52 protein-coding genes and 1 other annotated feature (2 of these 53 only partly in view) are annotated in these 57,671 nt (G+C 41.7%); of the genes, 44 read left to right on the plus strand and 8 right to left on the minus strand.

The features are described 5' to 3' along the window. From ACZ43M_RS05840 to ACZ43M_RS05850, 3 genes are all read left to right on the plus strand, one after another. Nucleotides 1-724, plus strand: the 3' portion of a protein-coding gene (locus tag ACZ43M_RS05840) for a sensor histidine kinase (RefSeq protein WP_464506477.1). It extends 212 nt beyond the left edge of the window; only the last 724 of its 936 coding nucleotides appear in the window; its start codon lies beyond the left edge, outside the window; it ends in the stop codon at nucleotides 722-724. Between the two features lie 187 nt (nucleotides 725-911). Then, nucleotides 912-1,835, plus strand: coding sequence for an ABC transporter ATP-binding protein (locus ACZ43M_RS05845; RefSeq protein WP_464506478.1), 924 nt, complete (start codon nucleotides 912-914; stop codon nucleotides 1,833-1,835). Next, nucleotides 1,828-2,523 (plus strand): ABC transporter permease, encoded by a 696-nt coding sequence (locus ACZ43M_RS05850; RefSeq protein ID WP_464506479.1) that lies wholly within the window; start codon nucleotides 1,828-1,830, stop codon nucleotides 2,521-2,523. Before ACZ43M_RS05845 ends, ACZ43M_RS05850 begins: the two co-directional genes overlap by 8 nt. Before the next feature lie 44 nt (nucleotides 2,524-2,567). Here ACZ43M_RS05850 and ACZ43M_RS05855 read toward each other — a convergent pair whose 3' ends face one another. After that, nucleotides 2,568-3,530: a D-2-hydroxyacid dehydrogenase gene (locus tag ACZ43M_RS05855; protein ID WP_464506480.1), complete on the minus strand. Its 963-nt coding sequence runs from the start codon at nucleotides 3,528-3,530 to the stop codon at nucleotides 2,568-2,570. A 326-nt stretch (nucleotides 3,531-3,856) separates the two neighbouring features. On the opposite strand from ACZ43M_RS05855, the gene ACZ43M_RS05860 reads away from it, so the two are divergent. From ACZ43M_RS05860 to ACZ43M_RS05870, 3 genes are all read left to right on the plus strand, one after another. Further along, a complete protein-coding gene (locus ACZ43M_RS05860; RefSeq protein WP_464506481.1) occupies nucleotides 3,857-5,002 on the plus strand; it encodes an acyl-CoA dehydrogenase family protein in 1,146 nt (381 codons plus the stop codon). A gap of 88 nt (nucleotides 5,003-5,090) precedes the next feature. Continuing rightward, nucleotides 5,091-6,662: a fatty acid--CoA ligase gene (locus ACZ43M_RS05865; RefSeq protein ID WP_464506482.1), complete on the plus strand. Its 1,572-nt coding sequence runs from the start codon at nucleotides 5,091-5,093 to the stop codon at nucleotides 6,660-6,662. Nucleotides 6,663-7,243: 581 nt separating this feature from the next. Next, a complete protein-coding gene (locus ACZ43M_RS05870) occupies nucleotides 7,244-7,798 on the plus strand; it encodes a histidine phosphatase family protein (RefSeq protein ID WP_464506483.1) in 555 nt (184 codons plus the stop codon). A 33-nt stretch (nucleotides 7,799-7,831) separates the two neighbouring features. Here ACZ43M_RS05870 and ACZ43M_RS05875 read toward each other — a convergent pair whose 3' ends face one another. Then, nucleotides 7,832-8,038 (minus strand): zinc ribbon domain-containing protein, encoded by a 207-nt coding sequence (locus ACZ43M_RS05875; protein WP_464506484.1) that lies wholly within the window; start codon nucleotides 8,036-8,038, stop codon nucleotides 7,832-7,834. Nucleotides 8,039-8,176: 138 nt separating this feature from the next. Beyond that, nucleotides 8,177-9,313: a M20 peptidase aminoacylase family protein gene (locus tag ACZ43M_RS05880; RefSeq protein WP_464506485.1), complete on the minus strand. Its 1,137-nt coding sequence runs from the start codon at nucleotides 9,311-9,313 to the stop codon at nucleotides 8,177-8,179. A 210-nt stretch (nucleotides 9,314-9,523) separates the two neighbouring features. On the opposite strand from ACZ43M_RS05880, the gene ACZ43M_RS05885 reads away from it, so the two are divergent. The 10 genes from ACZ43M_RS05885 (at nucleotide 9,524) to ACZ43M_RS05930 (ending at nucleotide 22,705) form a co-directional block, all read left to right on the plus strand. Then, entirely contained in the window at nucleotides 9,524-10,549 is a 1,026-nt protein-coding gene (locus tag ACZ43M_RS05885; protein WP_464506486.1) for an asparaginase, read from the plus strand. Between the two features lie 117 nt (nucleotides 10,550-10,666). Beyond that, nucleotides 10,667-12,289, plus strand: a complete 1,623-nt coding sequence (locus ACZ43M_RS05890) for a glutathione ABC transporter substrate-binding protein (protein WP_464506487.1) — start codon at nucleotides 10,667-10,669, stop codon at nucleotides 12,287-12,289. 60 nt (nucleotides 12,290-12,349) lie between these two features. Beyond that, nucleotides 12,350-13,270, plus strand: coding sequence for a glutathione ABC transporter permease GsiC (gsiC, locus tag ACZ43M_RS05895; RefSeq protein ID WP_464506488.1), 921 nt, complete (start codon nucleotides 12,350-12,352; stop codon nucleotides 13,268-13,270). A 25-nt stretch (nucleotides 13,271-13,295) separates the two neighbouring features. Next, nucleotides 13,296-14,201 (plus strand): ABC transporter permease subunit, encoded by a 906-nt coding sequence (locus ACZ43M_RS05900; RefSeq protein WP_464506489.1) that lies wholly within the window; start codon nucleotides 13,296-13,298, stop codon nucleotides 14,199-14,201. A gap of 21 nt (nucleotides 14,202-14,222) precedes the next feature. Continuing rightward, complete coding sequence (locus ACZ43M_RS05905) at nucleotides 14,223-15,212, plus strand: ABC transporter ATP-binding protein (RefSeq protein WP_464506490.1); 990 nt, start codon at nucleotides 14,223-14,225, stop codon at nucleotides 15,210-15,212. Nucleotides 15,213-15,215: 3 nt separating this feature from the next. Further along, nucleotides 15,216-16,178 (plus strand): ABC transporter ATP-binding protein, encoded by a 963-nt coding sequence (locus tag ACZ43M_RS05910; protein ID WP_464506491.1) that lies wholly within the window; start codon nucleotides 15,216-15,218, stop codon nucleotides 16,176-16,178. A 48-nt stretch (nucleotides 16,179-16,226) separates the two neighbouring features. Continuing rightward, nucleotides 16,227-17,951: a sigma 54-interacting transcriptional regulator gene (locus ACZ43M_RS05915; protein ID WP_464506492.1), complete on the plus strand. Its 1,725-nt coding sequence runs from the start codon at nucleotides 16,227-16,229 to the stop codon at nucleotides 17,949-17,951. Between the two features lie 120 nt (nucleotides 17,952-18,071). Further along, entirely contained in the window at nucleotides 18,072-20,198 is a 2,127-nt protein-coding gene (recQ, locus tag ACZ43M_RS05920; RefSeq protein WP_464506493.1) for a DNA helicase RecQ, read from the plus strand. A gap of 84 nt (nucleotides 20,199-20,282) precedes the next feature. Then, nucleotides 20,283-21,068: an ABC transporter ATP-binding protein gene (locus tag ACZ43M_RS05925; protein ID WP_464506494.1), complete on the plus strand. Its 786-nt coding sequence runs from the start codon at nucleotides 20,283-20,285 to the stop codon at nucleotides 21,066-21,068. A 2-nt stretch (nucleotides 21,069-21,070) separates the two neighbouring features. After that, nucleotides 21,071-22,705, plus strand: coding sequence for a hypothetical protein (locus ACZ43M_RS05930; RefSeq protein ID WP_464506495.1), 1,635 nt, complete (start codon nucleotides 21,071-21,073; stop codon nucleotides 22,703-22,705). A 129-nt stretch (nucleotides 22,706-22,834) separates the two neighbouring features. Here ACZ43M_RS05930 and ACZ43M_RS05935 read toward each other — a convergent pair whose 3' ends face one another. Further along, entirely contained in the window at nucleotides 22,835-23,620 is a 786-nt protein-coding gene (locus ACZ43M_RS05935) for a formate/nitrite transporter family protein (RefSeq protein ID WP_464506496.1), read from the minus strand. A gap of 137 nt (nucleotides 23,621-23,757) precedes the next feature. Between ACZ43M_RS05935 and yfkAB the strand changes: the two genes are divergently transcribed. Beyond that, entirely contained in the window at nucleotides 23,758-24,876 is a 1,119-nt protein-coding gene (gene yfkAB / locus ACZ43M_RS05940) for a radical SAM/CxCxxxxC motif protein YfkAB (RefSeq protein WP_464506497.1), read from the plus strand. Nucleotides 24,877-24,978: 102 nt separating this feature from the next. After that, a complete protein-coding gene (locus ACZ43M_RS05945; protein ID WP_464506498.1) occupies nucleotides 24,979-25,899 on the plus strand; it encodes a ketopantoate reductase family protein in 921 nt (306 codons plus the stop codon). A 171-nt stretch (nucleotides 25,900-26,070) separates the two neighbouring features. Here ACZ43M_RS05945 and ACZ43M_RS05950 read toward each other — a convergent pair whose 3' ends face one another. Continuing rightward, entirely contained in the window at nucleotides 26,071-27,246 is a 1,176-nt protein-coding gene (locus tag ACZ43M_RS05950; RefSeq protein WP_464507971.1) for an MFS transporter, read from the minus strand. Between the two features lie 363 nt (nucleotides 27,247-27,609). Here ACZ43M_RS05950 and ACZ43M_RS05955 point away from each other — a divergent pair, with 363 nt between their 5' ends. The 23 genes from ACZ43M_RS05955 (at nucleotide 27,610) to ACZ43M_RS06065 (ending at nucleotide 50,380) form a co-directional block, all read left to right on the plus strand. Then, a complete protein-coding gene (locus ACZ43M_RS05955) occupies nucleotides 27,610-28,353 on the plus strand; it encodes an alpha/beta hydrolase (protein WP_464506499.1) in 744 nt (247 codons plus the stop codon). 116 nt (nucleotides 28,354-28,469) lie between these two features. Further along, entirely contained in the window at nucleotides 28,470-28,967 is a 498-nt protein-coding gene (locus tag ACZ43M_RS05960; RefSeq protein WP_464506500.1) for a PadR family transcriptional regulator, read from the plus strand. 29 nt (nucleotides 28,968-28,996) lie between these two features. Then, nucleotides 28,997-30,730 (plus strand): MFS transporter, encoded by a 1,734-nt coding sequence (locus ACZ43M_RS05965; RefSeq protein ID WP_464506501.1) that lies wholly within the window; start codon nucleotides 28,997-28,999, stop codon nucleotides 30,728-30,730. 24 nt (nucleotides 30,731-30,754) lie between these two features. Further along, nucleotides 30,755-31,093 (plus strand): YrdB family protein, encoded by a 339-nt coding sequence (locus ACZ43M_RS05970; protein WP_464506502.1) that lies wholly within the window; start codon nucleotides 30,755-30,757, stop codon nucleotides 31,091-31,093. A 121-nt stretch (nucleotides 31,094-31,214) separates the two neighbouring features. Further along, nucleotides 31,215-31,976 (plus strand): threonine/serine exporter family protein, encoded by a 762-nt coding sequence (locus tag ACZ43M_RS05975; protein WP_464506503.1) that lies wholly within the window; start codon nucleotides 31,215-31,217, stop codon nucleotides 31,974-31,976. Nucleotides 31,977-31,991: 15 nt separating this feature from the next. Then, the gene (locus ACZ43M_RS05980) at nucleotides 31,992-32,435 is read left to right on the plus strand and encodes a threonine/serine exporter family protein (RefSeq protein WP_464506504.1); all 444 of its coding nucleotides are present in this window, start codon (nucleotides 31,992-31,994) and stop codon (nucleotides 32,433-32,435) included. A 490-nt stretch (nucleotides 32,436-32,925) separates the two neighbouring features. Next, complete coding sequence (locus ACZ43M_RS05985; protein WP_464506505.1) at nucleotides 32,926-33,738, plus strand: DODA-type extradiol aromatic ring-opening family dioxygenase; 813 nt, start codon at nucleotides 32,926-32,928, stop codon at nucleotides 33,736-33,738. A gap of 24 nt (nucleotides 33,739-33,762) precedes the next feature. Then, on the plus strand, nucleotides 33,763-35,259 hold the full coding sequence (locus ACZ43M_RS05990; protein ID WP_464506506.1) for an amidase family protein: 1,497 nt from the start codon (nucleotides 33,763-33,765) through the stop codon (nucleotides 35,257-35,259). A gap of 1,492 nt (nucleotides 35,260-36,751) precedes the next feature. Continuing rightward, complete coding sequence (locus tag ACZ43M_RS05995) at nucleotides 36,752-38,164, plus strand: amino acid permease (protein WP_464506507.1); 1,413 nt, start codon at nucleotides 36,752-36,754, stop codon at nucleotides 38,162-38,164. A 181-nt stretch (nucleotides 38,165-38,345) separates the two neighbouring features. After that, nucleotides 38,346-39,581 (plus strand): ATP-binding protein, encoded by a 1,236-nt coding sequence (locus ACZ43M_RS06000; RefSeq protein ID WP_464506508.1) that lies wholly within the window; start codon nucleotides 38,346-38,348, stop codon nucleotides 39,579-39,581. Between the two features lie 180 nt (nucleotides 39,582-39,761). Beyond that, the gene (locus ACZ43M_RS06005) at nucleotides 39,762-40,934 is read left to right on the plus strand and encodes an HD-GYP domain-containing protein (protein ID WP_464506509.1); all 1,173 of its coding nucleotides are present in this window, start codon (nucleotides 39,762-39,764) and stop codon (nucleotides 40,932-40,934) included. Between the two features lie 124 nt (nucleotides 40,935-41,058). After that, a complete protein-coding gene (locus tag ACZ43M_RS06010) occupies nucleotides 41,059-42,246 on the plus strand; it encodes a hypothetical protein (protein WP_464506510.1) in 1,188 nt (395 codons plus the stop codon). A gap of 193 nt (nucleotides 42,247-42,439) precedes the next feature. Then, nucleotides 42,440-43,480 carry a hypothetical protein gene (locus ACZ43M_RS06015; RefSeq protein WP_464507972.1) on the plus strand — a complete coding sequence of 347 codons (1,041 nt, stop codon included), beginning with the start codon at nucleotides 42,440-42,442 and terminating at the stop codon, nucleotides 43,478-43,480. Then, nucleotides 43,467-45,656, plus strand: coding sequence for a molybdopterin oxidoreductase family protein (locus ACZ43M_RS06020; RefSeq protein ID WP_464506511.1), 2,190 nt, complete (start codon nucleotides 43,467-43,469; stop codon nucleotides 45,654-45,656). The genes ACZ43M_RS06015 and ACZ43M_RS06020 overlap by 14 nt, the downstream gene beginning before the upstream one ends. Before the next feature lies 1 nt (nucleotide 45,657). Then, the gene (locus tag ACZ43M_RS06025; RefSeq protein WP_464506512.1) at nucleotides 45,658-46,221 is read left to right on the plus strand and encodes a 4Fe-4S dicluster domain-containing protein; all 564 of its coding nucleotides are present in this window, start codon (nucleotides 45,658-45,660) and stop codon (nucleotides 46,219-46,221) included. An 11-nt stretch (nucleotides 46,222-46,232) separates the two neighbouring features. Then, the gene (locus ACZ43M_RS06030; RefSeq protein ID WP_464506513.1) at nucleotides 46,233-46,757 is read left to right on the plus strand and encodes a QcrA and Rieske domain-containing protein; all 525 of its coding nucleotides are present in this window, start codon (nucleotides 46,233-46,235) and stop codon (nucleotides 46,755-46,757) included. Continuing rightward, entirely contained in the window at nucleotides 46,747-46,938 is a 192-nt protein-coding gene (locus ACZ43M_RS06035) for a hypothetical protein (RefSeq protein WP_464506514.1), read from the plus strand. Before ACZ43M_RS06030 ends, ACZ43M_RS06035 begins: the two co-directional genes overlap by 11 nt. Next, nucleotides 46,931-47,242, plus strand: coding sequence for a hypothetical protein (locus ACZ43M_RS06040; RefSeq protein WP_464506515.1), 312 nt, complete (start codon nucleotides 46,931-46,933; stop codon nucleotides 47,240-47,242). The genes ACZ43M_RS06035 and ACZ43M_RS06040 overlap by 8 nt, the downstream gene beginning before the upstream one ends. After that, nucleotides 47,229-47,513, plus strand: a complete 285-nt coding sequence (locus tag ACZ43M_RS06045) for a hypothetical protein (protein WP_464506516.1) — start codon at nucleotides 47,229-47,231, stop codon at nucleotides 47,511-47,513. The genes ACZ43M_RS06040 and ACZ43M_RS06045 overlap by 14 nt, the downstream gene beginning before the upstream one ends. 45 nt (nucleotides 47,514-47,558) lie before the next feature. After that, nucleotides 47,559-48,206, plus strand: coding sequence for a sensor histidine kinase (locus ACZ43M_RS06050; protein ID WP_464506517.1), 648 nt, complete (start codon nucleotides 47,559-47,561; stop codon nucleotides 48,204-48,206). Between the two features lie 18 nt (nucleotides 48,207-48,224). Next, entirely contained in the window at nucleotides 48,225-48,878 is a 654-nt protein-coding gene (locus tag ACZ43M_RS06055; protein ID WP_464506518.1) for a response regulator, read from the plus strand. Nucleotides 48,879-48,890: 12 nt separating this feature from the next. After that, nucleotides 48,891-49,340 (plus strand): GAF domain-containing protein, encoded by a 450-nt coding sequence (locus ACZ43M_RS06060; protein ID WP_464506519.1) that lies wholly within the window; start codon nucleotides 48,891-48,893, stop codon nucleotides 49,338-49,340. Between the two features lie 14 nt (nucleotides 49,341-49,354). Beyond that, nucleotides 49,355-50,380 (plus strand): sensor histidine kinase, encoded by a 1,026-nt coding sequence (locus ACZ43M_RS06065; RefSeq protein WP_464506520.1) that lies wholly within the window; start codon nucleotides 49,355-49,357, stop codon nucleotides 50,378-50,380. A gap of 36 nt (nucleotides 50,381-50,416) precedes the next feature. Here ACZ43M_RS06065 and ACZ43M_RS06070 read toward each other — a convergent pair whose 3' ends face one another. Both ACZ43M_RS06070 and brnQ read right to left on the minus strand, forming a co-directional pair. After that, nucleotides 50,417-52,072: a glutamine--tRNA ligase/YqeY domain fusion protein gene (locus ACZ43M_RS06070; protein ID WP_464506521.1), complete on the minus strand. Its 1,656-nt coding sequence runs from the start codon at nucleotides 52,070-52,072 to the stop codon at nucleotides 50,417-50,419. A gap of 259 nt (nucleotides 52,073-52,331) precedes the next feature. After that, a complete protein-coding gene (brnQ, locus tag ACZ43M_RS06075) occupies nucleotides 52,332-53,666 on the minus strand; it encodes a branched-chain amino acid transport system II carrier protein (protein ID WP_464506522.1) in 1,335 nt (444 codons plus the stop codon). Between the two features lie 52 nt (nucleotides 53,667-53,718). Continuing rightward, nucleotides 53,719-53,960: a binding site (T-box leader), on the minus strand. Nucleotides 53,961-54,214: 254 nt separating this feature from the next. Here brnQ and ACZ43M_RS06080 point away from each other — a divergent pair. After that, nucleotides 54,215-55,231, plus strand: coding sequence for a 4Fe-4S binding protein (locus ACZ43M_RS06080; RefSeq protein WP_464506523.1), 1,017 nt, complete (start codon nucleotides 54,215-54,217; stop codon nucleotides 55,229-55,231). Nucleotides 55,232-56,192: 961 nt separating this feature from the next. Here ACZ43M_RS06080 and ACZ43M_RS06085 read toward each other — a convergent pair. After that, a complete protein-coding gene (locus tag ACZ43M_RS06085; protein WP_464506524.1) occupies nucleotides 56,193-56,795 on the minus strand; it encodes a TetR/AcrR family transcriptional regulator in 603 nt (200 codons plus the stop codon). Nucleotides 56,796-57,059: 264 nt separating this feature from the next. On the opposite strand from ACZ43M_RS06085, the gene ACZ43M_RS06090 reads away from it, so the two are divergent. Next, complete coding sequence (locus ACZ43M_RS06090; RefSeq protein ID WP_464506525.1) at nucleotides 57,060-57,425, plus strand: SCP2 sterol-binding domain-containing protein; 366 nt, start codon at nucleotides 57,060-57,062, stop codon at nucleotides 57,423-57,425. A 60-nt stretch (nucleotides 57,426-57,485) separates the two neighbouring features. Next, nucleotides 57,486-57,671, plus strand: the start of a protein-coding gene (locus ACZ43M_RS06095) for an AMP-dependent synthetase/ligase (RefSeq protein ID WP_464506526.1). It continues 1,689 nt past the right edge of the window; the window shows 186 of its 1,875 coding nt (coding positions 1-186); it begins with the start codon at nucleotides 57,486-57,488; its stop codon lies beyond the right edge, outside the window.

Below are 57,671 nucleotides of genomic sequence, written 5' to 3' on the forward strand. Positions count from 1 at the left end.
AAATCAAAAAATCATGGCTACCTACAATAAAACAGAGATGTCAATGCGCAAAATGCTCTCCAATATCTCGCATGATTTAAAAACACCGCTGACTGTGGTTTTGGGTTACGTGGAAATTTTGCTTAATACTCCCAATAGCCAACCTCAAGAGACTCAGGAGTTACTGACTAAAGTTCATGGAAAATCACTAGAAGTTCTGGAGTTAATTAACAAGTTCTTTGATTTGGCCAAACTGGAGTCCGGCGATAAGGATATTCCTTTAAAAAGAGTAAACATGAACGAAGTGTGCCGCAAGAATATTTTAGGATTTTACGAAGTTCTGTCAGCAAAAGGATTTGACGTGGAGATTGGAATTCCAGAAGATAACTTGTACGCGCTAGGGAACGAGGAAGAGCTTGACCGGGTGCTGAATAATTTATTTTCCAATGCTATTCAATATGGCGGAGGCGGCAAGTTCCTTGGTCTCACCCTAAGAGGCGATGATCAGTCCATTTACGTAGATGTTATCGATAAGGGTAAAGGCATAAGCGCCCTCCACAAAGACTTAGTGTTTGAACGGATGTACACGCTTGAAGACTCACGGAACAAGCAATACCAGGGAAGCGGCCTCGGACTGACCATAACCAAACGGCTGGTTGAAAAAATGGACGGGGAAATTCTGCTCACCAGTAAGCCTTATGAAAAAACGACATTTACAGTAAAGCTGAATCGAATTACATACTAACAACAAGGGGTGGCTCAACGACAAAAAGGGCACCCCTTTTTCACTGTCCTGCTGGACAAAGAAAGCTTCGGCCGCATTTGCATACCTTCCGCTTTTCTTCTTAAGAATTTTGTAAGATTTGATTAATAAAAAAGATAATTTTGCTGTTTACAATAAGAATCAGTTAAGACAAAGGGAGCTGGAAAAAATGAGTTATATCATCCAAACAAATCAACTGACGAAGGCCTATAAAGGCAAAGAAGTTGTTTCGAACGTCAATATGAAAATTAAGAAAGGTGAAATCTACGGATTCCTCGGACCAAATGGAGCGGGGAAGACAACAGTGATGCGCATGCTTACCAATTTAGTGAAGCCGACAAACGGTGAAATTGAAGTCTTCGGCGAAAAACTGACAGACACTTCTTACGAAATCCTGAAAAGAATGGGCAGCATCATTGAATACCCTGTTTTTTACGACAAGCTAACAGCCCGTGAAAATCTTGAGCTTCACTGCGAGTATATGGGCTATTACGATAAAAAAGCAATTGATCGGGCACTGGATTTAGTTAAGTTAAAAGACATTGAAAATAAATCAGTAAAAGAGTTTTCTCTCGGGATGAAGCAGCGCCTTGGAATTGCCCGTGCGATTATTACCAAGCCAGAGTTGTTAATTCTAGATGAACCAATTAATGGTCTGGATCCTGTCGGAATTAAGGAACTTCGTGACCTGTTCCATATGTTATGCCGGGAATATGGAATTACCATGCTCATCTCCTCGCATATCCTTGGGGAAATTGAGCAAATTGCTGATACAATCGGTGTCATTAACGAAGGAAAATTAATTAAAGAAGTTTCGATGAGCGAAATCCGCGAGCAAAATACCGAGTATATTGAACTGGCAGTTAATGATATTAATAGAGCTGTGTATGTACTAGAAGATATACTGAAGATTACCAATTTCAAAGTAATCGATGACTCGCGTTTGAGAATTTATGACTCACGCTTATCACAAAGTGAAATTTCCAAAGCATTTATTATGAATGACGTGATGATTGAGGAAATCAATAAGAAGAACCATTCACTGGAGGATTATTTCTTAACTTTAATTAATGGGGGCGGAATCAGTGCGTAAATTAATCAGTCTTGAAATAAAAAAGTATAAATTATTTTCTTATCTTAAAGGTGTGGCTATCGCCAATATTGCGATTATGGGAATGCTTGTGTTGGTTTATTTTGGCGAAAAAAGTGAAGGAATTACAGCCTATGAAAACTATGAAATGGCATTTGCGGTGATAAGCAGCATCATCAGACCTGTGTTTATTATCTTTGCTGCCGTGCTCATCTCCAGGATAATCATTGATGAATACAGAAGCAATTCGATTTCGCTGATGTTCACCTACCCAATTAATCGGAAGAAAATTATCATTGCCAAGTTAGCGATTGTTGCCAGCTTTACATTTTTAACTATTGTGTTATCGAATTTGTTGATTGGCAGTGTCTTTTATCTGGTCGATTCCTATTTTCACTTTGTGCCTGAGTCTTTAACAGCAAAGGTAGTAACCAATAGCTTGGTTACTTTGGTTTTAGAAGCGGTTGCTGCGGCAGGAATGGCGTTAATTCCACTGTATTTCGGAATGAGAAGGAAATCAACAGTAGCTCCGATTGTGTCAGCAATTGTAATGGTATCATTAATTAATTCAACCGTTAATGGGGGGGCAAGTTTGGTCTCCTTCATCGCTATACCGATAGGGCTTGGTATAATCGGTTGTGGTATTGCGTACTTTTCCTTTAGAAATATTGAAAAAGTGGATGTTAATTAATGTGTTTATGGGCTGCTCATGGATGGGCAGCCCTAATGTTTGTTTTAATATCCTTTTTTATAATCCACCAGATTGACAGACGGGATTGTATCAGAGAGGTAGGTTTTTAGATTGGGAATCAGGATATCTTCGACTACCCGCTGATTATAATGTTCGGTAGAACCGGATGTATGCGGGGTAATAATGACATTTTCCATTTCCCATAACGGGCTATCACTATTTAATGGTTCTGTTTCAAACACATCAAGGCCGGCCCCGGCAATACTTCCATTCTTCAAGGCGTCGACGAGTTCCTTTTCCACGACAATCTCCCCGCGGCCGATATTAATAAAAAAGGCAGTTGATTTCATTAATTGGAACTGCTTAGCACCAAACAGATGGTGGGTTTCCTTTGTGAGCGGCAGTGTGACCACCACATAGTCGCATTGAGGCAGAAGTTCATCCAATTGCTCTGTTGTGTACATTTCATCGACATTATCGGCAGGTTTACCCGAATGCCTGACACCTAGCACTTTCATCCCGAATGCTTTGGCAATTTTGGCGGTTTCCTTTCCAATGGCTCCAACGCCGATAATTCCGATTGTTTTTTCATGAATCTCAAGATTCATATTGGCATGGTGCCAGGTTTTAGACTGCTGGTTTCTTACGTATGTATGAATTTTCCTAGTCAACCCGAGCATTAAGGCGAAAATACTTTCAGATATCGGATAGGCATGCACCCCGTTGGCGCTAGTTAAAAAAATGCCCCTTGCTTCTAGGCTATCTAACGGCATGGTGTTTACACCGGCGCTCCAGCTTTGCAGCCACTTCAGTTTGGAATCAGGAGCCAGGCAATATTCCTCAAGACCTTTTTTCCACCCCGCGATCACTTCAGCATCCTTCACATGCTCCTGCCATACTTCCTTGTCTTTGTCTGCAATTACCTCCCAATCGGAAATAACTTCATTTATTTGCTGGAGCAGTTCCTGTTCGAGATTGTGAGTAATAACCAATTTTCGTTTTTGCACTTTCAATTCCCCCGTTTCAATGTTGTCTATTTTAATGATAACGAATTTTCTTGAAAATGGTAACCTGCTAAAAGTCGTTCGCGGATATATTTTTATTTTCGCGGATATTTTCATTTTTTCGCGGATATCCCGTCCATGAACGCGGATATATCTGATTTTTCGCGGATATCTTCTCGAGAACCGCGGATATGGAGGATGGGTATTCTATTTTTGGGAAAATAAATGGTTTAAAAATTCAAAAAAATCACTTTATTTGTTAAAATAGACCTATGATATAAAAACAGCAAAATGGTAAGCGTTTTCAATCGGAAAGTGAGGTTTAGGAAATGAAACATCCTTATTTGAACGAGGACCATGAAATTTTTCGTCAGTCTTTAAGAAAGTTTTTGGAAAAAGAAGCATATCCCTACTATGAGCAATGGGAAGAGGAACGAATGATTCCTCGCTCCTTTTGGAGGAAGATGGGTGAGCAGGGCTTCCTTTGTCCTGACATCGACGAGAAATACGGCGGCAGCGGTGTTGATTGGGGCTTTTCCGTTGTCATCAATGAAGAGCTTGAGCGGGTCGGCACTGGCCTAATCGGGATTGGGCTACATAACGATATTGTTGTCCCATATATTACCGCTTATGGAACACAGGCGCAGAAAGAGCGCTGGCTGCCCAAGTGCGTAACCGGTGAAACCATTTCTGCCATTGCGATGACGGAACCGGGTACAGGCTCCGACCTGGCCAATATCAAAACGACGGCTCGGCTTGAAGGCGACCATTATATTGTTAACGGTCAAAAAACGTTTATCACTAACGGCATTCAAGCCGACCTGATTGTTGTGGCGGTAAAAACGGATACACAGGCAGTTCCGAAACATAAGGGGGTCAGCCTGTTGGTCATCGAGCGGGATGCTCCCGGTTTTTCAAGAGGCCGCAAGCTGAACAAAGTCGGGCTCCATTCCCAGGACACGGCAGAATTAATCTTTGAGGACTGCCGTGTACCAAAGGAAAATCTTATAGGTGAAGAAGGCAAAGGCTTCCTGTATTTGATGGAAAAACTGCAGCAGGAACGCTTGCTAGTTGCCATTGGGGCGCAAACAGCCTCAGAAGTGATGCTGCAAAAAACAATAGATTATGTAAAAAGTCGTGAAGCATTCGGCAAACCAGTAAGCCAGTTCCAAAACACGCAGTTCAAAATTGTCGAGATGGCGACTGACATTCAGATGACCCGTGCCTTCCTCGATCAGTTGATTGCCGAGCATATTGAAGGAAAAAACGTGGTGACCAAGGTATCGATGGCAAAGTGGAAATTAACGGACAATGCCAAAAAAATTGCTTCCGAATGCATGCAGCTTCACGGCGGCTATGGCTATATGGAAGAATACGAGATTGCCAGACGCTTCCGTGATATTCAAGTTGGCGCCATTTATGCAGGAACAAACGAAATTATGAAAACCATCATCGCCAAAAATCTAGGATTATAGTGTTTTTTAAGAGTAATTTTTTTAAGGAAGTTAAGGCAGTCGGTGATTATGCCGATTGCCTCCCCAAATAATATACGGAGGCGATTTAATGACTACAACTATCGGTAAAATATTTGATTTAACAGTGGAAAAGTACCCCAACAAAGAAGCCCTCTACGATGTCCGTAAAAATGTGCGCTATACCTATAAAGAGTGGAGTGATCAAGTAAACCTTCTTGCGAATGCCCTCATAACTGAAGGCGTTAAAAAAGGCGACCGCGTCTCTACGTTTATGTTCAACACTGAAGAACTGGGAACTACGTTTTTTGCCTGTGCCAAAATCGGTGCCATCTTCAACCCGATTAATTTCCGCCTGATGTCCGAAGAAGTAGCTTTTATTTTATCCGATGCCGCTCCGAAGGTGGTTATTTTTGAAAAAGCACTGGAGCAAGTCATAGCGCCTATTGCCAACCGGTATGACAAGACTTCATTCTGGTACATTGATGAAGAAACTCCCGCCTACGCTGCTAGCTATAAAGAGAAACTTGCCGGCGCCACGTCAGAAAATGTGAAAGTCGACGTGAACGAAACAGATATTTACGCGTTTATTTATACAAGTGGAACAACAGGCAGACCCAAGGGCGTCATGCACACCCATCGCAATATGGTCGAGCAAAGCATGCTCTGTATTGCTGCCCAAAAACTTGAAAAAGAGGACGTTGGCTTAGTTACGGCACCGATGTTCCACTGTGCCGAGCTGCATTGCGCCTTCCTGCCGCGGGTTAATATTGGCGCAAAAAATGTCATTTTGCATCAGTTTAATCCAAAGGTAATCCTATCGTTAATTGGACAGGAAAAAGTTACGAAATTCTTTGCTGCTCCCACAATGTGGAACATGCTGCTGCAGGAAGATTTAACGCAATATGATACATCAAGCATGAAACTTGGCTTGTATGGTGCGGCCCCAATGGCACCGTCGCTCGTTCGTGCCCTCCATGCCCGCTTCGGAATTGGCCTGATTCAAGCCTATGGAATGACGGAAATGGGACCGGCTATTACCTTCTTATCGGAACAAGACCAGCTTCGAAAAGTAGGTTCTGCAGGGCAGGCTGGTCTAAATCATGAAATTCGCGTGGTTCGCACAAGAGAAGATGGGCCATCAGATCCGGATGACATTATGCCAGTCGGTGAGCCTGGAGAAATAATCGTGAGGGGTCCATCGATGTTAGTCGGTTATTACAACCGTGAAGAAGCAACCGAGAAGGCATTGTATAAAGGCTGGTATCATTCTGGTGACATCGGTTACATGGATGACGAGGGCTATTTGTTTGTCAATGACCGTGTCGATGACATGATCATCAGCGGCGGGGAAAATATTTACCCGCGTGAGGTTGAGGATGTTCTGCATGCTCATGAGGGTGTCCTGGATGTCGCTGTTATCGGCCAGCCGGATGACCGCTGGGGCGAAACGGTTACGGCATTTATCGTGAAGAAAGATCCGAACATAACCGAGCAGGACCTTGACGAGTATTGCAAAAACAGCGACAGCCTAGCGAACTATAAACGACCTCGGAAATATGTGTTCTGTGAAGTCTTGCCGCGAAATGCGAGCGGAAAAATTCAGAAGTTTATTCTGCGCAAGCAGCTGGAAGAGTTGTTCAGTCCGGAGTCAACGAATTAAATTGATACCCTGTCTAAATAGACCATCACAAACATGAAGCGATAAAGCATATGGACTGTCGATACTCATTCGGCAGTCTGTTTTTATGGCGAATAATAGAGTAGTTCTACGGCAAATAGCTATTGGCTACCGAAGCGCTGAGAAATTGAAGAAATGGGTAGCCAATGAAGGCCATTGGCTACCGAGGCGTTGGGAAATTGAAGAAATGGGTAGCCAATGAAGGCTATTGGCTACCGGGGTGATGGGAAATTGAAGAAATGGGGTGCCAATAAAGGTTATTGGCTACCGAGTGGGTGGGAGGATGAAGAAATGGGGTGCCAATAAAGGTTATTGGCTACCGAGTGGGTGGGAGGATGAAGAAATGGGTAGCCAATAAAGGTTATTGGCTACCGAGTGGGTGGGAAGTTGAAGAAATGGGGTGCCAATAAAGGTTATTGGCTACCGAGTGGGAAGGAGAATGAAGAAATGGGTAGCCAATAAAGCCTATTGGCTACCGAGTCGATGAGAAATTGAGAAGTAGGGGAGCCAATAAGTAGAAATCTTTATATATCAGATTGATAAATAGATAGTAGGTGGAGTAAATGCATACAACCGTATACTTTATCCGTCATGCCCACTCCAAATATACTCCGGATGAAATCGGAAGACCTTTATCTGAAAAAGGACTAAAGGATGCAGAAAAGATTGCTCAAATCCTTAAGGATAAAAAGGTTGATCATGTCATATCAAGCCCTTATAAACGAGCTTTTCAAACCGTACAAGGAGTTGCCAGAAGCATAGGGAAAGAAATTGAATTTGTAGACGGCTTCCGAGAGCGGAGACTGTCAGATGGACCTGTTGAGGATTTTGAATCGGTAATGACAAAGGTCTGGCAGGATTTTAATTTTTCTTGGGAAGGTGGAGAATCCAACTTTGCTGCCCGGCAAAGAGGGGTGGAAGCATTACTGAAAATCCTCAATACATATGGAGGCAAAAATCTCGTGATTGGAACCCACGGGAACATCATGGTGCTTATCATGAATTACTTTAATGAGATGTATGATTTTGATTTTTGGAAGCAGCTTGAGATGCCGGACATTTACCAATTAACTTTCGAAAAAACAACACTAATAAATGTGGAGAAGATTTGGAAATAAAACAGGGGCGGTATAAAGGACCGCCCCTTAATATCATCCGCCAAAGAAGAAATCAAGGACATTGGATGCAGTAGATGTATTTTTGTTATAAAACTCGGAATATCCGCATTTTTTGCAATACACAACTGTAAACGTATTTTTTTGAATATCCAGCATCTTTGAAAGTCCGGTTCCGGTCATTGAAACATCCTTCGTTCCGGCATCCCTGCTGCCGCATTTAATACAGCCCTTTTCACTCATACTATCTCCCCCTAATGACTTTACGTATTCTATTGATTAATACGAAATTGATTGGAAAATGTTTCATGTATTATTCAACAAATATTACTCTAAAAAGTTCAGACTGCAGAGGAGTCATCTGCAGTCTGAACTTTTTCTCTATTTATCTCTATAAATCATTTCAAATGTTTTTATGATCGTCTTGGCCAAAATCTCAATTCCTATAAGTATTGCTTCGTGATTAAAGGACATTTTGGGATGATGAAGACCTGGCAGTAAGTCACAGCCTAGTCCCAGCATAGTGGCCTTAATATTTGGTCTCTTCAATGTGTAAAAATGGAAATCCTCGCCTCCGCTGGACATGTATGGCATAACATGTGCTTCATGGCCTAAGGTTTCAATGATTACCTCCTGCATGATTGACTGAGCATGTGGGTGAATCTGTGCCGCTGCCACCCCCGCATTTACTTTAACGCTAATTTCCACTCCATAAAGAGCAGCAATATACTCGATAATCTTCTCAACTCGTTCGGTTAATTGCTTCATGATTTCGTTACTTTGAGCTCGAAGATCTAACGAAAACTTTGCATTTCCGGGAATAATATTGCTGCTTTCGCCTCCAGCATGAAAGGAAGTCATTTTTACAGAATAGGGAATCATCGGATTAAGATGGATTTTACTAAGTTCGTTGACAAGGGACGCTCCAACTTCAATCGCATTTTGGCCTTGGTGAGGCCTTGCTCCATGTGCGTCTGTTCCTATTATTTCACCGCTGATGAATTTGGCAGCTCCATTAATGATACCCGAAGAGGCTTTACCGTACGGGACTTCCTCCTTAGGACGAAGATGAACACCATATAAATAGCTGATATCATCGACTACTCCCTTTTCGATCATTTTTAAGGCTCCGGTCCCTTTCTCCTCAGCTGGCTGGAAGATGAATTTTAATCTCCCAGGTGGTTGATATTTCATTTTTTTAAATAAGAGTAATGTACCGTAAACCATTGTCATGTGGGCATCATGACCGCAGGAGTGATTTGCTTGGAACGTACCGTCCACTTCCTGCCAGAGAGCATCAAGGTCAGTCCGCAGACCAATACAGACATCCCCTGACCCCGTCTCCGCAACCAAACCTGTACAATCATCAAAAGCGGTAACCGAAACATCAAGCTCTTCTACTAAACCTTTTAAAAAATCTGTTGTGCTGTATTCCTTCCAGCTAATCTCAGGGTGAGTGTGTAAGTGATTAAATATCCGGAGCAGCTCCGGTTTTAATTCGGTTAACTGATTTTTCATATTTTCCTCCAATTAAGAAATATTAGGCTAATAGGTTGAAATAGGTTAGAAAATCTCGACGAATCTATCAACCTATTAGTGTCGAAAACGGGGTTCTTGTGACCGATTATATCAAAATAATCACAAAATTAAAATAAATAGGTTGTAATAGGTTGGATTATATTTTATAATAATTAAAAATTATCAAACTATATAAAAGGGATGAATAAAATGGATTCTACCAAATTAGTAAATGTGACCAGGGGCAATCTAATAGAGAGCTCTCATAAGGGGCATGTAGCTGTTGTAGATGCAAAGGGACAATTGCTCTACTATGCTGGTGATCCCAACGCGAAGGTTTTTGCCCGTTCCTCGATGAAGCCTATCCAGGCGATTCCAATTGTGGAAACAGGGGCTGCTGATCACTACGAATTTAGTGATGCAGATCTATCCTTATGCTGCGCGTCACATAACGGGGAAAAAATGCATACAGATCGTGTAGTATCGATACTTGGAAGGGCTGAGATGGAGGATACTTGTTTAAAATGCGGCACCCATATCCCACGCTGGCAAGAAACATATAAGGAGCTAATTCTTAAGGGAAAGGATGTAACCCCTCTATATAATAACTGTTCAGGTAAACATTCAGGGATGCTGGCAACTGCGAAACACATGAATGAACCGATTGAAAATTATTATGATTTACAACATCCGGTTCAGCAGCGGATTCTGGCAGCAGTTAGTGAAATGACTGACTATCCTAAGGAAGAAATAGAAATTGGAATTGACGGGTGTGGAGTGCCTGTTCATGGGGTGCCGCTTGAGCGATTAGCTTTTGGTTATGCAAAAATGGCCAAGCCGGACGACCTGCCGGAAACGCGGCGCAATGCAATCAAGCGGATAACAAAAGCGATGGTAACTGCACCGGAAATGGTCGGTGGAACAGACCGATTTTGTACCGATTTTATGAGAGTTGGAAATGGTAGATTCATAGGTAAGGCAGGGGCAGAAGGCGTATATTGCATTGGAGACCTTGAAACAGGTATCGGGATTGCCGTCAAAATTGAAGATGGAAATGGCCGAGCTGTATACCCTGCGGCCGTAGAAGTTTTAAAACAGCTAAATTTGATAACTGAGAACCAAATCGAAGAGCTTAGCGAACATTATCGTCCGAAATTGCGTAATGCCCGAAATGAGGTAATTGGAGAGTTGACTCCAGACTTTAACCTTCAGAGTGCACCCGCAGTACAAGTTTAGTTTTAAACTCAGAATTTTATATCGATAAATATTCTGGGAGTATAAATTTAGCCTGTCATCACCTTGTGGGGCACGGCGGTTGGAAAAAATCATTAAATACCAAGAGGAGGAAGTTATTTGAAAAATCGTTATGTTCACGTATTAATTTCGGTATTTGTTCTGTGCAGCCTATTCTTAATTGGATGCAGCAATTCAAACAATGCATCAAGCGATTCGAAGGAAGGTAAGAAAAATATTGAGCCAGCAAAAGAACAAGCGTTGGCGAAAAAAGATGGCAAGGACGTAACCATTGCAGTTGCTGATAATTTTATCAGTATGGATCCGCATGACACAAACGATACTTTGTCTTATTCAGCTCAAAAAACGATGCTTGAAGGACTAGTCGGCTTTGATAAGGATATGAAAGTAATTCCTGTCCTTGCAGAAAGCTTTACCGCAAGTGATGATGCAAAAGAATTTACGTTCAAGCTTCGCAAAGGAATTAAGTTCCATGATGGAACCCCATTTAATGCAGAAGCAGTTAAGGCAAATATTGACCGTTTAGCAAATCCGGACAATAACTTAAAGCGTCACAGCTTATTTGCCCTTGTAAAAGAAACTCAAATTGTCGATGAAAATACTGTGAAAGTGGTTTTGAGTGAACCATTTGGGGCAATGATCAACAACTTTGCTCACCCTGCAGCGATGATGATTAGCCCGAAGGCATTAGAGACATATGGCAAGGATGTATCTCAGCACCCAGTTGGAACAGGTCCATTCAAATTTGAGGAATGGGATCAGAGTGATCATTTAAAAGTAGTGAAAAACGAGGAATACTGGAAAGATGGATATCCAAAGGTAGACTCCATTTCTTTCAAGCCAACACCTGAGAACGGTGCCCGCGTAGCGATGCTTCAAACAGGAGAGGCAGATTTTATCTATCCGGTGCCAACTGAACAGGCTGAAGACCTAAACGGTAAGGATGGCATTGTCGTAGAAAACAAGCAATCTATCGTTGTTCGTTATTTATCTATGAATACTTTAAAGAAACCATACAGCGATCCAAAAGTTCGCCAGGCAATCAACTATGCGATTAACAAAGAAGCATTCGTTAAGGTGGTAATGAATGGTTTTGCTACACCGCTGGATTCCGTCATTGCGCCAAATGTACAGTATTATTCCAAGCAGGAGCAATACAAGTTTAATATCGAAAAGGCAAAAGAATTATTGAAGGAAGCCGGTTATGCGGATGGATTTACTGCGAAATTATGGGGCAGTAACAATTCTCAAACTGGTAAGGGTATGGAATTTATTCAACAGCAGCTTGCCCAAATTGGGGTAAAGGTAGAGATTGTACCAATGGAATCCGGAACAATGGCCGATAAAATTTGGTCAGTTCAAGATCCAAATAAAGCAGAAATTGAATTGTATTATGGCGGCTGGTCTCCATCTACAGGTGATGCTGACTGGGGTATTCGTCCATTGGTAGGCGGTCAAGATGCATTCCCGCCAAAGTCTTATAATACTGCTTACTATAACAGCGACGAAGTAAATCAAGCAATAAAAGACGCACTTGCAACAGCGGACCCAGAAAAGCGAAAAGCAGCATATGAAAAAGCTCAAGCAACCATCTGGAAAGACGCACCATGGGCATTCTTATCCGTAGATGACACGATGGCGGGTAAGAAAAACTATCTTGAAGGAATTTACTTGCTTCCTGATGGTGCATTAAGTGCTGAAAATATTGAAATCAAACAATAAGCAAGGTTGAGCGCTATAGTGATATAGCGCTCATCTATTATCTGTAAGGGGGTAATCCAATTGTTAAGGTATTTTTTAAATAGATTAATTGGAATCATACCTATTTTATTCTTTGTTTCCATATTCATTTTTCTATTTGTTCACATGATTCCCGGAGATCCAGCAAGATTAGTTGCGGGACCGGATGCCAGTCTTGCGGATGTAAAAGCCGTGGAGAGAGAACTCGGATTAGACAAGCCGTTAACCACTCAGTACGCAAATTTTGTTACAAACATTGTCCAAGGGGATTTAGGAGTTTCGCTTAAAACAAAACGACCTGTATTTGATGAGATTTCCAAACGCTTTATGCCTACCTTCTGGCTAACGTTTTGGAGCATGGCCTGGGCCGTTCTTTTTGGTCTGCTAATAGGTGTTATTTCAGCAACGAAAAGAAACAAATGGCAAGATTATCTCGGTATGTTTGGTGCCGTTTCTGGGATTTCCCTTCCATCCTTTTGGCTTGGGTTAATGTTAATTCAGCTTTTTTCCGTCAATTTAGGATGGCTTCCAACTGGCGGTCTTGACTCATGGAAGAGCTATATTCTGCCATCGATCACACTAGGTGCAGGGGTAGCCGCGGTTATCGCCAGATTCTCTCGTTCTTCGTTAATGGATGTCCTTAAAGAGGATTATATTCGAACGGGGAGAGCGAAGGGATTAAAAGAAAATAATGTCGTTTGGGGACATGCCTTGAAAAATTCAATGATTCCAGTTGTAACGATGACAGGATTACAATTTGGGTTTTTACTTGGCGGTTCGATTGTCATTGAAACAGTGTTTAGCTGGCCTGGATTGGGAAGATTGCTGATCGATTCTGTTGCCTTCCGAGATTATCCGGTAATCCAAGCAGAAATGCTGTTGTTTGCTCTGGAATTTATCTTAATTAACTTATTCGTTGATTTATTATATGGGGTTTTAAATCCGCAAATCCGTTTTGATTGACGGGTGAGAAGAGGAGGAATGACTGATGGCGGAAATGAAAGTGAATGAAGTAATTCAACAACCGCTTGCCCAAACGGTTAACGTCAAAAAGAGTACACCAGTCACTGAATTTTGGCGAAAGTTTAAAAAGCAAAAAATGGCCTTAGCTGCCGGTATTTTCGTAGCCTTGTTATTTGTTTTAGGGTTACTTGGTCCCTATATTGCTCCATATGGTGCGGCTGAATTTGACTATGATCATATCCTTGAAGGACCGTCAGCACAGCATTGGGCTGGAACCGATGCTTACGGCCGGGATATTTTTAGCCGAATCATTATTGGGACAAGAATTTCCTTATTTATCAGTATTATATCGGTTTTATTAGGTGCAGTTGGAGGAACGATTCTTGGCCTGATTAGTGGATATTACGGAAAATGGATCGATAATATCATCATGCGTTTTTGCGATATTCTCTTCGCTTTTCCAGGGATTCTACTGGCAATTGGGATTATTGCGATTCTAGGACCTGGATTAGGAAACGTCATCATAGCTATTTCTATCTTTAGTGTACCTATGTTTGCACGGATTGTAAGAAGCAGTACATTGGCTGTTAAATCAACCGTTTACGTTGAGGCAACTAGGTCAATTGGTGCTAAGCCGAGGAGAATTATTTGGAAGCACATATTCCCTGGAACTGTCTCGGCCATTATTGTAAATTTTACGATGCGTCTCGGAACAGCGATATTAACAGCGGCATCTTTAAGTTTCCTTGGACTTGGCGCACAGCCGCCGTCTCCTGAGTGGGGAGCGATGTTAAGTGGTGGAAGGGATTATTTAAACACAGCACCGCATGTAACATTTTTTCCGGGGGTTGCCATTTTTCTAACCGTGCTGGCCTTTAACCTTTTCGGTGACGGACTCAGGGATGCGCTCGACCCAAAAATTAAAGATTAACCATCAGAAAGGAGTACGGTGATGGCTGAAAAATTACTAGAAATTAAAAATCTGCAAACGCATTTTTCGAGTGATAGAGGAGTAGTGAAGGCAGTTGATGGGGTAACCATTTCAGTAAATAAGGGAGAAACTGTTGGGGTTGTAGGTGAATCAGGTTGCGGAAAAAGCGTTACCTCCTTATCAATTATGCGCTTGTTAAAGGATACACCAGGGAAGATTGTTGGCGGATCTATTGAATTTGAAGGGAAAGATCTAACCAATCTTTCAGAAAAAGAAATGCGCCTGATTAGGGGTAATGAGATAGCCATGATTTTTCAGGAACCGATGACTTCGCTAAACCCGGTCTACAAAATAGGCAGACAGATTGAGGAAGCAGTCATGCTTCACTTGAAATATGATAAAAAACAAGCGCGAGAGCATGCCATTAATATGCTAAAGCTTGTTGGAATACCAAGGGCTGAAGAAATTGTTGACGAATACCCTTATCAGCTATCAGGCGGGATGCGCCAGCGTGTCATGATTGCGATGGCGATGGCTTGCAAACCAAAACTATTAATTGCTGATGAGCCGACAACGGCACTCGATGTAACTATCCAAGCACAAATTTTGGACCTGATGAGAAAGGTAAGAGAAGAAAGCGGTACATCAATCATGATGATTACCCATGATTTGGGAGTGGTTGCTGAAATGTGTGACCGGGTTGTCGTCATGTACGCTGGTAAGGTGGTCGAAGAAGCGGATGTCTTTACTATTTTTGAGGATCCAAAACACCCCTATACAATTGGGCTGCTCGATTCTGTGCCAAAGCTTGGGCAAAAGATTACCCGATTAGAATCTATTCCAGGCAATGTTCCTACACCGGGCAATATGCCGCAAGGATGCAAATTTGCTCCGCGCTGTAATAAGGTAATGGAAATATGCAGAAATCAAGATCCAGAATTGACATCAATAGATAATGATCATACATGCAGATGCTGGCTTTACCAGGATAGCGGAGTATTGGAGGTATAGGTTATGGAAACTCCTTTAGTTGAAGTGAAAAATTTGAAAAAATATTTTCCCAAAAAGAAAGGCCTATTTGGCGGAAAACAAACATATGTAAAGGCCGTAGATGAAGTTTCATTTACCATTCATAAGGGCGAAACGTTGGGGCTGGTTGGTGAGAGCGGTTGTGGGAAGTCCACCACTGGAAGAATGCTGATGAAATTACTTGACCCGACAGAAGGGCAAATTGTATTTGAGGGAAAAGAAATTAGCGGATTGAACGATAACCAAATCCGGGAGCTGAGAAAAGAATTCCAAATGGTCTTTCAGGACCCATATGCCTCACTAAATCCACGGATGAAGGTCGGAGAGATTATTGCAGAGCCGTTAATTGTTCATGGGTATCCAAAAGAGGAGAGAGAAGCGCGTGTCCAGCATTTATTGGAGGTAGTGGGCTTAAGCGCTTATCACGCTGACCGATATCCTCATGAATTTAGCGGCGGGCAGCGCCAAAGGGTAGGAATTGCCCGTGCCCTTGCCGTTAATCCAAAACTGATTATTGCGGATGAGCCTGTATCAGCCTTGGATGTATCCATCCAATCCCAAATTCTGAATCTCTTAAAAGACCTTCAGGAAGAATTTCAATTAACCTATTTATTTATTGCCCATGATTTAAGTGTCGTGGAACATATCAGTGATCGTGTCGGTGTCATGTATTTAGGAAAGATTGTAGAATTAACAGACAAAGAAACCCTTTATCGAGAGCCGCTCCATCCATATACAAAGGCATTATTATCAGCTGTGCCGGTTCCGAATCCCCGCTTAAAAAGAGATCGGATTATTTTGAAGGGAGATATTCCGAGCCCTTCCAATCCGCCAAGCGGCTGTACGTTTCATACCAGATGTCCATTTGCAAAGGAAGAGTGTAAACAGAAAGTTCCAAAGCTTAAAGAAATTTCAAATGGGCACTATGTATCATGCCATTTGTACTAGTATAATATAAATACTTGCACTTGGATTTGTTTCGGAGGTCTGCTGGAGATGTCTAATCGGATTGTTCATATTATTGCGATACAGGAAAAATACTTAGAACAAATTACTAAACAAATGAGGGACGTGCTAGGGCATCAGATTACGATTAGACCAACAACCTTAAAAGAATTGCGAAAGAATATGGTCCAATCAAATGATGTGGTTGTTCTCTCCCATCATATGATTAAAGGGTTAGTTAACCAGCTTATTCCGGCAAAATGTCCATGTATAATAGCCAAACGAGATATTAATTTTGCTAATACAAGGGAACTGATTAATCTCCCGCCAGGTCAAAAGATTCTTGTTGTCAATGATAATAAAACTAATATTGAAGAGACAGTCACTTCCTTACGTGAGGCAGTCTTTGAGCACGAGTATTATCCTTATAATCCTGATGAATCGATACCGGAAAATATTGACTATATATTAACACCTGGAGAAGAGGATTTCTTACCAACAGGATTAATTCGGGTAATCAATATCGGATTCAGAGTATTGGATATTGAAACCTTTTACGAGATTGCCAATGCGCTTGAGAGAGAGTACAATCCCTCTCATATTGTAAAAAGATACATGAAATCCTTGGTATCTCTATCGTTGGAGTATGAATGGGAAGACGGGGGTCCTCGAATAAATCAAACAAAGGATATTCGAGATGTTGCGCGTTATACCTTCCATCATGTAATAGCAGTGAGTAAATCGATGCAGGAAACAGTCCAACTGGCTAAGAATTTTGCCAGTACCCCACTTCCTATCTATATTAACGGTGAAAAGGGGTCTGGGAAAAGTATGGTCGCTCAGGCGATTCATCATTATTCCAATCATTCTAGCGCCCCCTTTATCTCCGTTAGTTGTAAATCGAAACCTGCGGATATGCTGGAAAAGGAGTTATTTGGTTCGGAAGAAGACCAGATGATTACAATGGGTGTATTTGAATTAGCCAAGAATGGAACGGTTTTTTTAGAGGACATTGATGAACTGCACATTCCACTGCAAGAACGCATTCTTTATGCCCTAAAGGAAAAAGAGTTTTTCCGAGTAGCTGGGAGCAAACCTATTCCATTTCAAGCCCGATTAATTTCCTGCAGTTCAGAGGATTTGAATAAAGTTAGAGAGGACGGGGAGCTGATCGATTCCTTTTATCATTCTTTAACCTCGTTATCCATAAAAGTGCCCCCCCTTAGAGAGCGAAGCGATGATTTTATTCCGCTGATAGAGGATATAAAGGCAAGGTTAAATAAAACGGATATCTCATTCACTCCAGAAGTAATGAATCAGTTACTTGCTTATGAATGGCCAGGCAACGTAACCGAACTGTATAATACGATTACTTACCTTTCGTTCTTAGAGAAACAAACAATTGAGGTCGATTTATTACCATTAAAGATACGCAAAGAGGAGAAGCGATTACAGGCCCTGCGGCAGCCTGTAATCAATCCCCAAGAAATAATTAAAACCATAGAAGCGCACGGTTTTCTAGAAGAAAGTGTTGAAATTCTGAAGATATTTAAGGCTGGTAAGAGTGATAGACTATCATATGGGAGATTAACGCTTAAAAAGTTATTAGATGAAAAGGACATTTGCTTGACTGAACAGCAATTAAGAGCAAGAATGGAAGTCCTGCAGGAATTAGATTTATTAATTGTCCGCCAAGGAAGGGCAGGCTCAACCATTTCGAGAATCGGAGAAGAATTTCTTCAATATATTTCCGGTACCGCAGCAGTTCATAGTTAAAAGATAGAGCAGTGGGTGCAAAGGAGGCTAAACGGCCTCTTTTTTTTCTCACAGACTCAGGTTTAAGAGTTATAATAGATTAGGAATAATTCAAAGAATGTAAGAAAGGAGAGGATAATTTTGTTTGAAAAAGCACTTCCCCTGCTACAATCCTACTTTGGCTACAGTTCCTTCCGCACCGGTCAGGAGCAAGCAATCCAATCAGTCCTAAATGGAAACAATACCATTTGCGTCATGCCAACCGGCGGCGGAAAATCAATTTGCTACCAAATACCTGCCCTAATCCTGCCGGGAACAACCATCGTAATTTCCCCATTAATTTCGCTAATGAAGGACCAAGTCGATGCTCTCACTCAAGCAGGTATCTCAGCAACCTTTATCAACAGTTCGCTAAGCTACTCCGAGGCAAACGAACGAATCCGTGATGCCAAACAAGGAGAGTATAAACTGCTGTACATAGCGCCGGAGCGCCTCGAGTCGCTAGATTTTGTTGAAGATTTAAGAAACATGGATATTCCGCTTATCGCCGTTGACGAAGCCCACTGTATTTCCCAATGGGGGCATGATTTCCGCCCGAGCTACAGACATATCCAAAGAATGGTCGACAGTCTGCATCAAACACCGAAAGTCCTTGCTTTGACAGCAACCGCAACGCCAAAGGTGCGAGAAGATATTTGCAGCCTGCTCGATATTGATGAGGATAACACGATTATCACGGGATTTGAGCGGGAAAATCTATCATTCTCCGTTATTAAAGGGCAGGACCGCATTAAATTTCTACTGGATTATCTTAAACAGAACGAAAAAGAGGCAGGCATCATTTACGCCGCTACTAGGAAGAATGTCGACACCCTTTATGAACGGCTTCGGAAAGAAAATATCAACGTTACTCGGTATCATGCCGGTATGGGGGATGCTGACCGGGCCAATGAACAAGAACGTTTCCTAACTGACCAAGCATCGGTTATGGTTGCCACCTCGGCTTTCGGAATGGGAATTGACAAATCCAATATCCGCTACTGTATCCACCTGCAGCTTCCTAAAAACATGGAAAGCTATTATCAGGAAGCGGGCCGTGCCGGACGTGACGGACTTGACAGTGAATGTATCGTGCTCTACTCTCCGCAGGATGTTCAGATTCAGCGTTTTCTTATTGAACAATCGAGTGACCCAAGACGTAGCAAGCAGGAACTTGAAAAACTCCAGCAGATGGTCGATTATTGCCACACGGAAAGCTGCCTGCAGGAATTTATTCTCCAGTATTTTGGTGAAACAGACACCGAGGATTGTGGAAGATGCGGCAATTGCACGGACTCAAGAAGCAGCATAGATGTAACGAAAGAGGCGCAAATGGTTCTGTCATGCGTTATCAGAATGGGACAGCGATTTGGCAAAAACTTAACAGCCCAGGTATTAACGGGATCGAAAAATAAAAAAGTGACCGAACTTGGTTTTGATAAGCTAACAACTTACGGAATCATGAAGGACAAGAGCGCGAAGGATGTCAGCGATTTTATCGAATTTCTCATTTCTCAGGAGTTACTAGCCATTGAGCAGGGATCCTTCCCAACCATCTATGTTTCTCCAATGGGAAAAGAAGTCTTACTAGGAAAATCACCAGTTCAACGCAGAGAAACCGTCCAGGTGAAACAAGTCTCCAAGAATGATCCATTATTTGAAGAATTGCGGGCAGTCCGCAAAAGCATCGCCGATACTGAAGGGGTGCCGCCATTCGTCATCTTCTCCGATGCGGCCCTTAAGGATATGTGCGCCAAGCTGCCAAAAACAAGCGAAGAATTTTTACAGGTTAGTGGTGTAGGAGAGCGTAAACTCCAAAAATATGGCCTCCAGTTTATTCAGGGTGTCAGGGAGTTTCTGCAAAATAACCCGGATTATCATAGTGAAACTGAACCGGAGCCCGCTCCCGCTAAAAAGCCAGCTAAAAAAGCTGTAACTGATTCACACTTGGAGACGTTAAGCTTGCATCAACAGCATTTGTCGATTGATGAAATCGCCGACAAACGCGAATTGGCTGTTAGTACTGTCGAAGCTCATTTACTGCAGTGCGCCCAACAGCGACTGGAAGTGGATTTTTCGAGGCTGATTCCGCCCGAATACCTGCCGCTTTTAGAAAAAGCTGTCGCGGAAGCTGGCCGGGAGCGGTTAAAGCCAATTAAGGAATTGCTGCCAGAGGAAGTAAGTTATTTTATGATCAAAATTTATGCCCATTATTTGAGTAAGAAATAATGGCTGGTTTCGGACCAGCCATTTTTTTATAGTGGTAAAGGGAAATTATGTTAATATGAAACTATAAAAACAATGAAGAAGGTGATGACCATCCAAGAAGAAGTGCTAGTTTTGAAAAATTTACAAAAGAATTATGGAGCTAAACAAGTCTTAAAAGGGATTGATTTGACAGTCGAACGCGGACAGATTATCGGGTATATCGGGCCAAACGGAGCTGGGAAAAGTACTACCATCAAGATACTCCTTGGACTTGAAGGTGACTATTCCGGAACAATTGAAATTTTTGGAGAAAAACTCTCAGAGCATGACATGGAATATAAACGGAGAATTGGCTATGTGCCGGAAATTGCTGAACTCTATGATAACCTTACGGCGATGGAGTATTTGACCTTTGTCGGCGAATTGTACGGTTTGGCTCATCGCGATGCAGATTATAAAGCCGAGAAACTGATGGAGGCCTTTGGTTTGGGAGAGGTCTATCATTCACGGATTGCCTCTTTTTCAAAGGGAATGCGGCAGAAAGTTCTCATTATCTCAAGCTTATTACATAACCCGGATTTATTATTCCTGGATGAGCCGTTAAGCGGTCTTGATGCCAACAGTGTCATGGTATTTAAAGAAATCCTCGCGGTGCTCGCGGCACAGGGAAAGACGATTTTTTATTCCTCGCACATTATGGATGTGGTCGAGAAGATTAGCAATCGTATCATCCTGATCAATGATGGGAAAATTGTTGCGGACGGAAGTTTCAATGAATTAAGGGAGCAAAACAAGGAAGGGACACTAGAGCAAATTTTTAATCAGTTAACCGGGTTTAACCAATATAAATCGATAGCTGAGGAATTTGTCTCGATTGTGCAAGAGGTGTAGCTGTGAAGGAGTTCCGAACACTAAAAATCCTTGATTTGTTCCGCGGGCTATTTGAAAAGTCTGGTATCGATTATCCTGTCATGAGAAGAATTCTTGCAGTCAAACTGACGATGGATGGGCGCAGGACACCGACCATTTTTAATCAACAAACCAAAAAGAAGAATAAGCCGGAGGAAAATGGCTTTATCAAGTCGCTCGGCATGTATGCATTGCTTAGCGTCATGCTCATTCCTTTGGTAATCTTCGGGAAATATTATATGTATCAAATGAGTATCTTTTTTGGCGTTGTCATGTTTTTGGTGATGACATCTATGATTTCTGATTTTTCCAATGTTCTTCTCGATATTCGTGACAAGGGAATCCTTGGGACAAAACCGATTGGAAAAAAGACAATCACAGCTGCAAAAACCGTTCACATCGCGATTTATCTTTTCTTCCTGACTGCGGCGATTGCGACAGCCCCTCTAATTGCCGGGACGGTGCGTCATGGAATTTTATTTTTGCTATTAACGATAATCGGGCTAATTCTTATTAATCTATTCATCGTCGTGTTAACCTCGATTATCTATTATTTCATTTTACGATTCTTTGATGGAGAAAAGCTAAAGGATATCATTAATTATGTACAGATCGGCTTATCAATTACTATTGCTGTAGGATATCAGGTGGCCGTCAGAGCGTTTAATTTTGTTGATATGAATATCACTTTTACCCCGAGCTGGTGGCAATTTTTTGTTCCGCCCATCTGGTTTGCAGCACCAATTGAACTGGCGTTAAGACAGCAATGGAGTATGTACCTAATCTCATTTTCAGTCTTGGCAGTGGTCATCCCGCTGTTAGCGATGGTGATTTACAGTAGAATGATGCCGTCGTTTGAAGGTAATTTGCAGAAACTGGCCAATCAAAGCGGTGAGAGCAGGAGAAAAGAGCGGAAATGGAAAAATTGGCTGGCGGGAGTTATTTGTACAAATAAAGAGGAAAGACTTTTCTTTCGCTTTGCGGATAACATGATGCGCAACGAACGAGAATTCCGCTTGAAGGTATATCCAGCTTTAGGACTATCATTGGTTTTTCCGTTCATTTTCATGTTTAACGAAATTCAAATGAACTCCTTTCACAGCCTGGTAACAAGTAAATGGTACCTTTCTATTTATATGTGCGGTCTCATGATTCCAAATACGGTCACCATGCTTAAATATTCAGGGAAATATAAAGGGGCATGGATTTACCGGATAGCACCTATAGGGAAGTTGGCATCGCTATATAGTGCCTCTTTAAAGGTGTTTATTGTAAATCTCTTTTTTCCAATCTATTTTATCTTAAGCGTGATTTTCACGGTGATATTTGGGTTTAAAATTATTCCGGATTTGGTAGTTGGACTGATTGCTTCTATTCTATACACAGTTATTTGTTCCTTGTTTCTAAAGGGAACACTGCCTTTTTCTGAATCCTTCGAGGATGCCGCCCAAAGCGGCGGGATTAAAATATTTCTTGCCATACTTCTGGTAGGTGGGTTCGTCGGGGTGCATCTTGTGGCGACGTTAATCCCATTTGGTGTGTATATTTATCTTTGTTTGATTACTGGCATTACATTTTTGGCTTGGAAGCAAGCATATAAGACGATATGGAATTACTAAAAAAGGCTGTCACCTGGATATCTCAGATGACAGCTTTTAAATGAGTTAAAAGTTGCTAATGGTGTCGAAGTTTCATGGGTCATAATGACTATTCCCCGGGAAATTTGTCGATTGCCCCTATTTAATCTATTAGGTATATTCATCCAAAAAGGGTTTGTTGACAAAATAATACATCCAGGCCATTAAAAGGCTGCCACCAAGCAGGTTGCCAATCGTAACAGGAATCAGGTTGTGAATGACCCCGGCCCAAGAAATCGTTCCCGGATGATTTAATACAAGGGCAATAGCGAACGTACACATATTGGCAATGCTGTGCTCATACCCCGAAATGAAAAAGCAAAATACAAACAACATCATGGCGAACATTTTCGGTCCATCGCCCTTTAAAGCTAATGGCAGGAAAAAAGCTAGACAGACAAGCCAGTTACAGAGGATGGCGCGAAAAAATAGCTCAATGGTTGGTACCTGCATCTTCTTTTCAACAACACTTAATAAGAAACCGTTAACTGAGGACTCTGCGAACAGACCAGTGGTGAATATGATAAAGGCAAAAACTGCAGCTCCTAAAATATTGCCGATATAACTGCTTATCCACAATTTTATTACTTCCTGCCATGCCATTTTCCTGCGGAAGGCCGCATAGGAATAATAGAAGGTGTTTCCTGTAAATAAGTCGCCGCCGCCATAGGCAATTAAAATGATGGCGGAACCGAATGTAATAGCGGCCATCGGATAGGCCAGTGGAGAATGTACTGTATAGAAGTAGTTTCCGGTTTTAAAGGCAACAATGACCCCGAAGCCAATAAACATGCTGGCAAGCATCGACCTTAAAATATACCGCAACAGGCTTTGCCTAAAGATTTTTACCTTTTTTAGCGCCAGTTTTTCAACCTCACTCAAAGGCTGCATTTCCATAAAACAAACCACCACTTCCTTTATTATCCTTTTATTTTTCAACTGTTACAGCTTTTTTATGTATCCTATTAGGAAAATTCATTGCTAATCGGCTATAATAAGGTGTTTTTTAAACTGAAACAAAGGAGTTTACTATTATGATTACGAAGAGAAAGATTACCCCTGATTATGACCCGTGGGAAGCATATCTGGATATGAAACAATACGGGAAACCTGAATTAACCAATATAGAATTTACAACTACAAATCTTTGCAATATGCGCTGTGAGCATTGTGCCGTTGGGTATACACTGCAAACCAAGGATTCGGAACCACTGCCTTTGGAACTGCTCTTACATCGACTGGAAGAGATACCGACTCTTCGTGCTTTAAGTATCACAGGCGGCGAACCAATGCTATCCTTAAGTTCGGTCAAAAACTATGTACTTCCCATTCTAAAATACGCCCATGAACGTGGCATCCGTACCCAATTAAACTCAAACTTAACACTTGATCTGGCTCGCTACGAACTAATACTTCCATACTTGGATGTTTTACATATATCCCATAACTGGGGGAGTATTGATGATTTTGTCGAGGGCGGCTTTGCGCGGATGGAGAAAAAGCCTGAGTACACTCAGCGGGCCAAGTATTTTGAGAGAATGATAGAAAACAGCCGTCAGCTAGTGAAAGCCGGGCTAATGGTTTCAGCCGAAACAATGTTAAATAAGCGGACACTGCCTTATCTTGAAAAAATCCATCGGCAAATTGTCGATGAAATGCTCTGTCATCGTCATGAGGTGCATCCAATGTACCCGAGTGATTATGCTAGTGGCCTTGAAGCCTTGACACTTGAAGAAATTAGGGCTGCCATCCACTATCTGTTAGATATTCGAGATGAGAGGGTATGGATGCTGTTTGGCACGCTGCCGTTTTACCCGTGCAGCAGCAATCACGAAGATTTGAATTTATTAAAACGGCTTTATTCAAGCAAAAATGTTACAGTCAGAAATGACCCGGACGGCAGATCAAGATTAAATGTCAACATCTTTAATGGAGATATTATCGTAACTGATTTCGGCGACACACCGCCCCTTGGAAACATCAAAACTACGAAACTAATGGATGCCTATCAGAACTGGCAGTATACAAATTTGGGGAAGGAATTAAACTGTCATTGTCCGGAAGTACAATGCCTTGGTCCTAATATTCTTGTGAAAAATAGCTATTACAAAAGTACAGATTTCACAAAACTTCATACAAACATTGAAAAATAAAGCGGTATGTTGATTCCGCTTTATTTTTCTTCTGCTAGACCAAAATTTGCATTATACTAAATATATTGACAGCTTATACATACATAGGGGGGCGTAGCTGAAATGAGGATTTTAGTAGTTGGAGCAGGTGCCGTCGGCGGCTATTTTGGCGGACGATTGGCAGAAAAGGGAGAAGACGTTACATTTCTTGTAAGAGAGGGACGGAAGCAACAGCTTGAGGAAACGGGTCTAGTGATTGATAGTGTCCATGGAAACGTGACTCTTACTCCAAAAATGATACTTGCCGGCGAGAAAACGGGGCCGTTTGATTTAATTATCTTATCTACAAAAGCCTATCATTTGGAAGGGGCCATCGCCAGTTTAAAACAATATGTAAGTGAGGAAACAGCGATTTTGCCGCTGTTGAACGGAATGTATCACTTCGATCGCCTGACTGAGGAATTTGGCGAAGAGCGAATTCTTGGCGGATTGTGCTTTATTGAATCGACATTGGACAAGGACGGCATGGTAATCCATACAAGCCCGAAGCATGATATTGTTTTTGGAGAACGGTCTGGTGAAAGAACGGAAAGAATTTTAAAAATTGAGAGGGCCTTTAACGGGACAAACACAGGCTATCGATTAAGTGACAATATAAACCGGGATAACTGGAATAAATATTTGTTTATTACTGCGGTATCAGGGATCACCACATTAATGCGGGCACCAGTGGGGCCGATTAGGGAAGTGCCAAGCAGTCGGGCTACGTTAACGCTGCTGTTAAAAGAAATTGCCTCCCTAGCAAGACTCGCAGGTGCACCATTGCGTGAAGAGGTAGAAACAAATATCATGACTCAAATTGACTCCCTGGCATACTTAATGAAATCCTCGATGCAGCGAGATATGGAAAAATTGTCTCGGGTCGAGGCGGACCACCTGCAAGGCTACTTACTAGAAATTGCCCGAAGGGAAGCACTTGCTGTTCCCGTCTTGGAGGCTGTTTACGGTAATCTTAAAGTTTATGAATTGAAGTTAATGGTTTAATAAAAATGGAGGGTGGGCCGAGTAGGCCCACCCTCCATTTTTATTTTTATTGTCCAGCTCCAGTGCCTAGCCCCTCGAGGTCTTAAGCCGTCCCCCTCCGGAGGGCAGGCCCGTCCTGCGGGTTACGTCTTAAGCTTGTCGGGGCTGACCGAGGCGCTTCCGCTTTTCTGATTATGCTGCCCGTCTTGCCAGTTTCGGATGGCGGCGCATCGAGACAAGCAAAATTACGCCACTAATAATTAATAGTGCACTTGTGCTGATAAATACTGCTGAGAACCCGAGATACCCGGAAATAAAACCGCCGAGCATCGGTCCGATAATATTTCCAAGGAACCTAAGGCTGTTATTGTAGCCAAGCACCTCGCCCTGCATAGCAAGCGGTGCCTCCTGACGGATATAAGCAACCCGCACAGGAATGATTCCACCGATGGCGACACCCAGAACAAAGCGGATGGCCACCAATTGCCAAAGATTCGTCACTACAGCACCGGGCAAATAGATAATCCCCGCCAGAAATAACAAGATGACCAATACTCTAATATAGCCGTACTGATCGGCAATTTTCCCCCATCTCCGCGACATAAGCAGATTACCCAAGCCTGCTGCGGAAAAAGCAATTCCTGAGTAAAAAGCAATATTGGCAGTCCCATGAAGTTCACTGACAAACAATGACAGAATCGGCTGAATGCTAAAGTGGGCAACTTGGACAAGGGCGGAAATTAGCAAGACGGTTAGCATCACAGGATTTCTAATAATGTGCTGCAGTACTTCTTTACTGGAATAGTGGGACTTAGCTCCCTGCTTTGCTTCAATTTTCAATTCCTTTGTCGCAATGACCAAAATAGCTGAAATGAAAATTGAAATGGAAGTCCACTTGAAAGTGGCTGAATACCCAAATGTATCCGCAAGAATTCCGCCAAGCATCGGCCCTAGTAATGAACCGGTAATGCTGCCGGTCTGCAAGGTGCCAAGAACCCGTCCTGCGATTTCCTTCGGTGTTTGTGTGGAAATAAACGCTTGAGACATAGGAATAAATCCGGAGAAAAAGCCCATAAAAAACCGCAATAGAAACAGTTGCCAAACAGATTGTACAAATCCGATTAATAAAATCGAAATGCCCATGCCAAACGCAGAAATCATTAGGATCTTCTTTCGGCCATAGCGGTCGCCAATTTTGCCCCAAATCGGGGAGAACACGAACGCCGAGACAAAGGTGACACCAAAGGTTAAACCTGACCAATGTTGGACATATTTCTCAGAAAAATGTCCAAACGACTCAATATACAAGGATATGAATGGCAATACCATTGTCATACTTCCTGATACAAAGAAGTTCGCAAACCACATAATCGCCAGGTTGCGTTTTGCTCGCTCCTGCTGATTCACTTCGATAACCCTTCTTTCTCGGTAATATTTCGATTTACTAAATATTATAATACCGAAATTTATAAAAAATTCAAATATTTCATGTCCATTTGATCAAAACTGAAACAAATTAATTAATGAACCCACCTCTGCTTTGTCACTATAGGGAACAGCCTTCGTACTTGGGGGGCTCGATGTCAACGCCAAGATTATAGCAGGCCATAAAATTTTTCTCCGTTTTGATTTTATTAGTTTACCACATTGTTTTTTATAAACTTGCAGGTAATTCGCTGATAATGACGAATACATTTTGGTGAAGACAATATTTTCATTGGAGGGATGTTTATGGCAGAAAAATATCCTGTATTAAAAGGGGCAGAGCCGTTTTATTTTGAAGGAAATCGGGTCGGAATTTTGGTTTCTCATGGATTTACAGGCTCGACTCAAAGTATGCGTACGCTTGGGGAAGCCTACGCCAAAGCAGGTTACACGGTGTGCGGCCCACGGCTTAAAGGGCATGGAACCCATTTCGAGGATATGGAGCAAACAACATATCAGGATTGGATATCTTCAGTTGAAGAAGGATACCAATGGTTAAAAGAGCGCTGTGACACGATTTTTGTAACCGGGCTATCAATGGGCGGTACCTTAACGCTTTATATGGCCGAAAACCATCCGGAAATCCGCGCGATTATCCCCATCAATGCAGCGGTTGATATTCCGGCAATGGGGCCAGTCCGCCAGCTAGAGGATGTTCGGTTTTTAGATGCGATCGGTTCAGACATTAAAAAGCCAGGCGTAACTGAACTAGCATATGGAAAAACACCGGTTGCCTCAGTGAAACAAATTTTAACCTTCATGGAGTATGTGAAAGCAGACTTACATAAAGTCACCTGCCCAACATTGATTTTTGTTTCGGAAGAGGACCATGTTGTGCCGCCGGATAATTCGAAAATGATTTATGATGGAATCAGTTCCGAGGTGAAGGAAATTCATCATATGAAAGACAGCTATCATGTGGCCACGCTGGATCATGACCAGCAAGTGATTATCGAAAAGACCTTGCAATTTATCGAAAAAAATCTTTAAGGGACAATTTGTTTTGTCCTTTATTTTTTTTTTGGAAAAATATCCAATTTGAATATTGACAACATACATATTAACATTAATAATATAAACATAAATAATATAGAGGTGATAATGAAATGAATATACAAGATGTGATACTAGGCTTCCTTTATGAGGAGCCAATGAGTGGTTATGACATTAAGCAGATGATGGAGAATTCCGTTTCCTATTTTTTCGAAGCATCATTCGGGGCAATCTACCCTGCGTTAAGAAAAATGGAAAAAGAGGGACTTGTTGAAAAACAGGTTATTCAGCAGGAAGGTAAACCAAATAAGAATTTATATGGGATTACTGAAGGTGGTAGAGAACAGTTTCGACAGTACCTGGACAGTCCGATTAATCCAACCGTGACCAGGTCGGATATCCTGATCCGCATCTTTTTTGGCCGGTTTACTACCAAGGAAAAAATTGTGGAATGGCTGGAGGAGGAACGTGAAAAGAATCAGGCGATGTATGACAATTTAACAAGGATTGCACAATCATGCGGCTCAGACATGGAACATTATAAACGGTTTACACTGGAGTTTGGCATTCGCCAAGCAGAGATGGTCATGAGAATGATTGACGATGAGTAAAAAATTTTAACCAACAAGGGGAATAGAGTATGAAAGGAATGGGCGGAATAAAGGTTGTTTTGCTAATGTGCTTAGGGATATTTGTCTGTATGCTGGACTCCACGATTATGAATATCACACTTCCGGCAATTCAAGACAGTCTTGGTACTACGCTGGAAACGAGTTCGTGGATGTTGAATGTATACACAATGACCATTGCCGTTTTAGCGATTCCATTGGCAAGGTTTGCTGAAATGTTTGGCAGAAATAAATTTTTCATCATTGGGTTATTGATTTTTGGACTGGGGTCGGCGTTATGCGGACTGGCCGACAGCGGTGAATTCCTAATTGCTGCAAGGTTTGTCCAAAGCCTAGGTGCCGCCATTTTGATACCATGCAGCATGGTGATTGGAATTGCGGCGATGCCGATTGAAAAAAGGGTGCTCCCGTTAACATTGCTTGGAGCTACACAAGGATTGTCAACTGCATTGGGCCCGACAGCAGGTGGAATTATTACAGAGAAACTTAGCTGGCACTGGGTGTTTTATGTAAACGTGCCAATCTGTATATTGGCTATTACAGCTTCATTCCTAATCTTAAAAGTAAAGAACGAAAACAGAGTAAATACATCCATCGACTGGTACGGACTATTTTTCTCAGTTTTAGCGATATTTCCGTTAAATCTCGTATTAATAAAAGGCAATGCATGGGGCTGGGACAGCAGCCAATCCATTGTATGTTATCTAGTGACCGCCGTATCCTTCGTTCTTTTTATCATTGCTGAGAAAAAATCGAAGGCACCAATGGTTAATTTAAATCTATTTAGAGATCGTTTATTTACGGGTTCAGTTGTCATAGTGACTACAGGGTTTATCTTCCTAATCGGTGTAATGGTCCTGCTTCCACAATTTCTAACCAACTTCCAGCACAAGACAGAGCTCCAAGCCGCACTCCTCATCACACCTGTATCTGCAGCCATCTTTGTCTTCTCCAACTTTGCCGGTTTATTAACGAAAAAAATAGGCTATACCATTCCAGTTATGCTCGGCTTTGGCATCATGGGAATTGCCTATTATTTATTACACAATTTAAGTATTCACAGCACTGCAAAAGAGATTATCTTGCTCTGCAGCATGCTCGGTCTGGGTTTTAGTTTTGTGATTTCCTCAGCGACAATTGCCAGTACCTCCTCATTTGAAGGGGAAATGCTAACCGCGTCACAAAGTGTTTTCTCAATGCTAAGGCAAGTTGGGGTTGTTTTGGCGGTCGCCATCTTTGTCGCCGGGCTGACCAACAATGTAGATGATAAAAAACAAGATGTTGTTCAATTTGCGGAGAAAAAACTTCAAGGTCTAGAGGTGCCCGATGCGGCAAAAATGAGCATCCTATCGGAAACAAAGAAAGCTATAAATGGAGAGGGAGAGTCCCAAAAAGTATCGCCAAGTCTAATAACTGAAAGTGAGCGTCAACAGCTCGTTAATGCCAATGTTCAAAAAGCTTTGGCTGCTATCCCGGAAAATCAACGAAGTCAGGCAGTGCAACAGCAGATTCAGAAAAATGTAGAAATAAAGGTCAATCAAGAGATTGCCAAAACAGGAACCATTGTAAGGGATTATTCCAAAGAAGTAGAAAATTTTGCTCAAGAAAGGATTTCCTCCAGTTTTGCAGAACTTTATAAAACAAGTATCCCATTTGTATTGCTTTGTATTTTTACTGGATTTATTTTTAGAGAAAGAAGATCAAAGCAAGCTTTGCAAGTTGTAGAATCAGCCGTTGTTGAATAAAGGTTCAATAAGGAGGGAGCCAGGGTGGAAGTGCTAAAGGGTATAAATTTGGGCTTAAGGTTTCTTATAGAAATATCGGCACTAGTGATTTTTGGATACTGGGGTTTTCATGTTTCTCAGGGAACATTTATGAAGTACTTGTTAGGGATCGGTACCCCACTACTGGTTGCCGTTATTTGGGGCATGTTTGGCTCCCCTAAAGCACCTTACGGGTTAACGGGAATTCCCTATCTTCTCCTAGAAATTATTATGTTTGGCTTACCTGCAGTTGCCTTGTTCTTTAGTGGAAAACAAACCTGGGCAGTACTTTACGGTACCGTAACAGTGGTTAATCTTGTTTTAATGAAAATCTGGCATCAATAATAAAGCAGCCTGGCATTTAAATGCCGGGCTGTTATTATATGTTGATAACTCTTCATTGCCTCAATGGCTAGTTTTGCTATAAACTAAGTATCAAATGTTTAATGTAATTGTGGTGAGATGAATGGAGATTTCAAAGGATTTTACATATGAAATTATGGAGGTCTGTTTGCTGGCGGGAAAAATCATGCTGCAAAGCGGCGGAGAGACCTACCGGGTAGAGGACACGATGATGCGGATGGCAGCTGCCTTAGGGATAGAAAAGTCCCATAGCTATGTGACCCCAACGGGCATTATTTTTTCAGCCGAAAGCACGGAACCAACGAAAACAAAACTAATTCGAATTTCAGAACGGTCCACCGACCTTGAAAAAGTGGCAATGGTGAACAGCGTTTCACGGAAAATCACTAGTGGTGAAATCGGACTTGATGAGGCAAAGGCGCAGTTAAAAGAAATTGATGCTGCGAACCTTGCTTTTCCGATTATGATCCAGCTGGCGGCTGCATCGCTAGCCAGCGGCTGTTTCATGATTATGTTTAAGGGTGAATGGGCTGATTTTATTCCGTCAATGATTGCAGGCGGGGCGGGTTATCTTAGCTTTATCTACTTTCACCGCTTTGTTCCAATCAAATTTTTCTCGGAATTTTTGGCCTCGTTTGTAATTGGACTCATTTCATTATTTTTTGTAAAAATAGGCCTCGGTCAGCAGTTGGATAAAATTATCATCGGTTCGGTGATGCCGCTCGTACCCGGTTTATTGGTGACCAATGCAATCCGGGATTTGATGGCCGGACACTTAGTTTCGGGGTTGTCGAAAGGGGCCGAAGCCTTCCTGACGGCGTTTGCGATTGGAGCGGGAATTGCATTCATTTTAAAATTTGTATGAGTGAGGGAAGTTTTGGTGGAAATTTTGGCGCAAGGAATAACAAGCTTTATTGCGACCAGTGCCTTTGGCATCCTGTTTAATGCACCAAACCGAACATTGGTTAAGTGCGGTCTGATTGGCATGGGCGGTTGGCTGCTTTATTATCTATTGGAAGGTTACTTAAATGATGCTGTTACAGCTACATTGGCGGCCACCGTGTTTATTGCGGTTCTTAGCCAGGAGCTGGCAAAAAGATTTAAAACTCCAGTAATTATCTATAGTGTTGCCGGGGTTATTCCGCTAGTTCCCGGAGGTCTGGCTTATGAGACCATGAGAAATTTTGTGGAGAATGATTATAATACGGCGTTGGCTTCGGCCGCCAAGGTGATGATGCTTGCGGGGGTCATTGCCTTCGGTCTGGTTTTGTCAGAAGTCATTAACCAGGTGATTCGCAAGGTGACAACTCGAAAGGCACAATAAAATTCTAGGACTAAATTGGCGAAGGCAGAGGGGATGTCCCCTCTGCCTTCTTTGCTTTAGTATATTTGTTTGATGGTAACTTGATTGCTGCAAGTTCCATGAGCTGTCTTAATGTAAAAATTTATATATATCGTTGTAACGAATAGCCGCGGTACAATTTTCCACTGTAGGTTTTATAACCTAAACGATGCAAGCCCTACCTCTCTTACATCCTCACGGCTCCGAGGCCGCTCCAGTGTGAATAAGTCTTTCCGAAAAACATTCGTGGAAAGCCAGAAAAAATTCCTACATCATCTTCTATATCCATTTTACAAGTTACCAAATGTAAAGCACAATTAATCATATTACAGGATAGAGTTTATTTTGTCAACAGCTATTTTAAAAATAAAATAAGAATTATTGAATCATTTTATGATTTTTCAAAAGGAGAAGGAATTTTAATTTTATTCGCCAATAACATTAATAACTTCAAAAATAAGGTGGAATCACGATGAATCCTTTTGTCTTTGCTTGTATTGCTCCCCATGGAGGGGAAGTAATTCCTGAACTGAAGGGAAACAAACCGGAAAGAATGGCTGTTACAAGGAGAAGCATGTTAAAGCTCGGGGAAATGATGGCAGAGGCACGGCCGGATTGCCTCATTGTTCTCACACCGCACGGGATCAGAGTTAATGGTCAATTTTCAATCTCAGATTGTGAAAGAATGACTGGCTCTGTCGAAGAAAATGAAGTGGAGTTTGTAATGGGGAAAGCTGTGGACCGAGAACTTGCCAGCATGATCTACGAAATGGCCCGAAATGATGGCATCTCTGCGGCAGCCGTTAATTTTGGAACGGCCTCTGGACCGATTTCCTGTTTGCCGCTTGATTGGGGAACGATTGTCCCGCTTCGATTTATGCCCGACGATATTCCCATTGTTGTGATTAACCCGACTAGAGAGCTTCCGTTTTCCCAGCAGATTGAGTTTGGCAAGTCGTTAAGGAAGGCTGTAGAGCTTTCCGGTAAACGCGTCGGTCTTATTGCAAGCTGTGATTGGGCCCACGCCCATGACGTGAGCGGTCCATACGGGTTTGACACTGCTGCCAAACCATTCGATTTACATATTGTAGAGTTAATCAAAACGAACATGTTAGAGCAGATGGCTGAGCTTGATGCTGAATTTATAGAAGCAGCGAAGCCGGACGGGATCTGGCAATCGTTAATCCTTGCCGGTGCCATCCCAGTTGAGGAAAGGAATGTAGAATTCTTATCATATGAAGTTCCAACCTATTTTGGGTTAATCTGTGTCGCTTATCATTTTTAAGAAATTATAAAGGGGGGAGCTCTGGTGGAGGGATTTATTTATAAATATTATGACGGTCTGGGTTTGGCCGAATTAATTAAAAACAAAGAATTGCAGCCGAAGGAAGTGCTTCAAGAAGCGATTAAAACCATCGATCAGCATAATCCGTTGTTAAATGCAGTCATTAATAAATTTTACGAAAAAGCCGAAAGGCAAGCTGAATATGTTGAACTGACGGGAACCTTTGCCGGTGTGCCAATGCTTTTAAAAGATATCGCACAAGAAGTTGCCGGGGAGAAGTTGACTCAAGGCTCGAAGGCTTTTCAAAGCTATCGTGCCCAGTCTGATTCGGAATATGTTAAAAGGGTGCGAAAAACAGGAGCTGTGTTCGTCGGTCAAACCAATGTTCCAGAGTTTGCATTAATGGGTATCACGGAACCCGCTTTTTACGGGCCAACCCGCAATCCATGGAATTTGGACCATACGCCGGGAGGGTCTAGCGGCGGTTCTGCCGCTGCGGTTGCCAGCGGCATGGTTCCGATTGCCGGAGCGAATGACGGCGGTGGCTCGATTCGGATACCTGGTGCGTATTGCGGGCTATTCGGAATGAAGCCTACAAGGGGGAGGACACCGGTTGGACCAAAGGTTGGCAGGAATTGGCAAGGAGCTTCGGCGGATCATATTTTGTCAAGGTCAGTTCGCGACAGTGCAGCGATGTTAGATGAAATAAAGATTTTTGAAAAAGCTGCCGCTTTCCACGCGCCGCCTTTTGATGGCTCGTATCTTCAAATGGTGACTACCCCCCCGGGAAAAAGGTTTAGGATTGCCTTTTCGGTTACTTCACCGCTTGGGGGTGAAGTTGATGCCGAATGCAAGGAGGCGGTTTACGAGACAGCTAGGCTTCTAGAGTCAATGGGGCATCATGTTGAAGAAATGGATGCGCCCGTGGATGGGAGAAAAATCGCCAAAAGCTATTTAACAATGTATTTTGGAGAAGTGGCGGCTGCAATTGCCTCATTGGACGAGGTTCTGGGACGGAAAGCTGTGATGGGTGACGTGGAGCAGACTACCTGGATATTAGGGCTGGTCGGGAAGGCGACTTCTGCCGAAGAGGTGGTGTTGAGTATCCGCGAATGGGATACAGCGGCAATGGCAATGGAAAACTTTCATGAAACGTATGATTTCTATATGACCCCAACGACCGCGTTTCTACCGGCTAAGATTGGCGAGCTGGAACCGAAGAAATCGGAGCAGCTGGCAATGCAGATCACCGGTAAACTTTCTATGGGCGGTTTATTGAAAAAAGTCGGGATTGTTGAACAGGTGGCGGAAAACAATTTAATACGTACCCCGTTTACCCAGCTGGCAAATTTAACCGGCCAGCCGGCAATGACCGTTCCGCTGCATCTAACAGCTAATGGATTTCCAGTCGGGGTTCAGTTCATGGCAGCGAGAGGCAGGGAAGACCTCCTGTACTCATTGGCCGGAGTACTGGAACAAAGCGATTTATGGGTACCAGTTGAGAAAAATCCGATGTTTTGATGTTCATAGTGCTCGAGGCATGGGGAAATTTAGGGTTGCGGTCGTTATGAAGTGTTCATAGTGCCCGTGCAGGCGAAAAAAATTGAGGTCCCGGTCGTTATGAAGTGTTCATAGTGCCCGTGCAGGCGAAAAAATTGAGGTCCCGGTTGTTATGAAGCGCTCATAGTACCCGTGCAGGTAAAAAAAAGAGAAGTCCCGGTCGTTATGAAGCGTTCATAGTGCCCGTGCAGGTAAAAAAGGAGAAGTCCCGGTCGTTATGAAGCGTTCATAGTGCCCGTGCAGGCGAAAAAATTGAGGTCCCGGTCGTTATAAAGCGTTCATAGTGCCCGTGCAGGTGAAAAAAGAGAAGCGGCGGTTGTTATGAAGCGTTCATAGTGCCCGTGCAGGAAAAAAAAGAGAAGTCCCGGTCGTTATGAAGCGTTCATAGTGCCCGTGCAGGTGAAAAAAGAGAAGTCCCGGTCGTTATGAAACGTTCATAGTGCCCGTGCAGGCGAAAAAATTGAGGTCCCGGTCGTTATGAAGCGCTCATAGTACCCGTGCAGGCGAAAAAAATGAGGTCCCGGTCGTTATGAAGCGTTCATAGCACCCGTGCAGGCGAAAAAATTGAGGTCCCGGTCGTTATGAAGCGTTCATAGTGCCCGTGCAGGCGAAAAAATTGAGGTCCCGGTCGTTATGAAGTGTTCATAGTGCCCGTGCAGGCGAAAAAATTGAGGTCCCGGTTGTTATGAAGCGCTCATAGTACCCTTACAGGTAAAAAAAGAGAAGTCCCGGTCGTTATGAAGCGATCATAGTGCCCGTGCAGGCGAAAAAATTGAGGTCCCGGTCGTTATGAAGCGTTCATAGTGCCCGTGCAGGTAAAAAAGGAGAAGTCCCGGTCGTTATGAAGCGTTCATAGTGCCCGTGCAGGCGAAAAAATTGAGGTCCCGGTCGTTATGAAGTGTTCATAGTGCCCGTGCAGGCGAAAAAATTGAGGTCCCGGTCGTTATGAAGCGTTCATAGCACCCGTGCAGGTAAAAAGAGAGAAGCGACAGTCGTTATGAAACGTTTGCTACATGTATTACGGAGAATTTACCGGAAACAGCCGCTAAGAATCTTGGGAAAATTAATATAAAAAAACGAAGTGAAAATACTGACATTTCCCAACAAAATTTTTCCGGAGGAATGACAATGCTGGCAGAAAAACTTCTTTTGCAAATCCTAATCGTACTCTCACCCGTCCTGCTTTCTTATGCAATACCCGACATTAGCAGCAAATATTTAACTAATAAAGCTAACCGAGGTTAGCTTTTTGTTTTTTTAAAATAGTTAATATGTTTTAAGTAATAATAACTATTTTTTTGATATTAGGCAATGAAATCAATAGTTTAGGATGAAAACGTTATTAATTTACTATTTCAAAAAAATATATTGATTTTATTATAAAAAGGTAATACTATAAATTTCAGTAATGAAGTTGTTTTCTGAACATTGCGACATCCAGGAGGATTCACTCATGAATTTATTTAGGAAAAAATCGATACAGGCTCTCATACAAGAGGCTGATACTAAAGGAATAACATTGAAGAAAGAGCTGGGGGCCTTTGATTTAACGATGCTTGGGATTGGCGCCATCGTTGGCACAGGAATTTTTGTTCTCACCGGTGTTGCTGCTGCGGAACACGCTGGACCTGCACTGATAATCTCATTTATACTATCTGGTTTAGCCTGTGCCTTTGCCGCCCTTTGCTATGCGGAATTCGCTTCGACCGTTCCTGTTTCAGGGAGTGCCTATACGTACAGTTATGCGGTTTTTGGTGAATTGATTGCCTGGATGCTGGGGTGGATGTTGATTCTTGAATACGGTCTTGCCTCCTCAGCGGTGGCAAGCGGCTGGTCGGGATATTTTCAAGGACTCATTTCAGGGTTTGGAATTCATCTCCCAAAGGTGATTAGTAGTGCTTACAATCCGGCAGAGGGAACGTTTGTCGATGTTCCTGCCATCATTATTTTAGTTATTATCACCTTCCTATTGACACAGGGAGTAAAAAAATCAGCCCGATTTAACGCGATCATGGTTATCATTAAATTGGCTGTCGTCCTGCTCTTTATTGGAGTTGGTGTTTCGTATGTGAAACCGTCAAACTGGACCCCGTTTATGCCATTTGGTTTTTCAGGCGTGACTGCTGGAGCAGCGACCGTTTTCTTTGCCTATATTGGTTTTGATGCAGTGGCTACTGCTGCAGAAGAGGTAAAGAGACCACAGCGCGATTTGCCCATTGGTATCATATCTTCACTGGTAATCTGTACAATACTATACATTGTTGTTTCTGCGATTTTAACAGGAATTGTTCCTTACGCCAATCTGAATGTTAAAAATCCGGTTGCCTTTGCATTAAATTATATTCATCAGGATTGGGTTGCTGGTTTCATTTCTGTTGGGGCGATTGCCGGGATAACAACTGTGCTGCTTGTTATGGTTTATGGACAATCTCGTCTATTCTATGCGATCAGTCGTGATGGATTGTTACCAAAGGTATTTACTAAAGTAAGTAAAAAGAATCAAACACCCGTTGTGGGCTCATGGATTACTTGTGCCATAGTCGCATTTTTTGCAGGAGTGGTGCCGCTCAATAAACTGGCTGAACTTGTTAATATTGGAACATTATTTGCATTTATGACTGTTTCGATCGGGATATTATTTTTGCGAAAAAATAAAAATCTAAAAACTGGCTTCCGTGTTCCATTCGTTCCATGGATTCCAATCCTGGCGTTCTTATTCTGCGGCTATTTGGCCTTGCAGCTTCCAGCTTTAACATGGATCAGTTTCTCAGTATGGTTGATAATCGGTCTATTGTTTTATTTCTCCTACGGTAGAAAGCATTCCACTTTAAATCAAGCGTCTGACCAATTGAAAAAAGCTAGCTAAACTTTAGCAAAAGGGAGTTCCTCATATGAAGGAACTCCCTAATTTATTTTCCCAATAAAAAATATGTCGAAAAAAATCGATTATCAGGTAACAGTATATTAAAAAAATGGTAGAATAGTAACAGAATTGATAAATTGATTTTTATCTTCTTAGTACGGGTTCGAAGTAAGGAGTTACGTTCATGGATGAAAGTAGAAACCCAAAGCTTATATTCGAAGAGAAAAAGGCTGTTACCTTATTACTGTGGTTATTTTATTTTATATATTTTAGTTATGAAATTATATTATATTTTATTTTGCCAAGTCTAAAATCAAGCGGAATAATTCAAATACCTCAAGGTGGTTTAGGGTTATGGCAGTATCTTTTTATCTTGTGCCTTTTACCGATATCGATAAGATTAATAAAAAGGAATAATCCGTACTGGGCAAAGTATATCATTTTGTTCGGCTATATCCTTATTGATGTTATTGATAATCTAATGCGCTATTACGGAACTACTAAACTTTTTACTTCGGGAAATATCGCAGATCTCTTATTTGTATTTTTCTCACCAGTCTTTGTAAATAGAAATTTTTATATATGCACTACCCTAGGGATTATCGGAAAGTATCTTTTATTTTTAGTAGTACTGAAAGAAACCCAAGTATTTCTCCCTATTCTTGTATTAGTTATTTTATCTGCTATAGCATTTATTCTGTTGATAAGATTCAACTCATACATTAACTCTTTATCTATGGTTTATGAGGAGCTTCGTAAGAAAGAAAAACTGGCTGTCATTGGACAAATGGCCGCTGCAATAGGACATGAGATTCGTAACCCACTTTCATCCTTAAAAGGTTTTACTCAGTTACAGCACGAAGCAAAAACTGATGCCAACGAGTATTATCCAATCATGATACAGGAAATAGACCGAATTAATTCAATTGTGGAAGATTTAATGTATCTTGGAAAACCGAGGGAGATGGTATTTGAAAAAGCAAGAATAAACGAAATCATAGATTATACATTGTCCATTTCGAATCAACAAGCCGAGATTCAAGGGATTAGTGTCGAAACAATGATAGATGGGGAAATTCCAGCTATTGATTGTGATGAAAAACAATTAAAGCAGGTATTTATCAATTTGATAAAAAATGCGATTGAAGCCATGCCGGACGGTGGCAATTTGAAAATTAAGTCAGAAGCGCCAAATGATAAAATTATATGTATTACCGTTGAAGATGAAGGCTGCGGGATAATGGAGGAAGATCTTCAGAACTTAGGTGTCCCATTCTACACAACTAAAAAGGAAGGCACGGGCTTAGGATTAATGGTCACCTATCAGATTATAAAAGACCACAAAGGCAGTTTGAAATTTGAAAGCAAGCAAGGTATGGGTACAAAGGTGATTGTGAAATTACCAATAATCCAAAGGTAATAGAGGGAAAAATTGTTCCTCAATTATACAAAATTCATTAAAATAAATGGTTTCAAGGGATTTCTTTATAAGATATAATGTAGAGGAAACACGAAAGTTAATAGATTTTGTAACTTGGGCTAGAAAATTAACGTCAATGTTTTATGGTATGTGTATTTTTACATACACTTGGAGGGGCACATGATTCCGCATGAAGAGCACAGAACAGTTAAATGGATAATTATATTTTTCTATATTATTTTGTTAGGTTATGACTTTTTTTATTATTATCTATTACCCGTATATATATCGCATAAAGAAAGTGGCTTACCTAGTCATTACTGGTATTTTAACTATTTTATGCTGTTTTTATTGATTCCAGTATTATTCTATTTAAGTAAGATTAATAAACATTTTTGGATAAAATATGTGTTTTTTATCACTTATTTGTTAACGGCTTTTATAGTTGATGTATTAACGTATTATGGTAGAGAAGATGCCTATTTTAGTGGTAATGTCGTAGAAGTATTTTTGATTTTATCTTTACCTCTTTTCTTAAATACAAAATATTTTTGGTTGGTTAGTTTAGGCGTAATAGGTAAGTATCTATTGACAGGGATATTATTAAATACATCTTATGTAATATTACCAATTATTTTATTCATTATATTGTCGATAATGTCATTTTTCTTGCTTATTCGATTTCAAGGATATGTCAAAGCAATTAGTAATGCATACGATACCCAATTGCAAGGAATTGTAAAAGGAGTTATCGCTACTCTAGAGTTAAAGGACCCATACACTAAAGGTCATAGTGAAAGGGTTGCAAGGTATGCTCTGTTATTTGCAAAGGAAAGAGGTATGCTTTCAAAAGAAGAAGAAAAATCATTTTACTATGCATGTCTACTACATGATATTGGGAAAGTTCATATTCCTGATTCAATATTAATGAAGCCAGGAAAATTAACTATAGATGAATACGAGGTTATTAAATCACATCCAGTTGTCGGAGCCGATGCAGTAAGAGACGTAAATGGAATTAAGGATTGTATTAGCGTAATTCGTTCCCATCATGAACGCTGGGATGGGAAAGGTTACCCTGATCAATTAAAAGGTGAAGAAATTCCCTTACTCGCAAGAATTACTGCCATAGCAGATGCTTTTGATGCGATGACTTCATCAAGGTCATATCGAGACGCAATGCCTAATGAAGTAGCATTTAACAGAATAATTGAAGGAATGGGTTCACAATTTGATCCAATGTTGGAGGAAGAATTTAAAAATGTTTTTCCAGCATGGGTCGAATTTCATCAAAAATATCCATGGCAGAAAGAAATGAATTCGCTAAGGAGGTGGACAAATGAAAATTCGTAAACTGAAGAAAGTTAAAACAACATGTTGGTGGTGTCCTTTTGTCGGAGTTAGACCATAAGTGAGTTAGGTGCTAGTTATTATTGGCTAGCATCTTTCTTTATTTTTAAAAGGTAAAGGTGTTTATATGAACATTACACTTGATTCCATACTTAATTTAGTCTCAATCGAAATTCGCAAGGATAAAAAGAATTATATTGTCGAAGATTTGACTATCGGTGAATTTTATGAAATGCCAGAGCTTTGTATTGATGCCATTCATCTCATGAATAAGGGTCTTCAACTAGGTGAAATAGAACGGCAGCTTAAATTGAAATATCCTGATGAAGAAGTGGATGTGCTCGATTTTGCGGAACAGTTACTGGAGCTGCAATTAGTTTCTGAGGTTGACGGGACCAAAGTTGAAACCCAGGAGAAACAGCAGGGCCGTCTTGGCTTTTCATCGATTTCACCGAAATTGGGGAAGTTCTTTTTTAATAGGGCAACGCTGGTAATCTATGCGTTATTGTTTGCGGTAAATATTCTTTTCTTCATAATAAAACCAGAATTATTTCCGCATTTTAAAGACATTTTTATTTTTGATTTAATGGTGTTTAATATCCCGACCTGGATGTTGTTATCTGTTGTTTTAGTGTTAATTCATGAATTCGGTCACATATTGGCGGTGAGGGCGTATAATCTCCCGACTAGGTTAGAGATTAGTAACCGATTATTCCTAGTTGTGCTTGAAACAGACATGGCACAGGCTTGGAAGCTGCCGTCAAAGGATCGGAATGTTTTATATTTGGCTGGTCTTTGCTTCGATACGACCATCCTTTTTCTAGCACTAGGCAGTCAGCTTATTTTTGCGGATGGCTCAGGGATATTCCTTAGCTTCATGAAGCTTGTAGCTTTAGATACATTAATGAGGATGGTTTATCAGTGCTGCTTCTATATGAAAACCGACTTGTATTATGTGTTTGAAAATGTAACTGGTGCTTATAATCTGATGGAAAATGCCAACCAGGCAATTCGAAATAAACTGCCGTTTCTAAAGGACCGCAAACATACCGAAGTAGTTTTTGCTTCGGAAAAAAGAATTGTTACTACCTATACATTCTTTTATTTCATTGGTGTCGGCTTGACGGTTCTATTATTTGTTGGATATTTCCTCCCGCAGCTATTGTTTGCTGTGACAGACATACGTCATTGTTTCGGCTATGCACCTTCATCCCATCATTTCTGGAATGCAGTATTATCTACGCTTCAGTTATTCATTGGCGTTCTGCTGCTCCTATATTCTTGGTGGAAAAAATATGTAAAAAAGCAAATGTGACAAAAATTTGTCAAAAAATGAATATCTAAGGGTTTTTCCCCCTAAGGATGGGGGAGTTCCCTGATAAAGATAACACTTCCGTTTTACTTACAATAAGAGTAAGAAAACGGAAGTGTTATTTTTTTGAGGAGGAGCTTTCATGCAGGCAACAAATAATATGCAGGTTAATACCGGAAGAGATAAAAAGAGTACAATGAATGACGCATTTGCTTCGAAATTTGCCAAATCTATGTTTTTGACAGTCGCAGGACTTGCGATTTTGGTGTTTATCGGCACTAGAATGTTTACGCACATCGACTTGAACCTTTATGGATATATGGTAGGAACCCTTACTTTCCTTGGCGGGTTCTTCTACCGCTTTATCTCCTGGGGTGAAAGACCGCCTACCAAAATCATTATCAAAAAGGGCCTCAAGCTTCTTTTTAGAAAAAGTACAGCGAAAACGGCAGTAAATCACCTAGCCATTTACGACTTTATTAAAAAACGCGGATTCTACCGCTGGATGCAGCATATTTTAATCGGCTGGGGCTGTGTGCTTGCATGTTTGGTAACCTTCCCGCTCGTATTCAGCTGGATGTACTTCACAATGGAAGACAACGGCTACTACACGGTTGTTGTAATGGGAATGAACTTGATCAATATCAAAGCAGATGGCTTCATCGCTTGGTTCTCTTATAATGCATTAAACATATCGGCAATTATGGTAATCACGGGTGTATGCATGGCGTTATATCGCCGCATGAAAAACATGCAGGCAAGAGCAGAACAAAAATTCATGTATGACTTTTTACCGCTTTATCTATTGTTATTAATTTCAATTACCGGTCTGCTATTAACGGTTCAAAACGTCTTTTTGCACGGCTGGATGCAGCCACAAATGTCACTGATCCACCAATTCTCAGTGATCGTAACGCTCATCTACTTGCCATTTGGTAAGCTTGCTCATATCCCATTTCGTCCAATGAGCGTGCTGGCAAGAAACTACCGTGAACATTACGGGGAACAGCATATGAAAGAATGTAAAGTGTGCGGCAATCAATTTGTTTCACTAGAACAATCAAACGATGTTATTAATGTCTTGGAAGTTAATAACATGGAATTTAACATGGAAGACGGCTTTAATCTTGCAGAATTATGCCTGCCATGCCGCAGAAAATACCGTATCGCAAGATTCTCAGGAATTCCGACTCACCAAGTGAAGGTCAAGGAGGCAAATCAGAATGCAAGAGGTTAATTTTAAAAATGAAAGAGACCGGTTCTTTAAAGATATTGAAAATTTAAATCATCCAGATGAAACGCTGGTTAAAACACATTGCAGCTATTGCGCGATGCAGTGCGGGATGAACTTAAGAGTAAATACAAAGACAAACAAGATTATCGGCGTAGAGCCGCGATACGATTGGCCAGTTACATTAGGGAAAATGTGTCCAAAAGGTGTGACTGCTTACCAGCAGGTAAACCACGAAGACCGGATTCTTAAACCATTAATCCGTGATGACAAATCATTAAAGGGAACGAACAAAGGATTCCGTGAAGCGACTTGGGAAGAGGCATATGCCTTGATTGTCAGTAAGTTTAAAGAGTTGCAAGGGCAATATGGGAAAGATTCAATATCCGTCTATAGCGGAGTGTCCATGACAAATGAAAAATGCTACCTGACTGGGAAGTTTGCCCGTGTTGGTCTTCAGACTCGTTATATCGATTATAATGGACGTTTCTGCATGGCAAGTGCAGCTGGCGGACTAAACCGTTCTCTTGGAATTGACCGTGGTTCTACTATTCCTTGGACAGATGTACACGAAACAGACTGTGTCTTCTTGGCGGGCAGTAATACGGCTGAATGTCACCCAACCTCGATGTTCCGCATTTGGGCGGTTCAGGAACGAGGAGGCTATGTCATTGTAGCAGACCCACGGGAAACTCCGATTGCAAGACGGGCGGACCTTCATCTTGATTTAAGGCCAGGTACAGACTTGGCGTTAGCAAACGGTATTTTGCATCTGCTTATCAAAAATGGTTATGTGGATGAAGAATTCGTAAATAACCATACAAATGGTTTTGAAGAAACAAAGAAGGTAGTGGAAGATTTCACACCGGAATATACAAGTCAAATCACGGGTGTTGCACCTGAGAAAATTATCCGTGCAGCAGAAATTTACGGAAAAGCTCCAAACGCGATTGTTATGTTTGCGCGGGGAATTGAGCAGCAGGTTAAGGGGGTAGACAATGTTTCTGCCTATACGAATATGGCCCTCGTAACGGGAAAAATTGGCCGTCCTAAATCAGGGGTTGCCACGATCACGGGACAAGGAAATGGTCAAGGCGGCCGTGAACATGGGCAAAAAGCGGACGCCCTTCCAGGCTATCGCAAAATTACCTATCCGGAGCATGTGGAATATATCTCGAAGGTGTGGGGAATCGAACCAGAAGAAATGCCAAAAGAGGGTGTTTCTGCTTATGAATTGTTCGGGCTAATGGAGCAAAAGACAATCCGTGCTTTATACCTTTTATGTTCTAATCCTGCCGTTTCAGCGCCTAACCTAAATTATGTACGTGAACAGATGAAGAACTTGGATTTCATGGTATGTGTTGATTTTTATTTGTCTGAGTCTGCTGAATTTGCGGATGTTATTCTGCCAACCACTACTTGGGCAGAAGATGAAGGCACTACGACCAATGTTGAAGGCCGTATTATCAAGATCAACCAAGCACAAAAACCACTCGGTGAATCAAAGCCTGACTGGCAAATTCAAATTGAGATTGCTGAACGCATGGGCCGGGGCAAATATTTTTCTCACTTAAAAAGTGCCGAAGATATTTTTAATGAACTGCGTATAGCTTCTAAAGGCGGAGTAGCTGATTATTACGGAGTGACTTGGGAAAAGATTGAAAAACAAGACGGAGTATTCTGGCCTTGTAGAGATGAAAATGATCCTGGTACTCCGCATTTATTCCTGGACAAGAAATTCTATCATCCAGATGGAAAAGCAAAGATTTTTGCATTGCCTTACAGACCACCAGCAGAAGAACCGGATCAGGAGTATCCGCTGCGATTAACTTCTGGACGTGTAGTTTACCACTATCTGTCAGGTAATCAAACGAGAAGAATTCAATTCTTGCGTGATATGTGTCCGGACCCATATGTAGAGGTACATCCGGAAACAGCTGCAAAATACAATATCAGTCATGAAGAAAATATCCGCCTGTATACAAGAAGAGGAGAGGCTGTATACAAGGTGAAAATAACTGAAGCGATTCGCAAAGATACCGTGTTTGTGCCATATCACTGGGGACATGACGAATCTATTAATCTATTGACAATTGGGGCACTGGATCCGATATCAAGAATGCCGGAATTCAAGGCTTGTGCCGCACAAATTGAAAAAATAGCAAGAACCGAGGTGCAGTAAAGTGGTAAAAAAGAGGTTATATCTTGAACTTGAAAACTGTATCGGGTGCCGTTCCTGTTTGGCAGCCTGTACACAGTGCGGCGGGCACGAAGAGCGTAACCGCAACTATGTGTACGACGTGAACCCTTTAGTTAACCGTCAAACGATGCCATTAATGTGCCTTCACTGTGTGAATCCGGCTTGCGCGCGCAGCTGTCCGGCCCAGGCCATCCAAATTCACGAAACAGGAGCTGTTCTTTCGGCCCTTGTAGAAAAATGTATCGGCTGCCAGAACTGTACGATTGCTTGCCCTTACGGAATACCTAAGTTCGATTCAGAGCAAAATTTAATGTATAAATGTGACCTATGCATTGATCGCACAAAAGATGGCATCCCGCCAATGTGTGCAAGTGTATGTCCATCCAATACATTGCAATGGTTAACAGATGAAGAAATTGAAGCAAAGCAAAAGCAATATAACCTGGATAATGGCAAATGGGTAACGAGCATGCCATATCTTGAAGGCGAAACTAACGTACGTGTGAATCTCCCTGGAATCCTGCAGGGCGTCACCAAACTGTTCTAGGAGGGATGAACATGAGCGATAAGAATAATAAGATCCCATTTAATGAAGATAATTACACCCATAATATAAATCGAAACAATGAACGAAAGCTGGACCGTCGCGGCTTTATGAAAACGTTGGTCGGAGCAGCTGGCGTGTTCGCTGTTTCCTCCCTTCCATGGGGAGTCCTGGCCGCGAAGGAACTGAATGGCCTCAGTGATAAAAAATATCCAAAGCAGAAAATTGTTGATATCAATTCAATTCCAGTCGGTGATGCAGTAGACTTTGCCTTTCCAAGCGAGCATGATAGTGCCATCTTAATCAGGCTATCGGAAAAGAAATTTGTGGCTTACCAAAATGCCTGCACTCATTTGCGCTGCCCAGTTTTTTGGCAAAAGGAAGAAAAGGAAATGCTTTGCCCTTGTCACCACGGAAAATTTGATGTGGAAACAGGTGCACCAATTGCAGGACCACCAAGACGTCCGCTTCCAGAAATCCATGTGAAGGTTGAAAACGGTGCGGTTTTTGCTGTGGGGGTGAAACGTTATGAAGCTTAAGTTTCTGCCGGTCGCATACTTGCTTGCTGTGTTAATGTTGAATATTATTGCCACTCAATACATGGTGCATCAATATTTTTATCAAAATTATCCTAACACCATTATTGCTGCGGTCGTTAACGTTCTTTTATTCCCGGTTGCATTCTTGATCTATAAAAAAGGTGTGAATGTCAATGACTAGTGAAACATATATCGATTTTTGCTTTGTCCGGCCAGAGGCGGGCGGTTTTTCCGGCGAGATCGATGAACTGCTGAAGAGGCTGTTTGCGAAGAAGCGATTAAATTGGTATCTTGAGGAGAAAGTCATTGATGGGGCAGCAATGGTCATTGCCGAAATTAAGGGCATGAGCAGTTGGGTTTCCGAGGATGAAACAATCCAATACCTTGAGGACAATGCCGAAGACAGGTTTTTTGAATACCTGCAAGGTTACAAGATGTTCATTTACCCTGTCATGAAGGGATGTAATAGCTGTGGGGGCCATTAATCTGGAGGATGTAAAAGAACGGTTTACTGGTGCCATAGTGGAAATCGCCATTTTAGATCAGGAGGGTGGAGACCAGGCACCTACTGTTCGTAAAGATATCCAGAAAGTCCAGCTTTGTCCAGATGGGACACATATCCGGTTTTATTTTGATCATATGTATTTTCTTGCCGTTCCACTTACGAGTGAGGTAAGTGAGGTCGATGGCAAATGGTCGGCACTTGATAGTGAGAGTGGTTTAACTTATACAGTAAAAAAGGTTCAGGTCTTGTAAAAGAACCTGCCTTTTTATTATAAATGAGAGGGGATGAGGGTAGTCATGGATTCATTAAAAACGAAGCAAACTATAAGTTCATATATCATCGATTCGCAGGAAGAAGAAATCAAACGAATTGCTTTGGAACTTCACGAAGGGGTCGGCCAAAACCTGTACAGTATTTTAACAGGGCTGCAATTTGTCGAGTCAGGCACAAAGGAGCCGGCGATGAAAAATTATGTACGTGAAATGGAACTGCTGATCGAAAAAACAATCCAGGAAATTAGATTGCTCTCTGTGGAATTGCATCCGCCAGCCCTCTCTACGTTGGGCTTATTGCCAGCGATGAAAAGCTATATTAAACTTTATACTTCCACATTTGGAATTCTCGTTGATTTAAAGTCTGATGGAATAGAGCAAAGGATACCAGAGAAGGACAGAATCACGGTATTCAGAGTTTGCCAAGAGGCATTGATGAATATTGCCAAATATGCAGATACCTCGGATGTGAAAATCAACTTTTTCTGGCAGGAGAATCAATTAATAATCACCATCAATGACTTTGGGAAGGGGTTTCATCCTGAAGAACATGAACAGTCATCCGGTCTTACGGTCATGAAGGAACGAATGCTTTTAACTGGCGGACAGTGTCTAATATCCTCTAAAATAGGAGAAGGAACGTCCATAAAAATATCTCTTCCGATCGAATAAATGAAAGGAGAGTTACCGTTGATTAAAATTCTATTGGTTGATGACCATGCTGTCGTAAGAAGCGGCTTAAAAATGCTCCTGAATACGAATCCCGAAATCGAAGTGGTCGGTGAGGCCTCTGAAGGCAATGAAGGCATTAAAAAAGCCATGAAGCTAAAACCGAATGTCGTCGTCATGGACCTGAGCATGCCGCACGGAAAAGACGGGCTGTCAGCAACGCAAGAGTTAAAGAAACTAATGCCAGAAGTGAATATCTTAATTTTAACGATGCATGATGATGAAGAGTATTTATTCCGAGCGATTCAAGGCGGTGCATCAGGCTGTATTTTAAAAAGCGCCCCGCATGACGAATTAATGTCGGCGATTGAATCAGTAGCAAAAGGCGATGCCTATCTTCATCCTTCAGCACAAAAACGGTTGATGGAAGAATATTTGGCAGGCATCAAGCATGACGAAAATGACACGTATCATTTGTTGTCTGATAGAGAGAAAGAAGTTCTGACCTTGATTGCCAAAGGATATTCGAATAAAGAAATTGCTGAGCAGTTAGTCATAAGTGTAAAAACGGTGGAAACCCATAAAGGGAATCTAATGGAAAAACTACAAATGAAAACCCGTCCGGAACTCGTCGAATATGCCGTGAAAAAGGGGTTATTGGGCTATGGTATTTAAGGAGACAAAAGGATGTCAAAACTAAAGGAACTGCAATCAGTGAAAAAGGTTTGCGAACAATTGAAGCAGCATATTTCCTGCGACTTTGTTGGTTTTGCCATGCAAGATGAAGCAGGTCCTGATGTGAAATGGCATTATGCCTCCGGAAATTTGAATGATAAATATAAACGAATAACTGTCCGTTTCGGTAAAGGAATTGCCGGTAAAATTATTTCAAGCGGCAGTGCAATGATGCTGGAGGAGTTTCCTAACAACATTGTTGGAAAAGTAACCGATTTTCCCATAATGCTCGCTGAAAAACTTGTTTCCACCTATGCGGTCCCTATATTTTTTAATTCCGTTCCTAAAGGAGTATTGCTCATTGGAAAACGGGAGAAATATACCTTTTCTGAAGAAGAGCAGGAACAGGTGCAGGATTCTGCACAACTCTTGGAACATCTACTTAATGGGCATATTTCATGATACGGGGGATGAAAATGATGGACAAGGATTTGCGGCAGACTAAGAGCGAACTTTTGGATTATAAATTTGCCCTCGACGCCTCTTCGATTGTAGCAATCACGGATTCGCGGGGGATTATTACATATGTAAATGATACATTTTGCCAAATTTCCAAATACTCACGTGAGGAATTGCTTGGACGTGATCATCGGATTGTTAACTCAGGATACCATACAAGGGATTTCTTCCGAGACATGTGGCGCACAATTGGGTCCGGTGAAGTCTGGAAAGGTGAGATTCGTAATCAGGCCAAGGATGGCACCTATTATTGGGTGGATACCACCATCGTTCCATTTATGAACGATCAAGGGAAGCCTTATCAATATGTAGCGATTCGTTATGAGGTGACGGAAAGAAAACGGGTTGAGCAGGAATTGCAAAAAATGATGGCCAGAATTATTGATGTTCAGGAAGAGGAACGTAAGCGGCTGTCACGCAATCTGCATGACGGGATTGGCCAAAATCTTTATAGCCATTTAATAACGATTAATCGTATGCTTGCCGAGATGGAACATCCGCTGCTGCAGCAAATGCAGGAGGAAGCCACGCAGCTAATTGAAGAAATCCGGCAAATCTCATGGGAATTAAGACCTTCTGTTTTGGATGATTTAGGTTTGGTTCCGGCAATTCGTTCTTATTTATCACGGTTCTCGGACCATCACCAGATTGATGTTTATTTCGATTGCGGGTTAAATCGCCGCCTGGATATTAGCATTGAGCTGTCGATATATCGGATTATCCAAGAGGCATTAACGAATATTTGGAAATATGCAGATGTCTCAGAGGCTTCTGTTACCATCCGGGAAATGGATAATGCCATCCGGGTAATGATTGAGGATAAAGGGAAGGGCTTTGAGTTGGAGGATCATACTTCCGGGGTTGGCCTGTTTAGTATGGATGAACGGGCACGGTCTGTGGATGGGAACTTGACGATTAACACTGCACCTGGAAAAGGAACGAGAATTATATTAGAGGTACCGATTCCAAGAGAAAAACAATAAGAACCAAGTCAGCTGACTTGGTTCTTATTGTTTTTCTTATAACTTGAATGAACTTTTCAACGAAACAATTCGGTTAAATACTAGCTTATCTACTGTTGTTACTTTAGGGTCTACGTTAAAATAACCATGTCTGAAGAACTGGAATTTATCATGCGGCATGGATTCTTTCATGTTTGGCTCAACAAAGCCTTGCAGCACCTCAAGCGAATTTGGATTGACCTTATCAAGGAAGGTTTTGCCGTCTTCAGCATCCTCGTCGGTTTCATCCAGAATCAGCGGCTCGTAAAGACGAAACTCAGCAGGTACCGCATGTGTCGCTTCCACCCAGTGAATGGTTCCCTTTACTTTTCTGCCAGTAAATCCAGTACCGCTCTTTGTTTCATGATCATACGTACAGTGAAGTTCTACTACATTTCCGTCGGCATCCTTTACTACTTCTTCACACTTAATGAAGTATGCATGCTTGAGGCGGACCTCATTGCCAGGGAAGAGGCGGAAGTATTTGCTCGGCGGATTTTCCATGAAATCATCTTGTTCAATGTAAATCTCACGGGAGAATGGAATTTTCCGCATGCCCATTTCCGGATTTTCTGGGTTTATCTCCGCATCCAGAAGCTCAATTTGACCTTCCGGATAATTTGTAATGACGACTTTCAACGGGTTAATCACGGCCATTGTCCGTGGTGCTTTTAATTTTAAATCCTCCCGAACAAAGTGCTCGAGCATTTGATAATCAACAGTGGCGTTATTTTTCGAAACGGCTGTTTCCTTTACAAATGTTCGGATCGATTCAGGAGTGAAACCTTTACGGCGCATCCCGGAAATCGTCGGCATGCGCGGATCATCCCAGCCATCAACAAAGCCTTCATCGACAAGCTGCTTCAGCTTCCGCTTGCTCATAACGGTATTAGTCAGATTTAACCGGCCAAACTCAATTTGCTGTGGGGTGTTTTCCATTTCAGTTTGTTCTACAACCCAATTATAAAATGGACGCTGATCCTCGAATTCAATCGTACAAATAGAATGGGTGACGCCTTCAATCGAATCCTCAAGCGGATGAGCAAATGCGTACATTGGATAGATGCACCATTTATCACCTGTGTTATGGTGATTGGTATGAGAAATTCGATAAATAACCGGATCACGCAAATTAATATTTGGTGAGGCCATGTCGATTTTTGCCCGAAGGACCTTCTCGCCGTTGGCAAACTCGCCGGCCCGCATCCGTTCGAACAGTTCAAGATTTTCTTCGATGGAGCGGTTGCGGTAAGGACTTTCTTTTCCTGGCTCTGTCAGTGTTCCGCGGTATTCACGAATTTCATCTGCGCTCAGATCATCAACATAAGCAAGCCCTTTTTTGATTAATAGCACCGCACGAGTGTACATTTCCTCGAAATAATTAGAGGCGAATAATAAATTGTCCCATTCATAGCCGAGCCATTTAACATCCTCTTTAATAGAGTTAACGTATTCAATATCTTCCTTGAGCGGATTGGTATCATCAAAACGCAGGTTTGTCAGACCGCTGAAATCATCTGCCAATCCAAAATTGAGCACGATCGATTTGGCGTGGCCGATATGTAAATAACCATTTGGCTCCGGCGGGAAGCGAGTGATGATTTTTTGATGCTTTCCGGATTCTAAATCTTTTATCATTATATCTTTAATAAAATTAGATGTATTATTATCCACCCGTTTTCAACCTCTTTCATCTTAGCTAATAGAAGAATATAATATTTTTACCAAAAAATTTATATTTACCTAACGCATAAATTCAAACTACGCTTCATGAACCGTCCTAACGGATTCGCCAATCTGCAAGTTTTCATTTATCTATTATCTATTTTTATCATAAATGCTGATATTTTTCCATTCTTCCCAACAATTCATCTAAAAAACAGCTTTTTCTGAAAAAAATACCAGCGGCTATTTACCGCTGGCATCATTTATATTATGAAACTTTATTTAATTGATAATTTTCGCTGCTAGTGCGGGGGCTTAATTTTTCTAAAACTAACCCAGCGAAGCCGCCGGCAAGTGCCGGAACCAGCCAGCCAAGTCCTACTGCCGCTAATGGAAGATTGCCCATCAAGGTTTCTAACGCATGCAGTTGCAGTCCGAACATTTTTAAGCCATCATACAGGCTGACTAGTCCTGTTAAAAGCATCGCACCGGCATAGACTTTCTGCGAGCCGCCGAAGAATCGGTGCAAGAAGGCAAGCGCCACGAGCACGATTAACAGCGGGTAAGCCATTACAAGGAATGGGACAGATACCGAGATGATTTGATTTAAGCCAAGGTTGGCAAGCGAAAAGCTGACAACCGTAACCATGGTAACGACTAGACGGTAGCTTAGCTTCGGTACAAGTTTTGAGAAATATTGGCCGCAGGCGATAGTCAGTCCGACACAGGTTGTAAAGCAGGCAAGGGTAAAAATGACACCTAAAAGTACTTTTCCGCTGCCGCCCAAAACAATTGTCGCTGCAGAGGATAATACAGCCGTTCCGTTTTCAAATGTGCCGTATCCTGCCATTTTTGCGCCCAGCAGGCCGATCATCACATAAACCACAGCCAGTGCTGCACCAGCGACAAGGCCGGTTTTTAACGTATATGCTGTTAATTGTTTTTTATCAGTTACGCCTCTTTGCTTTAAGGCAGTTAAAATGGCGATTCCGAACGCAAGGGAAGCAAGAGCATCCATTGTTGAATAACCGTCGATAAAACCTTTAAATAATGAAGCGGAATGATATGTTTCGGTTGGTGCTTGAAGTGGCTTATCAAGCGTGAAGAACCCGATCACACATAATACAACGATTGATAACAGTAGAATAGGTGAAATAAATCGGCCCATATAGTCAACCACTTTAGATGGATTTAAACTTAATAAATAAACCAGTAAAAAGAATACGACGGAGAACCCAAGTAATAGCATCGATTGACTGACAGACAAGTTTCCTAAAAAAGGCTTTATGCCCATTTCAAAAGCAACATTGGCATTACGGGGAATGGCGAATAACGGTCCAATTGATAGATAAACAACCACGGTGAAACTGGTGCCAAACCACGGATGAACCCGATTTCCAAGTGTATTTGCATCTTTAACAAGCGACATGGCCACCAAAACAATAAGCGGCAATCCAACACCTGTTACGATAAATCCGGTAATTGCCGGCCAAAAGGAAGTACCGGCCCCTATCCCTAAGAATGGTGGGAAGATGAGGTTTCCTGCTCCAAAAAACATTGAGAATAACATTAAGCCTACAAATAAAGTGTCTTTCTTTTTCATGATTCTCTCTCCTTTTGACGTTTTTAAACAATACAAAAAGCCCGCCCCTATAGCTAGGGACGAGCTTGCTCGCGTTACCACCCTACTTCCGCAATAATAAAAATATTGCGGCTCTCGATCAACGTACCATCATACGTGTCCTTCTTTAACGGCAGGCAGTCCGGCAAAGGCCTACTAATTTTCGACCCTGCATCTCGGAGATGATTTTCACTTGTGTTCTGACACCGGCTTTCACCAACCGCCGGCTCTCTGAGGTCTAGAAGGACAAGCTACTCTTCTCGTCATCGATTTTGTTTTTAAAAAAGTCAGTTAATATTTGATATAGTCATTATATTATTTTTAAATAGTTTTGCAAGTGGTTTTTTTCAGAAATTTCAGTTGAAAACGTTGTCATTATCGGAGTGACAATAATAAAAATTTTTTTTTTGACGGATTTTCGTCGCTAATTTGACAGCTTTATGAATTGATTGAGTTTGTTGATATAAATCACATACCTTAGTTTACCAGTTCCCTATAGTAAGGATATTAGGAATGGAGGGAACTCTATAATGAAATCAAAAGCCTGGTATAAAAAACAGTTGAAACGAAAGCCGGTCCAGCTTACCAGATATGTTGTTCAGGCTGTGTTTCTTTTGTTTTTATTATATGTTGGTGTGCAATTCTATCGATTTTACATGCATTTTGAAACGCTGGGAGAAACAGCGTTTGTGGAGCGCCCATCCGCTGTTGAAGGCTTTTTGCCAATCAGTGCCTTAGTGGCCTTAAAGGTTTGGCTGACGAGCGGGGAGTTCGATATGATTCATCCGGCAGGACTTGTGTTGTTGGCATTTTTCATTGCCTCGGGACTAATCTTTCGAAGGTCGTTTTGCAGTTGGTTCTGTCCGGTAGGAACTGTAAGTGAAATGACTGCATGGCTGGGGCGAAAAATTTTTAAAAAGAATTTTGAAATCCCGACTTGGCTTACTTGGATCTTAACGCCAATTAAGTATATTCTGCTGTATTTCTTTATCAGCATGATCATTGCCATGCCGACGTTTCAGGCAAAAGCGTTCCTGGATGAACCATATAACAAGATTTCTGATGTTAAAATGCTATTGTTCTTCTTAGGAATCGGTGGGTTTGCCTTGAAAGCGGTTCTGGTTATTTTGGTGTTATCCCTGTTCTTCAGAAACTTTTGGTGCCGTTTCTTATGCCCTTACGGCGCATTGATCGGATTAGGCTCCATTTTTAGAATTTCCAAGGTCCGTCGTAATGAGGATACCTGTACCAACTGTCAAATGTGTACAAAGGTTTGCCCGCAGCGTATCAAGGTCCATACGAAAAAAGTGGTAGCTTCACCGAATTGCAATGCCTGCATGTCCTGTGTGGAGGCCTGCCCAATTAAAGATACGTTGAATATGACTGTTGTAAACAAAAAGGTTAACAAGTGGTTCATCCCAGTTGGATTCCTTGCATTATTTTTCATCGTTGTGATTGTTGCGAAACTGACAGGACATTGGGAAACAATCCTTACCTATGAAGACTGGATGCAATTAATCCCAGATGCAAACTATGTAGGACATTAATAAAGTAATAGGCAGCCTGAGCGGCTGCCTATTACTTTATTGTTTATTAATTCCTTTAGCCCGTTTATCTTCCAGGTAGAGGGGAACATACGGTGCTGCGGAAAAAATAAAGGGTTTATTCTGCCCGGTGGAGGAGAAAATATCTTGTCACGGTAAAAATGAAGTGCCTATTCTTCCCGATAGAGGAGAAAATACGGTGCTAGGGTAAAAATAAAGGGTTTATTCTGCCCGGTAGGGGAGATAATGTCTTGTCACGGTAAAAATGAAGTGCCTATTCTTCCCGATAGAGAAGAAAATACGGTGCTAGGGTAAAAATAAAGGGTTTATTCTTCCCGGTGGAGGAGAAAATATCTTGTCACGGTAAAAATGAAGTGCCTATTCTTCCCGATAGAGGAGAAAATACGGTGCTAGGGTAAAAATAAAGGGTTTATTCTTCCCGCCAGAGGGGAAAAATCAGTGTCACGGTAAAAATAAAGCGTTTATTCTTCCCGCCAGGGGAGAAAAAAAGGAGTCACGGTAAAAATGAAGTGCCTATTCTTCCCGATAGAGGAGAAAATACGGTGCTAGGGTAAAAATAAAGGGTTTATTCTGCCCGGTAGAGGAGAAAATATCTTGTCACGGTAAAAATGAAGTGCCTATTCTTCCCGATAGAGAAGAAAATACGGTGCTAGGGTAAAAATAAAGCGTTTATTCTTCCCGCCAGAGGGGAAAAATCAGTGTCACGGTAAAAATAAAGCGTTTATTCTTCCCACCAGAGGAGAAAAAAAGGAGTCACGGTAAAAATGAAGTGCCTATTCTTCCCGATAGAGAGGAAAATACTCTGCTAGGGTAAAAATAAAGCGTTTATTGTTCCCGCCAGAGGAGGAAAACCGGAGTAACGGTAAAAATAAATGTCTATTCCCCCCCTAGAAAAGAGAAGCTCCCTAACCCGGTCACTATAAAAGTATGAAAAAAGCATCCGTTAATTTGTAAGATTAACGAATGCTGCTACGACGATTCGATTGAGGAGGCGGGCGAGTTCATCAAAATGAACGAGGCCGTCTTCTGTTTCGTTATAGTTCTGTACGACCACTTCATTAATTGCCCCAATCATTGCCTGCGAAACAATCCTAATTTCTGTTTCTGAAACAGCCGCTGGAAGTAAGCCTTGAACGGTCTGGAACATCAACTGGGCAAATTGCCGGTGGGCTTCACTCCTGGCTTGTTCCACCCCTTGAGAAACACCGACCGATTCCACAAGCATTAAGTTGGCAACCTTAACATCAGTAAAACAGATTTCAATGTAGCGGCGAATTCCCGCATATGCCTTATAAGCCGTTCGATTTTCCTTACCAATTGCGAGGTTTACCTCTTCGATAATTTCCAAAAACACTTCTTTAAACAGAACCTCAATCAATTCCTCCTTACTAGCGAAATGCTGGTAAAAAGTTGTTTTTGATACATGGGCCATTTCAACAATGTCCAAAACCGAGGTGTTTTTGTAGCTTTCATTCGTAAACAGCACGAGGCTGGCGTAGAGAAGTTTATCCCGTGCTTCTTTCGGCATTTCTGTCACAAAAAGCATTTTTTATCAGTCCAATCTGTATAATACCTGTACGAATTAGTATTAATTTTAAAAGATATTCTGAAGATAAACAAGGTACAGTTTTTCAAAAAAACTAGATTACAACATTGCTATAGTAGAAAGTCGAAATTTATCGAACGTTTTCTCTGTTAGATACTAGTACGTATTGGTATCATTGTTTTATCGGGATTGTTTTGAAAATTCATACCTAAAGAGAATGTTTCATATCGTTAATAAAATGTATTTTTAAAAGGAGGAATAATATTGGGAAAAGCAATCGAGGACTATACACTACCTGATTTGATGAAGAAGATTGAAGAGACAGTGAATGGGAATCCGGGTCCTATTGAAGGGTTTAATGCCGTTTATCTTTTTGATATAACCGGCGATGACGGAGGGGCGTACCAGCTTCAGTTCCAGGATGGCAAAGCGGCGGTATCGGAGGGAACCGAGCACCCTGCAGATTGTACATTGGTCATGTCGCTGGCAAGCTTCCATCTTTTCATATTAGGGAAGCTAAACGGGACGATGGCTTTTATGACCGGAAAGTTGAAGATTAAAGGTGATATTGGCAAAGCCCTAAAAATTGAAAGCGTTCTTAAGCAATATAATGTAAAAGATACCCTATAAAAAGAAAACAGGAGGCAGACTTTTCGTCAGCCTCTTGACTAATGGGACTGGAGGGATTTTATGAAAGCTAATAATTTGGTAGAAATAGTTTCCCGAACGGCGAATAGGTATGCTGATAAGGATGCCTTCCTATGGAAACGGGACGGGACCTGGCATGGGATCAGCTATGAAACTTTTTGGACTAAGGTGAAGCATGTTGCGGCCGGACTTGCCTATTACGGAGTGAAGCAAAATGACAAAGTAGCC

The organism is Neobacillus sp. B24, from assembly GCF_055381825.1.

Bases quoted from the DNA above. Each gene is read 5' to 3' on its own strand.
- ACZ43M_RS06035 (WP_464506514.1), top strand. From the start codon at position 46,747: ATGAAGCTTAAGTTTCTGCCGGTCGCATACTTGCTTGCTGTGTTAATG.
- ACZ43M_RS06005 (WP_464506509.1), top strand. From the start codon at position 39,762: ATGATTCCGCATGAAGAGCACAGAACAGTTAAATGGATAATTATATTT.
- ACZ43M_RS06040 (WP_464506515.1), top strand. From the start codon at position 46,931: ATGACTAGTGAAACATATATCGATTTTTGCTTTGTCCGGCCAGAGGCG.
- ACZ43M_RS06000 (WP_464506508.1), top strand. From the start codon at position 38,346: ATGGATGAAAGTAGAAACCCAAAGCTTATATTCGAAGAGAAAAAGGCT.
- ACZ43M_RS05845 (WP_464506478.1), top strand. From the start codon at position 912: ATGAGTTATATCATCCAAACAAATCAACTGACGAAGGCCTATAAAGGC.
- ACZ43M_RS06080 (WP_464506523.1), top strand. From the start codon at position 54,215: ATGAAATCAAAAGCCTGGTATAAAAAACAGTTGAAACGAAAGCCGGTC.
- ACZ43M_RS05860 (WP_464506481.1), top strand. From the start codon at position 3,857: ATGAAACATCCTTATTTGAACGAGGACCATGAAATTTTTCGTCAGTCT.
- ACZ43M_RS06010 (WP_464506510.1), top strand. From the start codon at position 41,059: ATGAACATTACACTTGATTCCATACTTAATTTAGTCTCAATCGAAATT.
- ACZ43M_RS05985 (WP_464506505.1), top strand. From the start codon at position 32,926: ATGAATCCTTTTGTCTTTGCTTGTATTGCTCCCCATGGAGGGGAAGTA.
- ACZ43M_RS06020 (WP_464506511.1), top strand. From the start codon at position 43,467: ATGCAAGAGGTTAATTTTAAAAATGAAAGAGACCGGTTCTTTAAAGAT.
- ACZ43M_RS05975 (WP_464506503.1), top strand. From the start codon at position 31,215: ATGGAGATTTCAAAGGATTTTACATATGAAATTATGGAGGTCTGTTTG.
- ACZ43M_RS05900 (WP_464506489.1), top strand. From the start codon at position 13,296: ATGGCGGAAATGAAAGTGAATGAAGTAATTCAACAACCGCTTGCCCAA.
- ACZ43M_RS05865 (WP_464506482.1), top strand. From the start codon at position 5,091: ATGACTACAACTATCGGTAAAATATTTGATTTAACAGTGGAAAAGTAC.
- ACZ43M_RS05875 (WP_464506484.1), bottom strand. From the start codon at position 8,038: ATGAGTGAAAAGGGCTGTATTAAATGCGGCAGCAGGGATGCCGGAACG.
- ACZ43M_RS05915 (WP_464506492.1), top strand. From the start codon at position 16,227: ATGTCTAATCGGATTGTTCATATTATTGCGATACAGGAAAAATACTTA.
- ACZ43M_RS05945 (WP_464506498.1), top strand. From the start codon at position 24,979: ATGAGGATTTTAGTAGTTGGAGCAGGTGCCGTCGGCGGCTATTTTGGC.
- ACZ43M_RS05905 (WP_464506490.1), top strand. From the start codon at position 14,223: ATGGCTGAAAAATTACTAGAAATTAAAAATCTGCAAACGCATTTTTCG.
- ACZ43M_RS05910 (WP_464506491.1), top strand. From the start codon at position 15,216: ATGGAAACTCCTTTAGTTGAAGTGAAAAATTTGAAAAAATATTTTCCC.
- ACZ43M_RS06050 (WP_464506517.1), top strand. From the start codon at position 47,559: ATGGATTCATTAAAAACGAAGCAAACTATAAGTTCATATATCATCGAT.
- ACZ43M_RS05950 (WP_464507971.1), bottom strand. From the start codon at position 27,246: ATGTGGTTTGCGAACTTCTTTGTATCAGGAAGTATGACAATGGTATTG.
- ACZ43M_RS05925 (WP_464506494.1), top strand. From the start codon at position 20,283: ATGACCATCCAAGAAGAAGTGCTAGTTTTGAAAAATTTACAAAAGAAT.
- ACZ43M_RS06085 (WP_464506524.1), bottom strand. From the start codon at position 56,795: ATGCTTTTTGTGACAGAAATGCCGAAAGAAGCACGGGATAAACTTCTC.
- ACZ43M_RS06030 (WP_464506513.1), top strand. From the start codon at position 46,233: ATGAGCGATAAGAATAATAAGATCCCATTTAATGAAGATAATTACACC.
- ACZ43M_RS06060 (WP_464506519.1), top strand. From the start codon at position 48,891: ATGTCAAAACTAAAGGAACTGCAATCAGTGAAAAAGGTTTGCGAACAA.
- brnQ (WP_464506522.1), bottom strand. From the start codon at position 53,666: ATGAAAAAGAAAGACACTTTATTTGTAGGCTTAATGTTATTCTCAATG.
- ACZ43M_RS06015 (WP_464507972.1), top strand. From the start codon at position 42,440: ATGAATGACGCATTTGCTTCGAAATTTGCCAAATCTATGTTTTTGACA.
- ACZ43M_RS05955 (WP_464506499.1), top strand. From the start codon at position 27,610: ATGGCAGAAAAATATCCTGTATTAAAAGGGGCAGAGCCGTTTTATTTT.
- ACZ43M_RS06065 (WP_464506520.1), top strand. From the start codon at position 49,355: ATGATGGACAAGGATTTGCGGCAGACTAAGAGCGAACTTTTGGATTAT.
- ACZ43M_RS05935 (WP_464506496.1), bottom strand. From the start codon at position 23,620: ATGGAAATGCAGCCTTTGAGTGAGGTTGAAAAACTGGCGCTAAAAAAG.
- ACZ43M_RS05995 (WP_464506507.1), top strand. From the start codon at position 36,752: ATGAATTTATTTAGGAAAAAATCGATACAGGCTCTCATACAAGAGGCT.
- ACZ43M_RS05885 (WP_464506486.1), top strand. From the start codon at position 9,524: ATGGATTCTACCAAATTAGTAAATGTGACCAGGGGCAATCTAATAGAG.
- ACZ43M_RS05880 (WP_464506485.1), bottom strand. From the start codon at position 9,313: ATGAAAAATCAGTTAACCGAATTAAAACCGGAGCTGCTCCGGATATTT.
- yfkAB (WP_464506497.1), top strand. From the start codon at position 23,758: ATGATTACGAAGAGAAAGATTACCCCTGATTATGACCCGTGGGAAGCA.
- ACZ43M_RS05960 (WP_464506500.1), top strand. From the start codon at position 28,470: ATGAATATACAAGATGTGATACTAGGCTTCCTTTATGAGGAGCCAATG.
- ACZ43M_RS05870 (WP_464506483.1), top strand. From the start codon at position 7,244: ATGCATACAACCGTATACTTTATCCGTCATGCCCACTCCAAATATACT.
- ACZ43M_RS05965 (WP_464506501.1), top strand. From the start codon at position 28,997: ATGAAAGGAATGGGCGGAATAAAGGTTGTTTTGCTAATGTGCTTAGGG.